Origin of the sequence: Rathayibacter sp. AY1D2 (assembly GCF_002932695.1) — a bacterium.
Lineage (GTDB): Bacteria > Actinomycetota > Actinomycetes > Actinomycetales > Microbacteriaceae > Rathayibacter.
On sequence record NZ_PSVX01000020.1, the window covers coordinates 1 to 53634 of the forward strand.

A 53634-nucleotide genomic window follows, 5' to 3' on the forward strand; every position below is an offset into this window, starting at 1 on the left:
ATCATGACCGAGCCGGGCGGAGCCGCGTGGCGCCAGACCACGTTCTTCCCGTTCTCGACCACCGCGCGCAGGCCGCCGCTCCGCCCGCCCCATCCACCACCGAGCCGGGCGAGGGCTCTGGAGCCGCGCTCGTCGGCTACGGCACCGCCGGCGGACACGTCCAGACCCGCCGCCGCCGACCGGGCGCCACCGCCTCGGCCGCCGCGCCCGCCGCCCGCCCGACGGCCCCGGCCCGGCCCGCCTCCGTGCCGGCCGCCGCCGCGCTCCCCGTCATCGCGAAGCCGCCGATCCGCAAGCTCGCGAAGGACCTCGACGTCGACCTCCTCGAGGTGCAGGCCACCGGCCTCGCCGGCGAGGTCACCCGCGACGACGTCATCCGCCACGCCTCCCAGGCCAGCGTCTTCCGCAACATCCAGACCCCCGCCTGGGGCGACGACCGCGAGGAGCGGATCCCCGTGCGCGGCGTCCGCAAGGCGATCGCCGCCGCGATGTCGACGAGCGCGTTCACCGCGCCCCACGTCAGCGTCTTCGTCGACGTCGACGCGACCCGCACCATGGAGTTCGTCAAGCGCCTCAAGAACTCGCCCGACTTCGCCGGCGTCAAGGTCTCGCCGCTGCTCATCATGGCCAAGGCCATCATCTGGGCCGTCCGCCGCAACCCCACCGTCAACTCCGCCTGGACCGACACCGAGATCGTCGTCCGCCACTACGTCAACCTCGGCATCGCCGCGGCCACCCCGCGCGGACTGCTCGTCCCCAACGTCAAGGACGCCCAGTCGATGAGCCTCCTCGAACTGGCCCAGGCCCTCGAGAAGCTCACCCTCGACGCCCGCGACGGCAAGACCACCGCCGCCGACATGCAGAACGGCACCATCACCATCACCAACATCGGCGTCTTCGGGATGGACACGGGCACCCCGATCCTGAACCCCGGCGAAGTCGCGATCATCGCCCTCGGCACGATCAAGCAGAAGCCCTGGGTCGTCGACGGCGAGGTCCGCCCCCGCTTCGTCACCACGGTCGGCGGCTCCTTCGACCACCGCGTCGTCGACGGCGACGTCGTCAGCCGCTTCGTCGCCGACGTCGCCAGCGTGCTGGAGGAACCGGCGCTGCTGCTCGACTGAGCGGGCGGTGCTCGATTGAGCGGATTCCTCCTTCGTCGTCATCCGTTCCGCGGTCGGCTGTACGAGGTGGGGGCGTGCCGTGGAGCGGGGAGCGTACCGCTACGGCGAATCGCTGGAACGCGATTCGGCGGTGAGCTCGGCGGTGCTCGATCGGGCGGATTCCTCCTTCGTCGTCATCGGCTCCGCGGTCGGCTGTACGAGGTGGGGCGTGTCGTGGAGCGGGGAGCGTACCGCTACGGCGAATCGCTGGAACGCGATTCGGCGGTGAGCTGGGCGGTGCTCGATCGGGCGGATTCCTCCTTCGTCGTCATCCGCTCCGCGGTCGGCTGTACGAGGTGGGGCGTGTCGTGGAGCGGGGAGAGCGGGGGAACGGCAGCGGTCAGCGGGGGGCGACCGCGAAGGAGTGCAGGGCGAGGGCGTCGCTCAGGCGGGCGGCGACGCGGGCGCCGCGGACGCTGGTGCCCTGGGGGTCCAGCGGCGGGCTGACGACGGCGGCGCCGAGGCGGCCGGGAGCGGAGAGGACGAGGGCGCCCGAGACGCTCGACTTGGCGGGGACGCCGACCGCGCGCATCCAGCGGCCCGAGCCGTCGTAGACGCCGCACGTCGCCATGACCGCGACCACGTCGCGCGCGACCGAGGCCGGCACGACCCGCTCGCCGGTCCCCGGGTGCACGCCGCCGAACGCGAGGGTCGCGCCCATCGCGGCCAGGTCGCGGACGTCGACCAGCACGGCGCACGCCCGGGCGTACGCGGAGACGGCGTCGTCGGCGCTGCGATGCAGGGTGCCCTCCGCGCGCATCAGGTGCGCGAGGGCGTGATTCCGGTCGCCGAGGAGGTGCTCGTCGGCGGCGACGCTCTCGTCGACGGAGAGCGGGCGGCCGGCGAAGGCGGAGAGGCCGCGGAGGATCCGCTCGCTCCGGCCGTCGGCGTCGCCCCCGTCGACCAGGGCGGCGGTCAGCAACGCTCCCGCGTTGACCATCGGGTTCGGCGGACGCCCGGTGCCGCTCTCGAGCTTGAGGGCGTCGAAGGCCTCGCCGGTGGGCTCGATGCCGACGCGGTCGAGCGCGTCGCCGCCGGTGTCGAGGAGCGCGAGCGCGAACAGGAACGGCTTCACGGCCGACTGGATGCTGAACCGCGACTCCGCGTCGGCGCTCGCGCGGACGGACCCGTCGGGCAGGACGAGCGCGATCGCGCACAGACCCGGGTCGGCGTCCGCGAGCGCGGGGATGCTGTCGTCGACCTCGCCCCCGTCGTCCGGCAGCACCTCCCGGCGCAGCGCCTCGAGGTCGAAGGCCAGGGGATCGGGGAGGGGGCTCATCCGTCCACTCTGTCAGGGCGGGGAGCCCGTCGCGTCCCGGGCCTCAGACGAGCCCGAACTCCGCGTCCAGCGCGTCCAGCTCCGCGGCGAACGACGCGCGCAGCCTCTCCTTCTCGGCGGCGGGCAGCCAGGAGGCCTCCGCTCCGGTGAGCGCCATCTCGCGCAGCTGACCGGCGGTCGCGCCGATCGGGCCGGCGGCGAGGCGGTACTCGTCGGCGAGCGTGGTCGGGAACATCCCGGGATCGTCGGAGCAGGGCACGACCCGCAGTCCCGCGTCCAGCATCGCCCGGATGGACGCGCGCCGCCAGGGCCGCCAGGAGCGGCGCGAGGTCGTCGAGGCGACGGTGAACACCACGCCCTGCTCGCGGACGCGCTCGACGACGGCGGGGTCCTCGAGGACGAAGTAGCCGTGGTCGATCCGGTCGCAGCCCAGCAGATCGAGGCAGGTCGTCGTGTTGGCCGCGGTCGGGGCGTGCTCGGAGGAGTGGGCGGTCCGGCCCAGGCCGGCCTCCCCGGCGAGGCGGTAGGCGTCGGCGAAGCGCTCGGGCGGACCCGCCGTCTCGAGGTTGTCGAGCCCGATCCCCGCCACGTACTCGTGGGGGTGGCGGACGACCTCGCGGACCAGCTCGAGCGCCTCCTCCCCGCTGCGGCCCGCGGCCTGAGCCGGGACGGTTCCCGACGGGACCCGCGGGTCCGCGCGGCTCCGGGAGGCCGGACGCGGTCCCGCGGGTCGGACGCCGCTACGCCGTGAGCGCGACCGCCGTCCACGAGACGGGCGGGAGGGTCAGCGTCAGCACGCCGTCCTCGAGCGTCGCCGGGGCCTCGCGCAGGCGAACGCGGTTCTGGTCGTCACGCGTGTTCTTCGCGTAGGGGTCCTCGTCGAACAGGGCCACCGCCTCCGCGATGCTCGAGACTCCGAGGCCGCTGACGTCGACGGTGACCTCGATCGGCTCCGTCTGCGACCGGTTCACCAGGAAGACGGCCGCGCGGCCCTCGTCGACAGTGGCGACGGAGTCGATGAGCGGAGCGTCGCCGTGGCGGGCGGTCGAGTAGGTCCCCGCGTCGATCCGGGGGCGCAGCACCGAGCCGGAGGCCAGGCGCGCGGTGGTCGAGAACGGGAAGAACGTGGTCTGGCGCCACGCGGCTCCGCCCGGCTCGGTCATGATCGGCGCGATCACGTTGACGAGCTGCGCGAGGGAGGCGGAGGTGACCCGGTCGGAGTTCTTCAGCAGCGTGATCATCAAATTGCCGAGGACGACGGCGTCGGCGACGGAGTAGACGTCCTCGAGCAGGCGCGGGGCGTAGGCCCACTCGCGGGTGCTCTGGTCGCCCTCGGCGTCGGCCTTCTCCTTGGCCTGCCACTCCTCGAGGTACCAGACGTTCCACTCGTCGAAGGAGAGCTTGATGTCCTTCGTCTTCTTGAGCTTGAACTTCACGTGGTCCACCGTCGCTGCGACGGTGGCGATGAAGTACTCCATGTCGAGGGAGGAGGCGAGGAAGGAGCCGAGGTCTCCGTCGTACTCCTGGTAGTAGGCGTGGCACGAGACGTACTCGACGTCGTCGTACGCGTACTCGAGGACCACGCGCTCCCACTCGCCGAAGGTCGGCATCGACGAGCTCGACGAGCCGCAGACGACCAGCTCGAGCGAGGGGTCGGCGATCTTGAGGGCCTTGGCGGTGCGGGAGGCGAGCTTGCCGTAGTCGTCGGCGCTCATGTGGCCGACCTGCCAGGGGCCGTCCATCTCGTTCCCGAGGCACCACATGCGGATGTCGTAGGGCTCGGTCCCGCCGTTGGCGATGCGCTGGTCGGCGAGAGCGGTGCCGGCCGGCCCGTTGGCGTACTCGAGGACGTCGAGCGCCTCGAGGACGCCGCGGGTGCCGAGGTTGACGGCGTACATGATCTCGCTGCCGGTCAGCTCCGCCCACTTCGCGAAGTCGTCCAGCCCGACCTCGTTGGTCTCGAGCGAGTGCCAGGCCAGGTCGCGGCGGCGGGGGCGCTCGGAGCGCGGGCCGACGCCGTCCTCCCAGCGGTAGCCCGAGACGAAGTTGCCGCCGGGGTAGCGGATCGTCGTGGTGCCCAGCTCCTTGACCAGCTCGACCACGTCGAGGCGGAAGCCGTCCTCGTTCGAGGCGGGGTGGCCGGGCTCGTAGATGCCGTCGTACACGCAGCGGCCGAGGTGCTCGACGAACGAGCCGAAGAGGCGCGGAGTGACGGGGGCGACGACCGCGGCGGGGTCGAGGCTGATGCGCGCGGTGGCGGCGGGGGCGTCGGTCATGAGGGCCTTTCGGGCTTCGGGCTCCCGCAGCGGGCTCGGCGGCGAGCGGTCTTTCTAACGTTGTACACGATGGTCCGCCCCGGCTCGGCCGCTGTCAAGAGCGGCACCGGCCCCCTCCTGCCTCGCTGCTCGCCGCTGCCGACGGCGGCAGACCTTTTCGATCGTCGCGTCTCCCCGCCGCCGCTCAGCGCACCTGTGCTCGACTGGGCGGGTGCCCTCCTCCGATGCCGTCACCGACGCCTGCTCCGAGCTCGCCGACCGCGCCGACGCCCTCGCGGCGTCGCATCCCCGCCCGCGCGCGTTCCTCGCGGCCGTCGCGAAGGACGTCGCCGGCATCCGCAGCGCTCCGCTCGGCGCCCTCGACCTGGCGCACGGCGGCCGCAACCGGGTCCGGGGGAAGGGCTTCCGCCGCCCCTACGACGACGGCACCCGCGGCCAGGCCCGCCACTTCGCCGGCGTCGCGGGCGCCACGCTGTACCTCGGCGGCCCGCTCGCGCACCTGTTCCTCCGTACCGTCGGCGGCGACGTCCGCGGCTCGGCCGACGACCGGCTGACGACGCGGGCCGTGGAGTGGAGCCGGCTCCTCCGCCGCGGCGAGCTGGCCGTCGCGGACGCGGGCGCGTGGATCCGCCGCGAGATCTGCGGCAGCGGGACCTGCGCCTAGGCCCCGGCCGACGCCCGGCCGACCGGCGGGTCCTCCGCGATCGGACGGCCCGCGGTCGACTCCCGGGCGACCACGGTGAACGCCGCCTCGTGGAGCGTCCCCGGGCCGGTGCGGGTGCCCTCGATCCGGGCCTGCAGCACCTCGACCGCGGTCCGCGCGATCTCGTCGCGCCCCGAGTCCACGCTGGAGAGGCTGGGGGAGGAGTAGCCCGCCTCGTCGATGTCGTCGAAGCCGATCACCGCCACCTCCTCGGGGACGCGGACCCCCGCCTCCTGGAGCGCGCGGACCGCGCCGAGCGCGAGGGTGTCGTTGAGCGCGAACACGGCGTCGAAGTCGAGCCCGGAGGCGAGCACGCGGCGCATCGCCTCGGCGCCGCCGGAGCGCCGCCACGGGCCCGAGACGCCGATCATCCGCTCGTCGTAGGCGATACCGGCCTCGGCGAGCGCGGCGCGGTAGCCCTCGAGGCGGAGCGACGCCGAGCTGACAGCGGCGTCGGGGTGCGTCCCGAGCGCCACGATCCGGCGCCTTCCGGAGGCGAGCAGGTGCGCGGTGGCCGCGTGCGCCGCCGCAGTGTTCTGCATGGTGACGTGGTCGACCAGCCCGGTGAAGATCCGCTCGCCGAGCAGCACCAGGGGGAAGCCGACCGCGAGTGCGTCCTCGTCGGCGAGGCCCAGCGGGCTGAAGAGCAGGCCGTCGGTGAGCTGCCGGCGCTCGCTCGCCAGGACGCTCCGCTCGCGCTCGGGGTCGCCGCCGGTCTGCTCGATCAGCACCGTCAGGCCGCGCTCGTCGGCGGCGCGCATCACGCTGTCGGCGAGCTCGGCGAAGTAGGGGAGGCTCAGCTCCGGCAGGGCGAGGCCGATCACGCCGGTGCGGCCGCGGCGCAGGCTCCGCGCGGAGAGGTTGGGGCGGTAGCCCAGCTGCGCGATGGCCGCCTGCACCCGGGAGCGGGTGGCCGGGCGCACGTGCGGATAATCGTTGATCACGTTCGAGACGGTCTTGATCGAGACGTCGGCGGCGCGGGCGACGTCGTGCAGCGTGACGGCCACGGTCCTCCCTCCGCTCGGCCCTCACGCTACCCCGGGGCTCCGCTCCGGCCTGTCGCGGATCGACGCCGGGGCGGCGTGCGGGCGGAGCGCGCCGCCGGAGCAGGACGCGCCCCGCGGCCGATCAGGTGTACCAGCTGGGCTCGGGGACGGTGTCGAGCAGGGCGAAGACGCCGACCTCGCGGCGCTTGTAGGGCAGCGGATCGTGCAGGGAGTGGGTGCGGAGGTTCCGCCAGTAGAGGTCGAGTCCGACCGAGCTGGCGGAGGCGCGGGCGCCGGTCAGCTCGAAGACGCGGGTCGCCGTCGCGAGGCCGTCCTCCACGATCCGCGCCTTGGCCGCGGCGATCCGCACGGCGATCTCGCCGCGGCGCCGAGGCGTCAGCTCCTCGCGCGGAGCGTGCAGCGCGGCCGAGAGCGCGGCCCCCGTCGCGTCGATCAGCGCCTCGTCGGCCCAGAGCCGGGACTGCAGGTCGCCGTATCCCTCGAGCACGTACCACTCGTCGCCGGCGCGCTCCTTGTCGTCGCCGCCGTACGGCCAGGCCCGGGTGCGCTCGCGGGTGTACTGCGCCGCGCGCTCGAGCGCTCCCTGCGCGATGCCGAGGTAGAACTCGGCGAAGACCTGCTGGATGACGGGCACGTTGAGGGTGTTGTAGACGAGCGGACGGTAGACCTTGTCGACGAAGCCGGCCGCCGCCGCCCACGGCACGCGGACGCCGCGGATCTCGACGGAGCCGGACTCGGTGAGCCGCTGGCCGAGGCTGTCCCAGTCGCGGCCGAAGACGATCCCCTCCTGATCGGTGGGGACGATCGCGAAGAGGTGGGTGTCCGTCCCCTCGAGCACCCCCTCGAGCACGGTCAGGTCGCTGACCACACCGCCGGTCGAGAACGACTTGCGGCCGGTGAAGACCAGCTCGTCGCCCTCCTCCCGCACGGTGAGGTCGGAGTCGCGCGGGTTCACCGCGCCTCCGTAGAGGAGGTCCCCCTCGGTCGCGAGCTGCTCCACCGCGATGATCTGCTCAGGGGTCCCCACGAGGCGGGCCGCCCAGGCCCAGAGGTAGTGGTAGCCGAGCAGCTGGCCGATCGAGCCGTCGCCGCGCGCGACGGTGCGGACGACGCGGAGGGCGGTGGTCCACTCCTGGGCGCCGCCGCCGTGCTCGGCGGGCCCGAGCAGCGTGACGAGGCCGGCCGCCTTGAGCAGGGCGACCTCGGCGAAGGGGGCGGCGCCGGCGCGGTCGCGCTCGAGGGCGTCGGTCGCGAGCACGACGGCGACCTCCTCGGCGCGGACGAGCCAGGCGTCAGGGGAGTCGGGCCGGGGTGCGGCCGACCAGTGCTCGGCGGCGGCGCCGATCGTCGTCGCGGCGTCGGCGCCGGCGGTCGTGGGTGCGGTGGTGGTCACGGTGTCCTCGTCTCGTCGGGGGGCGGTGTGCAGCGACTGTGCCAGGGGCGAGGTGTCCGGAGCGAGGCGCGTGTCGCCCCGTGTCCGCGTGTGTCCGCGGATGACCGGCGGGCGCCTCTGCACGATTTTGACAATCGTTATCAATAGCCGTTAGCGTGGGGGCACCCGCCCGGCCCCTGACCCAGATCGGCTCACCGTGAAGACCCGCCTCCTCGCCCTCACCGCCCTCCTCGGCGGCACCGCGCTCGCCCTGAGCGGCTGCTCCGGAGCGGGCAGCGCCTCCGACAGCTCCGCCGCCGCCGCCGCGGGCGGGCCCGTGAAGGTCGTCGCGTCGACGAACGTCTACGGCGACCTCGTCTCGAGCATCGGCGGCGACCTGGTCGAGGTGACCAGCATCATCGACAGCCCGGACAAGGACCCGCACGAGTACGAGGCCACCGCCCGCGACCAGCTCGCCGTGTCCGGCGCGACCCTCGTGATCGAGAACGGCGGCGGCTACGACCACTTCCTCGACACCATGATCAGCGCGGCCGGCACCGAGGCCCCCGTCATCACGGCGACCGTGATCGCCGGCCTGGAGGACGTCCACGACCACGCGGAGGAGGAGGAGTCGGAGGGCGGGCACGAGCACGCGGAGTTCAACGAGCACGTCTGGTACGACCTCTCGGTGATGAAGGAGGTCGCGGGGCGGATCGGCGACGAGCTCGCCGCGCTCGACCCCGACAACGCCTCCGCCTACTCCGCCAATCTCGCCACCCTCGACGAGGGGCTCGACGCCCTGATCGCCCGCGAGGGCGAGCTGAAGGGCACGCTCTCCGGCCGCTCCATCGCGATCACCGAGCCCGTCCCGCTGTACATGACCGATGCGCTCGGCCTGACCGACGCGACTCCCGAGGCCTTCAGCGAGGCGGTCGAGGAGGGCACCGACGTCCCCGCGACCACGCTCCAGGAGACGCTGGCGCTGTTCTCCGGCAAGGCCGTCGACGCGCTGATCTACAACGAGCAGACCGAGGGCGCGCAGACGGACGCGGTGCTCGACGCCGCGAAGGCCGCCGGGATCCCGGCCGTCCCCGTCACCGAGACGCTGCCCGAGGGCGACGACTACACCGGCTGGATGACCGCCAACCTCGACGCGATCGAGGGAGCCCTCTCCCAGTGAGCCACGACTCCCCGACCAGGCCCGTCTCCCCGGAGGCGGGCCCTTCGGCGTCCGTGCTGCGGCTGCGCGGCGCCGGCCTCCGCTTCGGCGACCGCGAGCTGTGGAGCGGCGTCGACCTCGACGTGCGCGCCGGCGAGTTCGTCGCGGTGCTCGGCGCGAACGGCTCCGGCAAGACGAGCCTCCTGCGCGCGGTGCTCGGCCAGCAGCAGCTGAGCGCGGGGGAGCTGCAGGTGCTCGGCGAGCCCGTGCACCGCGGCAACCGGCGCATCGGCTACATCCCGCAGCAGAAGCTCGCCGACGAGGGCACGCCGCTGCGCGCGCGCGATCTGCTCGGGCTCGGGATCGACGGCCACCGGTTCGGCCTGCCCCTGCCCTCCCGCTCCCGGCGCGCGGCCGTCGACGCGCTGCTCGAGGCCGTCGGCGCCACCGCCTTCGCCGACGCCCCCATCGGCAGCCTGTCCGGCGGCGAGCAGCAGCGCGTCCGCGTCGGCCAGGCGCTCGCGGGCGACCCGGCGCTCCTGCTCTGCGACGAGCCGCTGATCGCGCTCGACCTCGCCCACCAGCGGGCGGTCAGCGAGCTGATCGACCGGCACCGCCGCGAGCGGAACCTCGGCGTCCTCTTCGTCACGCACGACGTGAATCCGGTGCTCGGCATGGTGGACCGCGTGCTCTACCTCGCCGGCGGCCGGTTCCGGATCGGCACCCCCGACGAGGTCCTGCGCTCGGAGGTGCTCAGCGAGCTCTACGACGCACCCGTCGACGTGATCCGCGCCCGGGGCCGGGTCATCGTGGTCGGCGCCCCCGACCACTCGCACGTGCACGAGCACGAGGAGGGGCAGTCGTGACGGACGTCTGGTCGCAGATCTTCGACTTCTCGGACTACAGAGCGCTGCTGTCGCTGCTGATGAACTCGGTGATCGCCGGCGCGGTCCTCGGAGTGGTCGGCGGGCTCATCGGCGTCTTCGTGATGTCGCGCGACATGGCCTTCGCGGTCCACGGCATCAGCGAGCTCTCGTTCGCGGGGGCGTCCGCGGGGCTGCTGCTGGGCGTCGGCGTCGTCGAGGGATCGATCGTCGGCTCGCTGATCGCGGCCGTCCTGATCGGCGTGCTCGGCTCGCGCGCCCGCGACCGCAACTCGATCATCGCGGTGCTGATGCCCTTCGGACTCGGCATCGGCATCCTCTGCCTGGCCCTCTACCCGGGCCGCAGCGCGAACAAGTTCGGCCTGCTCACCGGGCAGATCGTCGCGGTCGACGACCCGCAGCTCGGGTGGCTGATCGGCATCTCGGTGGTCGTCCTCGTCGGTCTCGCGCTGATCTGGCGCCCCCTCACCTTCGCGAGCGTCGACGCCGACGTGGCGGCCGCGCGCGGCATCCCCACCCGGGCGCTCTCGATCGCGTTCATGCTCCTGCTCGGCCTCGCGGTCGCCGTCTCGGTGCAGATCGTCGGCTCGCTGCTCGTGCTCGCGATCCTGGTGACGCCGGCGGCCGCGGCGCTGCGACTGTCCGCCTCGCCGGTGGTCGTGCCGCTGCTGAGCGTGCTCTTCGCCGTCGGCGCGCTGGTGGGCGGCATCCTGCTCGCGCTGGGCGGATCGATCCCGATCAGCCCCTACGTGACGACGATCTCGTTCGCGATCTACGCGGTCTGCCGGATCATCGGCCGCAAGGGCGTCCGGCGCTCCCGGCTCGCCGTCGGCGGGGGGCGGTAGCGTGGCCCGGGTCGTGCGGAGTGGAGGTGGTCCAGTGGTCAAGCGCAACACGTGGCAGCGCGAGGCGGTGCGCGAGGCCCTCGGGCGTCGCGAGGACTTCGTCAGCGCCCAGGGCCTGCACAGTGCGCTGCACGCCTCCGGCTCGCCGATCGGGCTCGCGACGGTCTACCGCGCGCTCTCGGACCTGGCCGTGGAGGGCGAGGCCGACTCGCTGCAGTCGCCCGAGGGCGAGAGCCTCTACCGCGCCTGCACGCCGGGGACGCACCACCACCACCTGATCTGCCGCCGCTGCGGGCTGACGGTCGAGATCGCGGCCGACGAGGTCGAGGAGTGGGCGCGCTCGGTCGCGTCGCAGAACGGCTTCACGGACGCGCACCACGTCGTGGACGTCTTCGGGCTCTGCGCCGCCTGCACCGCGGAGCTCGCCGAGGCCTGAGGGTGGTCCGGCCGGAAGCCCGTCCGCGGGCGACCCTGGCCCGGCGTTCGGCTCAGGCCGGGAGGAACACGCCGATCGACCGGTCCTTCACCACGGAGCCGGCGGGCAGCACCCGCCCGCTCATCGCGAGGTAGACGCCCGGCGGCAGCAGCTGCACGGCGGCCACCGCGGTGCCGAGGTTGAACGCGGCGTCGCTGTCGAGCATCCGTGCGGGCTGCATCGCGCCGGTGAGGACGACCACCCGATCGCGGACGACGCCGAGGGCCTCGGCCGTCGCGGTCATCGTGTCGGTGCCGTGGGTGAGGACGATCCGGTCCTCCTCGGCGGCGAGCACCCGCTCGCGGATGAGGGCCCGATCGGCGTCGTCGAGCTCGAGGCTGTCCTTGGCGAGGACCTCCTCGACGCGGAACTCGAGCGTGGTGAGCACCGGGGCGAGCAGGCGCGGCACCATCGGGGCGCCGATCTCGAGCTCGCCCGCGAGCGAGTACTCCTTGTCGACGGTGCCACCGGTGGTGAGGACGAGGATGCGGTCAGTCACGCGATCAGACTAGGCGCCGCCTCCGACACCGGCACGTTCGTGCGCACTGGCCGCGCCACGGCGGCGGCGGCGGCCCGCATCGGGAACGATGGAGCGCATGACATCCTCCTCCCCGTCCCTCCTCCGCACCGGCGCCAAGGTGCTCCTCGGCTCCGCCCTCCTCTTCGCGGGGGTGAGCCACCTCACCCGCAAGCGGGAGGAGTTCCAGGCGCAGGTGCCCGAGTGGGTGCCGCTGGACAAGGACGCGGTCGTGCTCGCCTCGGGCGTGGTCGAGATCGGCCTGGGCGCCTCGCTGGTGCTCGCGCGCCGACGGGCGCCGCTGGTCGGAGCCGCGGCCGCCGCCTTCTTCACCGCGATCTTCCCGGGCAACGTCTCGCAGTGGGTGACGCGGACGAGCGCCTTCGGCCTCGACACCGACCGCAAGCGCGCCGTGCGCCTCGCGTTCCAGCCGCTGCTGGTGGCGTGGGCGCTCTGGTCGACCCGTCGTCCGCGGGGCTGATCCCACTCGGCTGATCCCGCTCGCCGGGCGGCACGACGCCGGCCGTGAGCGCGTGCCGCCCGCCTCGGAGGATCCTCCTTAGCCGCCGCCCTGCTGCGCCTCGGCCAGCAGCGGCGCGAGCAGCTCCTCGATCCGGCGCCGCGCCCCCTCGGCGTCGCCCGCGGCGATCGCCTCGACCAGCTCGGCGTGCTGGCGGGCGTGCACGTCCTCCTCGCCGACGACGTCCTCCTCCAGCACCGACTCGAACATGCCGGTGAGGCCGTCGTAGAGCTCGACGAACAGGTCGTTGTGGGTCGCGACGACGACGGCCCGGTGCAGCGCGGTGTCCGCGGCGATCCGCTCGGCGAGCTCCGGCGCCTCCCACGAGCGGGCCCGGCGGGCCAGCAGGGCACGGAGGGCGGCGACGTCCTCCCCGGTGCGGCGCTCGGCCGCCAGCGCGGCCGTCGCCCCGTCGATCGCGAACCGCAGCTCGAGGCCCTCCCGGCGGGCGGCGCTCGGGATGCGGCGGCGCAGCGACTCGGCGAGCTGCGAGCGCGCGGTGACGAACGTGCCGCGCCCCTGCTCCCGCCGCACGAGGCCCGCCTGCACGAGGGCCTGGACGGCCTCGCGGACGGAGTTGCGTCCGGCGCCGGTCCAGCGGGCGAGCTCGGCCTCCACCGGGATCCGCTCGCCGACGGCCCAGCGGCCGGAGCGGATCTCCTCGTGGAACAGCGCCGTGACGTGGTCGATCACGCTCTCGCGCTGGAACGGCGCCGCGGGGCTAGACTCGCCAGGATTCATCCCATCATCCTATCTCTCGGGGACTCCATGACCGCAGCACCGACGCTCCGCGCCACCGCCCTCCTGGCCCTCGCCGCCATCGCGATCACCGCGCTGAACCTCCGCACCGCCGTCACCGGCTTCAGCCCGCTGCTCGACACGATCGGCGCCGATCTCGGCTTCGGGCCCTCGCTCTACGGGGCGCTGGGGACGATCGTCACCGCCTCCTTCGCCGTCTTCGGCTTCGTCGCCGCGGCCGTCTCGCGCCGGATCGGCCTGGAGCGCACGCTCGCGATCGCGACGCTGGTGACCACACTGGGCATCGCCCTCCGCGCGCTCAGCCCGAGCCCGGTCGCTCTGGTGCTCTCGACCGTCGTCGCCTTCGCGGGCGTGGGCACCACGAACGTGCTCATCGTGCCGATCGTGAAGCGGTACTTCGCCGAGCGGATCAAGACGGTCAGCTCGCTCTACCTGGCGCTGCTGCAGGTGGGCCAGTTCGTCGCTCCGCTGGTCGCGGTGCCGCTGGCCTCGACGGCGGGGTGGCGCTGGGCGATCGGGATCTGGGCCGTGATGACGGCCGCGGCGTGCCTGCTCTGGGCGGCGCTCGCGGCCCGCGGAGGAGGCGGGGCGGCTCCGGCCGCCGCCGGCGGCCGCGTGGACGGGGCCTGGCGCACGCCGCTGCTCTGGGCGATGGTGCTGATGCTCGGGATGACCGGTCTGCACACCTACGGGATCATCACCTGGCTGCCGACGATCCTCGTCGACGCGGGCGCGGATCCGGCGCAGGGCGGGGCGCTGCTGGCGCTGTTCTCGATGTTCGGCCTCGCCGCCGCCTTCGTGGTGCCGCCGCTGACGCTGGGGATGCGCAACCCGGTCGTGGTCGTGCTGGTGTGCTGCGCGCTGCTCGCGGTCGGCTACGCCGGCCTCATCGTCGCTCCGCTGGAGGGAGCCGTGGCGTGGGTGGTCTGCCTCGGGCTCGGCGTCAGCACGTTCCCGATGACGCTGACGCTCGTGAACGCGCGGACGCGGACGACCACCGGCTCCTCGACCCTCTCCGGCGCCACGCAGGGGCTCGGCTACGGGCTCGCCTGCCTCGGTCCGCTGCTGATCGGCGTGCTCTACGAGGCGCAGGGGGACTGGGGCGGCGCGTACGCGCTGCTGTTCGCCGGAGTGGCGGTGCTGCTGGTCAGCGGGATCGTCGCGTGCCGTCCGCGGTTCCTCGAGGACGAGGCGGCGCTCCGCCGGGCCTGAGCGGCGGCGCTCAGCGCGACGCGGCCGGAGCGAGCGCGGAGACGATCCGCCCCAGCCCGAAGCGCCAGGCGCTCTCCACATCGCCGCCGAGGGTGAAGGCGCCGGTGATCTCCATCCCGATGAACCCCGTCGCCCAGGCGGTCAGCGTGCGCGCCGCCTCGAGGGCGTCCTCCTCGCCCGCCAACTGCGCGGTGAGGTCCAGCAGGCGGGCGCTCGCCGCGTCGCGGTACTCCTGGGCGGCGACGGGCGTGCCGGGAGCGGGGGCCATCACGAGGAGGAACGCGGCCGGCCGCTCGTGGCCGAAGGCGCGGAGGCGGTCGGCGAGCGCGGCGGCGTCCGGGGCGTCGGCGAGGCGGTCGGCGAGCACGGTCAGGGCGTCCGCGGCGACGAGGCGGATCAGCGTCTCGCGTCCCTCGACGCGCTTGTAGAGGGAGGGGGCGCGGACTCCGACGCTCTGCGCGACGGCCTGCATCGTGACCCCGGCGAGCCCGTCGCGCTCGAGGAGCTCGCCGGCGGCGCGCACGATCGCCTCGAGGGAGGTGCGGTCGGGAGTGGGCATGGACCGAGTATAGCTATTGACAGTAGCCATGATGGCTAACTAGCGTAGCCATCATGGAACTCGGACCCCACCTGCGCCGCATCGGCACCGACATCGTCGCCGTCCACCTCGTCCACACCGACGAGGGCGTCACGCTCATCGACGCCGGCCTGCCCGGTCTCTGGCCGGAGCTCCTGGCCGAGCTGCGCGCGATGGGCCGCACCCTCGACGACGTGCGCGGCGTCGTGCTGACCCACGGCGACTCCGACCACGTGGGCTTCGCCGAGCGCCTGCGCCGCGACCACGGCGTGCCGGTCCACGTGCACGCCGCCGACGCCGAGCGGGCGAAGGGCGGGGCGAAGCCGAGGACCGCGACACCGCGGCTGCGCGTCCTGCCGCTCCTCGGCTTCGCGGCCTACGCGCTGCGGAAGGGCATCGCGACGGTCCCGCCGCTCACCGAGGTCGTCGAGGTGCACGACGGGCAGACGCTCGACCTGCCGGGCGCTCCCCGCGTGATCGCGCTCCCGGGTCACTCCCCGGGGAGCATCGCCGTGCACGTGCCGCTGGCCGACGCGGTCTTCGTCGGCGACGGGCTGACCACCCGCCACGTGCTCACCGGCCGCACGGGTCCGCAGCCCGCGCCCTTCACCGACGAGCCGGAGCAGGCGCTCGCGTCGCTCCGGGCGCTCCTGCCCACCGGGGCGCGCTGGGTGGTCCCGGGCCACGGAGCGCCGTGGAGCGGCGGGATCGAGGCGGCGGTCCGGCTGGTCGAGAGCGCCTGAGGCCCTTAGCCGCTCAGGAGGCGGGGACGAGCTTCCAGCGGTCGGCGAGGATCTCGAGGCCCTTGTCGAAGGTCGCCGACCACGCCGTGACGTCGTGGGCGCTGTCCGGCACCTCGAGGTAGGTGGCGCTCATGCCGGCGGCGACGGCCGCGGCGTAGACGGTCTTCGCTCCGGGGAGGAACGAGGTGTCCTCGGCGCCGACTCCGAAGATCGCGACGGTGCCGGTGTAGGGGGCGTTCTCCGCGAGGACGTTCACCGGCTTCGCGGCCTCGTAGGCGGCCTCGTCTCCGCCGAACCCCTGCGCGACCGTCGCCGCCTCGCTGCCGAGGGTCGGCGCGAGCTCGCCCGAGGCGTCGACGATGTTGCCGAAGAGCGACGGGTGGCCGGCGCCGAGCTGGATCGAGCAGGTCCCGCCCTGCGAGAGGCCGCCGATCGCCCAGTGCTGCGCGTCGCCGAGCACCGGGAGGTTCGCGCGGATCCAGTTCGGGACGTCGACGGTGAGGTAGGTGGCGGACTTCCCGAGCGGCGAGTCGACGCACATCGGGTTCCTGTCCGGATCGCCCAGCTGGTCGGGCGACACGACGATCGGCGCGAGGCCGGCGTGCGCGGCGGCGTAGGCGTCGAGGGTCTGCTGGAACTTCTCGGTCGAGAGCGGATCGGAGGGCGACCCCGGCTGCCCCGAGAGCATGATCATCACCGGCAGCAGCGGCGGGGTCGCGGTGAGGGCCGCGGGCGGGAGGTAGACCACGGCGTCGCGGGCCGGGAAGCCCGACGCGGTGGCGGGGATGGCGACCGTCGAGACCGAGCCGACGGCGGGCATCCCGGCCGGGGCCGTCCAGGTCGCGAGGTCCGAGTGCGGTCCGTCCGCGGCGGCGACCGGCACGGAGGAGTCGGAGTACGCGCTGATCCCGAGCGCGCTGCGCACCGTGGGGTACTGGCCGAAGTCGATGTTGACGGTCATCGCGGCCGCCGCGACGACGAGCACTCCGGCCGCGAGCGATGCGAGAACCCCCCGCGCGCGGCGGCGGGCGATCGCGTGCCCGAGGACGACCAGGGCGACGCCCAATCCGCCGATCCCGAGGCCGATCGCGACCCGGGTGACCGGCGTGAAGTCGACGCCGAACGGGCCGTCGGGCCCGTCGACGAGGGCGGCCAGGGCGGCGCCGCCGATCAGGCCCAGGAGGAGGACCGCGACGGCGATCCCGCCGCGTCGGGAGCGCCCGCGGCGGGGAGCGCGGACGTGGGCGGCGAGCAGGAGGAGGAGCGCTCCGATCGCGAGCACGTAGACGGCGACGACGAGGGGGCCGGAGACGAGGCTCAGGTCGAGGAGAGAGGTCATGCGTCGATCCGGTCGGAGGGTGCTCGGGCGGGCGTCAGTCTGGCGGCGGTCTCTGGAGGAGAGCCGGGAGCTGTCGGGAGCGATTCTCCTCCCCGGGCGCGGATCCACCGAGCTCTCCACCGATCAGGCGCAACCCCGCGCGCCGCGCCGCCGCTCCCGCCTAGCGTGGGACTCCCGACGCACACCGCGCCCTCACGAAGGAGCCCGCACCATGACGCAGCACCCCCGCCTCGAGACCTCCTCCCGCGAGGCCCGCGCATGAGCCGCGGAGTCGCCGTCGTCACGGGCGGCACGGCCGGGCTCGGACGCGCCACGGTCCGCGAGCTCGCCTCCCGCGGCTGGGACGTCGCCGTGCTGGCGCGCGGCGAGGACGGACTGGCGGCCACGGTCGCCGAGATCGAGCAGAAGGGCCGGCGCGGGCTGGGCATCCCGACCGACGTGGCCGACCGCGAGGCCGTCGAGTCGGCGGCCGACCGGGTCGAGGCCGAGCTCGGCCCGATCGAGCTGTGGGTCAACGACGCGATGGTCGGCGTCTTCGGCGAGTTCCTCTCGACCGAGCCCGCCGACTTCGAGCGCGCCGTGGGCGTCAACTTCTTCGGCTTCGTCAACGGCACCCGCGCAGCCCTCTCCCGGATGACCCCGCGCGACCGCGGGCACGTCATCCAGGTCGGCTCCGCCCTCGCGCACCGGGGCATCCCGCTGCAGGCCGCGTACTGCGCCTCCAAGTTCGGCGCCCGAGGCTTCACCGAGGCCGTCACCGCGGAGCTGCTGCACGCGAAGAGCCGCGTGCGCCTGTCCGAGGTCGACATGCCGGCGCTCAACACCATCCAGTTCAACTGGGTGAAGTCGCAGCTGCCGCACCACCCGCAGCCCGTGCCGCCGATCTACGAGCCCGAGGTGGGTGCGATCGCGATCGCCGACGTAGCCGACAAGCCGCGCCGCCGCACCTGGGTCGGCGAGCCGACCGCGGGCACCATCCTCGGCGACCGCTTCGCCGGGCGCTTCATGGACTGGTACCTCGCCCGCAGCGCCTTCGACGGTCAGCAGGCCCCCGACAAGACGGAGCCGATGCTGCCGAACAACGTCTACGAGCCGGTCCCCGGCGATCACGGCGCCCGCGGCCTCTTCAGCGACCGCGCGCACACCATGACGCCCCAGATCTGGATGATCCGCCACCGCGCCCTGAGCTACGCGGGGGCCGCCGCGGCCCTCGCCGCCGGCGCCGCGGGCGTCGTCTCGGCCCTGCGGAGGAAGTGACCGTGGTCGACGCCGTCGTCATCGGGGCGGGGCCCAACGGCCTCGCCGCCGCGGTCACGCTCGCGCGGGCCGGGCTCTCGGTCACCGTGCTCGAGCGCAACGAGACGATCGGCGGCGGCGCGCGCACGGCGGAGCTGACGCTGCCCGGGTTCCACCACGACGTCTGCTCGGCGGTGCACCCGATGGCGCTCGCGTCCGGCTTCTTCCGCGCCTTCGGGCTCGACCGGCGCATCGAGCTGGTCGTCCCCGAGATCTCGTACGCGCATCCTCTCGACGGCGGCCGCGCGGGCATCGCCTACCGCGACCTCGACCGCACGGCCGAGGCGCTGGGGCGCGACGGAGCGGCGTGGCGCGCCCTGATGGGACCTCTCTCCGAGCGGGCCGACCGCGTCGCGGGCTTCACCAACGACGCGCTGCTGCGGATCCCGACGGACCCGAGCGTGCTGATCCGCTTTGGACTGCGGGTGCTCGAGCAGGGCACCCCGGTGTGGAACCTGCGCTTCCGCGAGGACGTCGCCCCGGCGATGTTCTCCGGGGTCGCCGCGCACTCGATCCGCCCGATGCCGAGCCCGTCGACGGCCGCGGCCGCCCTAGCGCTCGGCGCCTACGCCCACGCGCGCGGCTGGCCGGTGCCGATCGGAGGCAGCCAGTCGATCGTCGACGCGCTCGCCGACGACCTCCGGGCGCACGGCGGCACCATCGAGACCGGCGTCGAGGTGACCTCGCTCTCCGAGCTGCCCCCGGCCCGCGCCGTGCTCGTCGACGGCACGCCGACGGCGCTGCTCGCGATGGCGGGGGACCGGCTGCCCCCGGCGTACGCCGCGGCCCTCCAGCGCTTCCGCTACGGCAACGGCGTGGCCAAGGTCGACTTCGCCCTCGACGGGCCGGTGCCGTGGACGAACCCGGAGCTCGCCGGCGCAGGCACGTTGCACGTGGGCGGCAGCCGCGCCGAGATCGCGGCCGCCGAGCGCGACGTGAAGCGCGGCCGGCACAGCCGCAGCCCCTACGTGCTGGTGGCGCAGCCCTCGATCGTCGATCCGACCCGGGCGCCCGAGGGCAAGCACGTCCTCTGGGCGTACACGCACGTCCCCCGGTACTCGCCCGCCGACCAGCAGGAGGCGATCACCGCCCAGATCGAGCGCTTCGCCCCCGGGTTCCGCGACCGCGTGATCGGCGCCTCCTCGATGACCGCCCGCGACATGCAGGCCTACAACCCGAACTACCTGGGCGGGGACATCGCCGCCGGAGCCGCGAGCGTCGCGCAGCTGCTCTCGCGCCCGGTCCCCACGACCGACCCGTGGCGGACGCCCGCGAAGGGGCTCTACCTCTGCTCCTCGTCCACCCCGCCCGGGCCGGGCGTGCACGGCATGGCCGGCTGGCACGCCGCCCGCAGCGCGCTGCGGCACGAGTTCGGGGTGCGCGAGTCGCCCGACCTGTCGCCGGAGGCGCACCCGGCCTGAGCCGCCGCCGATGCGCTGCGCCCGTCGCCGCCCCCGGCCTGCCAGGCTGAGGGACGGCGCCGCCACGCGCCCCACCACCACTCGAAGGAGCCCGCGATGTCCCGCACCACCCGCGTCGTCCACTGCCCGCCCGAGTCAGTCTTCGCGGTGCTCGCCTCCGGCTGGCTGTTCCCGAGCTGGGTCGTCGGCGCGTCGCGGATGCGGAAGGTCGACGCCGACTTCCCGCACGTGGGCTCGCAGCTGCACCACTCCTTCGGCCTCTGGCCGCTCGTGATCGACGACCGCACCACGGTCCTCGAGTGGGACCCGCCGCGCCGGATGGTCATCCAGGCCGCCGGCTGGCCGCTCGGCGAGGCCCGGGTGCGCGTCGAGGTCGAGCCGCACGCGCGCGGCGCGAAGGTGCGGATGCACGAGGCGCCCGTGAAGGGCCCGGGCACGCTCGTCCCGAAGCCGCTGATGCACTCGTTCCTCTGGATCCGCAACCGCGAGGCCGTGCGCCGGCTCGCCCACATGGCCGAGGCGGGAGCCGCGGGCCGCACGCTCGCGCCCGCCTCGCTCCCCTCGCCCGCCGACCGCGCCGGGATCGACCGGCCGAAGCACGTCTGGGCGCGCCTGACCGGAGCGATCGGGTCGATCGCGGTCGGGACGCTCGTGGTCCGCGGCGTCCTCGCGGCCGTGCGGCGCGCCCGGAGCTGACGGGTCCGGACCCGACGGCGCCCGGACCCGACGGCGCCCGGACCCGACGGCGCTCGGACCCGACGGCGCCCGGAGTCGGCGGCGCCCCGGCAGGACGCCGCCCGGGTCAGACGATCCGCTCGACCAGCCGCACGTGCTGCACCGCGACGCGCTTCGGCTCGCCCGCGAAGGCGGCGTCGCGCTCGGGCGAGGCCAGGTACGCCCGCTCGACCTCGGCGAACGCGTCGGCGTCGCCGGCCGTGCTGACCGCCCAGACGAACTCGTTCACCTCGCGGTCGGCGTAGGCGAACTCGATCCGGAAGCCGTGGGCCTCGCGCGCCGGCACGATCCGCTCGGGGAACCAGGCGAGGAAGTCGTCCATCACCCCGTCCATCAGCTCGTAGCGTCGGAGTTGGATCGTCCTGGTCTCGGCTGCAGCGCTCATGCTGCGACGGTACCCGCCCGGCGGCCGCGCCGTCGCCGCGCTACGCTCGCCGCCGACAGCCCCACGCCGAGGAGGACAGCACGGACCCCCGCCACCGCTCCCTCGCGCTGCTCGTCGCCGGCTGCTTCTTCATGGAGAACCTCGACGCCACGATCGTGACGACCGCCGCGCCCGCGATCGCCGCCGACCTGGGCGTCGACTCCGCCGCGGTCTCGATCACCGTCACCGCGTTCCTCCTCACCGTCGCCGTCCTCATCCCGGCCTCGGGCTGGCTCAGCGAGCGCTTCGGCGTGCGCCGCGTCTTCACCACCGCGATCGCCGTCTTCACCCTCGCCTCCCTGCTCTGCGCGCTCAGCCCCACGCTGCCGCTGCTGGTCGGCGCCCGGGTCCTGCAGGGCGTCGGCGGCGCGCTGATGGTGCCGGTCGGCCGGCTCGCGGTGCTGCGGGCGACCCCGCGGGAGGGGATCATCCACGCCATCGCGATCCTGGTCTGGCCGGGACTGGTCGCCCCCGTGATCGCGCCGTTCCTCGGCGGGCTGCTCACCACCGTCGCCTCCTGGCACTGGATCTTCCTGATCAACCTGCCCCTCGGGGTCGTCGCGTTCGCGATCGCGCGCCGGATCGTCCCCGCCACCGCCGAGAGCGCGCCGCCCCCGCTCGACGTCACCGGGCTGGTGCTCGTCGCGGTCGGGCTGGGCGCGCTGGTCGGAGCGGCGGGGCTCCTCACCGGCTCCGAGCTCGACGGGCGGGCGGTGGCGCCGATGCTCGTCGGCGCGGTCGTGACGGCGCTCGCCGTGCGGCACCTGCGCCGCGCCGAGCATCCGCTCGTGCGGCTCGACGCCTTCCGCTTCCGCACCTTCCGGGTCGCCAACGCGAGCGGATCGCTCTACCGGGCGACCGTGAACGCGGTGCCGTTCCTGCTCCCGCTGCTGTTCCAGGACGCGTTCGGCTGGAGCCCGGTGCAGGCCGGCTCCGTGGTGCTGGCGCTCTTCGCCGGCAACCTGGCGATCAAGCCGGCCACGACTCCGCTGCTGCGGCGCCTCGGCTTCCGCGGGGTGCTGGTCGCGGCGAGCGCGGTCGGGGCGGCGTGCATGGCGGCGATGGCGTTCCTCGAGCCGGCGACTCCGGTGGCGCTGCTGGTGCTGAGCGGAGTGGCCCGCTCGGCGGGCTTCACGGCCTACAACACCGTCACGTTCGCCTAGGTCCCGCAGGAGTGGATGTCGGGCGCGAACACCCTCAACGCCACCACGCAGCAGATCGCGGCCGGACTCGGAGTCGCGGTGGGCGCGGTGGCGCTCGCCGTCGGCACCGCGATCGGGCCCGGCCTCGTCCCGTACCGCGTCGCCTTCCTCGCCCTCGCGGTGCTGACCCTCGTGCCGCTCGCCGCCGCCGCCCGGCTCCCGCGCGACTCCGGGAGCGCCCTCACCGCCTGACCCGCGCGGGCGTCAGGCGAGGCCGAGCGCGATGCCGTCGAGGATGTCGTGCGCGGTCGAGTGGACCCGGTCGACGCCCGGCGACGCCTCGTGGACCGCGCGGAGGACCTCGCCCCAGACCAGCGCGCCGGCCGCCAGCACGTCCTCGCGCCCCGGGCGGACCCAGGGGAGGGCCGCCGTCCCCTCCGGAGACAGCGCGGCGAGCTCGTCGCAGGCGGCGAGGACGTCGGAGAGGGGGAGGGACGTCTCGAGCGCGGCGCGGTCGGTGGTGCGGAGGACGTGCGCGGTGATCGTGAGCACGGTCGCGGCGACGCCGACGACGCTCCGGGCCTGCGAGAGGTCGACGGAGGAGGCGGCCAGCGCGGCGCCCACGTCCGCCCGCATCGCCGCGCGCTCGCCCTCCGTCGGTTCGGCGGCCCGGCGGTGGCGCTCGGTCAGGCGGACGCTGCCGACGTCCATCGAGTGCGCCTGCTCCGGCTCCGCTCCGCCGAGCACGAGCTCGGTCGAGCCGCCGCCGAGGTCGACGACCAGCACGGGCCGGGCGGAGTCGACGGCCGAGACCGCGCCGCGGAAGGAGAGCCGCGCCTCCTCCTCGCCGGAGATCGTCTCCGGGGTGACGCCGAGGATCCGCTCGACGGCGGCGAGGAAGTCCTCGCGGTCGGCCGCGTCGCGGGTGGCCGAGGTGGCGACGAAGCGGAGGTGCTCGGCGCCGGCCTCCTGCGCGGCGGCCGCGTACTCGCGGGCGACGGCGAGGGTCCGCTCGAGCGCGGCCGGGTCGAAGCGGCCGGTGCGGTCGACCCCGCGGCCCAGCCGCACGAGCTCGGTGCGGCGCTGGACGTCCCGGAGGCGGCCGCCCTCCACGTCGGCGATCAGCAGGCGGAGGGAGTTGGTGCCGCAGTCGAGCGCCGCGACGCGCGTGGGGGAGGACATCCGCCCATTCTGCCCGCGCGGCCCGGGCCGGAGGCGGGCGATAGCCTGGGGGAGAGACGAAGGAGCCGCCCGTGCACGAACACCACGTCCGCGTCCACCGCAGCGACGAGGAGCTCCCGCGACACGGGCAGCTCGCCCACGCGCTCGCCGAGGTCGCCGCCGATCCGGTCGAGATCGACGACGAGGTCGCCGAGATGGTGGTCAACCGGGTCATCGACAACGCCGCCGTCGCCACCGCGTCGCTCCTGCGCCGCCCGGTCGTCGCCGCCCGCGCGCAGGCTCTCGCGCACCCCGCCTCCATCGGCGGCCAGGGCTCGGTCGTCCTCGGCGTCGACCCGGCCCGCCGGGTCTCGCCCGAGTGGGCGGCCTGGGCCAACGGAGTCGCCGTGCGCGAGCTCGACTACCACGACACGTTCCTGGCGGCCGAGTACTCGCACCCGGGCGACAACATCCCTCCGCTGATCGCCGTCGCCCAGCACGCGGGCATCGGCGGGGCGCAGCTCGTCCGCGGCATCGTCACCGGCTACGAGGTCCAGGTCGACCTGGTGCGCGCGATCAGCCTGCACCGGCACAAGATCGACCACGTCGCGCATCTCGGCCCCTCGGCCGCGGCCGGGATCGGCACGCTGCTCGGCCTCGACGTCGCGACGATCGAGCAGGCCGTCGCGCAGGCCCTGCACACGACGACCGCCACGCGGCAGTCGCGCAAGGGCGAGATCTCGAGCTGGAAGGCGTACGCGCCGGCCTTCGCGGGGAAGATGGCGATCGAGGCGGTCGACCGGGCTATGCGCGGCGAGACCAGCCCGTCGCCGATCTACGAGGGCGAGGACGGCGTCATCGCCTGGATGCTCGACGGCGCCGACGCGAGCTACGACGTCCCGCTGCCCGACCGCGGCGAGGCCAAGCGCGCGATCCTCGACACGTACACGAAGGAGCACTCGGCCGAGTACCAGGCGCAGGCGCTGATCGACCTCGCCCGCCGCCTGCACCGGACGCACCCCGAGGCCGCCGACCCCGAGCGCGTCGAGCGGATCGTCCTGCACACCTCGCACCACACGCACGTCGTGATCGGCTCGGGCGCGAACGACCCGCAGAAGTACGACCCGGCCGCGTCCCGCGAGACGCTGGACCACTCAGTGCCGTACATCTTCACGGTGGCGCTGCAGGACGGCGCCTGGCACCACGTGCACAGCTACGCCCCCGAGCGGGCCGCCCGCGCCGACACCATCGCGCTCTGGCACCGGGTCACGACGCAGGAGGACGCGGAGTGGACGCGCCGCTACCACTCCACCGATCCGGGCGAGAAGGCGTTCGGCGCCCGCGTCGAGATCCTGATGACGGACGGCACGACGATCGTCGACGAAATCGCGGTGGCGGACGCGCACCCGCTGGGCGCGCACCCGTTCAGCCGAGAGCAGTACGTGTCGAAGTTCTGCACGCTCGCCGCCGACGTGCTCGAGGAGTCCGAGATCGAGCGCTTCCTCGACCTCGCGCAGCGCCTGCCCGAGCTGACCCCGGAGGAGGTCGGCCGCCTCAGCGTGATCGCCGCCCCCGGCGTCCTCGCCTCGATCGAGCCCCCGCGCGGCCTGTTCTGATCCCTCCGCGGGAGCGTCGTCCGCACGCACGGTGACGCGCGCACGAACGGCCTCCCGCGGCGGGGAGCGCCGTCGTCAGGCGGTCTGCTCGGCGACCCAGTCCTGGATCTCGGCGATGAAGCGCCGGCGCGAGAAGACCCGGGTGCGAGCCCGGAAGGCGTCGACGTCGAGCGCGAGCGCACGGCGCAGCAGGTCGCTCCAGTCCGGATCGCCCTCGAGGTCGGCGATGACGCCCCCGCCGGCGAGGGACACGCTCTCGCGCACTCCGCCGATGTCGGTCCCGATGACCGGCGTCCCGCAGGCCATCGCCTCGACGGGCATGATCCCGAAGTCCTCGACCGCGGGGAAGACGTACACGAGCGCCTGCGCGTAGAGCGCGCGGATCAGCTGGTCGGAGGGCGAGATGACGAAGGTCACGTCGGCCCGGATCTCCTCGGCGTAGGCGCGGAGCCGCGCCTCCCAGGGGCCGTGCCCGGCGATGACGACCGGCAGCCCGGTGCGGGCTCCGGCGTCCATGACCTTCTCGAGGCGCTTGTAGGGGACGAACCGCGAGGCGCCCAGGATGAACGGCCGGGCGAGCGAGTCGAGGAGGCGCAGCTCGTCGTCGTCGAGCGGGGAGCGCCAGTCGGTGATCGTCGAGAGCAGCTCGGTGTTCACCGGCGGGTAGATGACCCGCGACGGCTGGTGCCACGCGTCGCGCACCCGCTGCCCGGTGAAGAGGCTGTTCACGGCGATGGAGGAGGCCTCGGCGGCGCGGAGGCGGTCGATCGGCTTGAGGAGCAGGCTCGCGGTGCGGGCGGCGAGGCTGCTGCCGCGGCCGTCGCGGTCGGGCTCCCAGATGTAGCGGGCCGGGGTGTGCGCGTAGACGAGCTTGCGGGTCGGTCCGCTGGTGCGGACGTGGTGGGCGAAGAGGTGCGAGCTGACCAGCACCCACTCGCGGGAGGCGCCGACCGGGAGCCGCCACGTGGGCAGCATCGCCGGCAGGGCGAGGACCTTGTGGCGGCGCAGCGGCGTGCGCGCCAGCCAGGACTCCGAGACGGGCCTGCCGACGACCTCGGCGCAGTCGCTCCAGAGGACGCGGACGTCGGCGTCGGCGAAGGCCTCGGTCATCGCCTCGAGCACGCGCTCGGCGCCTCCGCGACGCTCGACCCACTCGTGCACGATCAGGCCGGAACCGACCGGCGGGACGGATCGGGAACGGGTGGTCGCGTCGATGACGGCAGTGATGATGGGCCCCTTCCCCCGGGCGTGCGGTGAGGATCGGGCGGCCATCCGGAGACGGGAGCGGCTCCGAATGCTTATCCGTCGTCGGTGACCGATCAGCAGTGCAGTAGAAGCTAACCGGCTCGTGGAGAAGGAATCGAAAGGCGAGTACGAGTCGTCGCAGAACGACGGGGAAAGGAGAGTCCGATAATCCGGATAAGCCGCGAGAGGAATGGCGAGGATCGTCTGGAATGCGTCGCGGAGGCGCTATTCCCTCGGAGATCACAACGATGGAGGAGAGTCGCGGAGAAGAAGAAGTCACTCTTTCAGTGACTCCGTGCCGGAAGGATCAGGAGACGCCGATGCGCTGCAGGGTCTGCCACCGCCACTGGTCGCGGACGCCCTCGCGGACGGTGCGCACCGCCCGCCAGCCCAGCTCCCGCTCGGCGCGCGCCGGGTCGGCCCAGCTCGCGGCGAGGTCGCCCGGCCGGCGCCCCACGGCCCGCCACCGGACCGTCTCCCCGCTCGCCCGCTCGACCTCGTCGATCAGCTCGAGGACGCTCGTCGGCGAGCCCGTGCCGAGGTTGTAGACCCGGTGCCCGGGCCGCGCGCGCTCGAGCGCCGCGACGTGCCCGGCCGCGAGATCGCAGACGTGGATGTAGTCGCGCAGCCCCGTGCCGTCGGGGGTCGGGTAGTCGTCGCCGAGGACGTCGACGCACCGGGAGGGGTCGCCCGCGGCCCGCGTCAGCACGGGCAGGAGGCTCCCCGGCGCCGTGGCCGGATCCTCGCCGATCCGCCCCGACGGGTGCGCGCCGATGGGGTTGAAGTAGCGGAGGCTGACCGCGCGCAGGAGGGGATCGGCGCGCGCGGCGTCGCCGAGGATCTCCTCGATCACGCGCTTGGTCGCGCCGTAGGGGCTCGCCGCGCTGAGCCCGGCGGGGGAGTCCTCCCCGACCGGCATCGCGCCGCCCGGGCTGTAGACGGCCGCCGAGCTCGAGAACACGACGGTGCGGATCCCCGATTCCGCCGCGACCGAGAACGCCGCGGTGGCGAGCCCGACGTTGACCGTCCAGTACTCGAGGGGCCGCCGCACCGAGTCGCCGACCGACTTGAGCCCGGCGAGCAGGACCAGGGCGTCGACCGGGCCGTGGGCGGCGAGGAAGCGGGTCAGCGCGGCCGTGTCGCGCGCGTCGGCGATCAGGCGGGGGACCACCGAGCCGGTCAGCTCCTCCACCGCGTCGAGGGTCCGCTCGCTCGCGTGCGAGAGGTCGTCCACGACCAGCACCTCGTGGCCGCTCTCGAGGAGCGCGACGGCGGTGTGGCTCCCGATGTAGCCCGCTCCGCCCACCAGAAGGACTCGCATGCGGGGGAGCCTAGATCGGCTCCCGCACGGCGTCGGCGCCGCTGCCGGGCCCGCGGATCCGTCGATCCGCGCCGCCGTCACCCGTGCGCGGGACGCCCTCTGCCGCGGTCGTAGCCCGCGATCGCCGCGGACTCGACGGCGAGCGCGACCAGCTTCTCGCCGACCGGGCGGGGCACCACTCCGAGCGCGGCGTCCGCGACTCCCGCGACCAGTGCCGTCCGCCGCTCGCTCCCGCCGCGGGCCAGGAGGCGCACGGCCGCGTCCCACGCGCCGGCCGCGGGCACCGCCTCCCGCACCTGCTCGGGGTGCAGCCGCTCGAACGTGCGGCGGGCCGCCCCCGAGAGGAACGCGCGCCGGCTGCGGACCGCCGCCGAGACGGAAGCGCCGTGGTGCAGGGCCTCGGCGCCGGGCTCGATCCGCACCGGCACTCCCAGGCGGTGCAGCCGGTAGCCCCAGTCGACGTCCTCCCAGCCGTACTCGCGGTAGTCGGTGCTGTAGCCGCCGACCCGGTCGTACGTCGCCCGCGTCACCGAGACGTTGCCGCCCCAGTAGCGCCAGGAGGCGTCGGAACCCGCCGCGTAGGCGCCGCGGCGGAAGCGCTCGCCGGCGGGCCGGCCGTAGGCGCGGGAGTAGGCGGTGCCCGGGTCGACGTCGGGGCAGAGGCCGACGACGCCGACGACCGCGTCCCGGTGGGCCCCGACGTGCGCGGCGGCCCAGCCCGGGCCGGGCTCGAGGTCGTCGTCGCAGCGGATCAGCACGTCGCCCCGCGCGGCGTCGAAGCCGGCGGTGAGCGCGGCGGAGCGCCCCCGGTTCTCGGGGAGCACGACGCGGCGCACGGGCACGGGGGAGGCGTCGAGGGCGCGCTCGCTGGCATCGACGACGCCGTCGAGGACCACGACCACGTCGAGGTCGCGGTGGGTCTGAGCCGCGAGGGCGGCGAGGAGGCGGGGCAGGCGGGCCGCCCCCGCGTAGCTGGGCACGACGACGCTCGCGACGCTCATCGGGACTCCTCGCCGCGCGGGCGGCTCTCGACCAGGAGCAGCTCCTCCAGCCCGCTCAGCACGCGCGCCAGGTCGTCGGCGATCGCGCCGGGATCGGTGGCGTGGAGGCGGGCGAGCCGGTCGGCCAGGCCGGAGAAGTCCTGCGGCTCGTCGTCGAGCGCCCGCCAGGTCGCGGCCACGCTCTCGCGCAGCGCGTAGGGGCTGCCCATCGGGGAGACGTCCAGCGGGAGCACCAGGACGCGCCCGTTCAGATCGACGGAGGCCGTGTCCGGGCGGCGCCGCCAGAGAAGGAGCCGGGGGTCCTCTGCCATCTTCTCCGCGTCCTCTCCGCTGATCACCGCCAGTGCGAGTAGAAATCCGCCAGCGCCTCTTATGGCGACGCCTCTCTCGCTATGTTTGCCGCCGACGCGCCAAGGGGTGTACGTCGAGCGACAGCACCGGAGGGCCGCCAATGTCGGAGTCTAATCCGCTCGCATCCAGCGATATCAGCGATAAGAGCGAGAAGAAGAGCGCGAATTCCGCGGGCGTCTTCGCACGGCGGACGGTCGTGGCCGGAGCGGTCTGGTCGGTGCCCGCGGTGATGCTGGCGCAGTCCGCCTCCGCCGTCTCGATCAGCTGCTTCCCGGTGGGGACGGTCTTCCAGGCGGTCGCCCGCGGACGCCTCCTCAGCGGCTTCCTCGGCGGCGTGGACCTCGACAATGTCGCCGGTGTCTCGGGCGTGACGGCGATCGCTCCCGACCAGGGCAATCCGGCCGTCGTGACCGGCGGCGTCGACGCCACGGTGCTGAACACGATCGCCGTGAACGCGACCGGGCTGACCGGCACGCTCTCCTCCCTCCTCACGCTGGCGGCTCCGGCCGACGTCGGCACCCTCAACCAGTACGCATCGGCGAACACGAACGGCACCGTCCGCGGCGCCTCCGGCGCGATCACGGACGCGGGCCAGCTGGCGCTCGACTCGACGGCGGGGAGCTTCCCCGACTTCGGGACGGTGAACCTCCGGGCGATCCTCGCGGCGTCCGGCGCGGGAGTGGCCGCTCTGCTCACCAACGTGACGGACCTGACCCTGCGGATCGGCGCCCTGACCGGTCGCGCGTCCCTCCAGTCGGCCTGCGTGCCCGGGTCGGACAACCTGCAGCGCGACTACCAGGTCGGCCGCCTGGACCTGGTGCTGACCTCGCCGACGCTGACCGCGATCACGAGCGCGATCAACACCTTGCTGAGCGACGTGCTCGATCTCTCGGTCTTCGGGCTCACCGTGACGGTTGACGGAGCCGCGGTCCTAGCGGGAAGCCTGCCGGGTGGAACGCAGCCGATCCAGGCTCAGCTGTCGGCGAGCCCGGCGACGATCACGATCGACCTCTTCTCCCTGCTCGGTGGAGCACCGGGTCAGGGGACGACCTCGCCCTACGTCAACGGCCTTCCGCCGAACTCGACCCTCTTCGTCGACAACAGCCTCCGGGTTCCAGGGACGGCGGCGTCGTCCTTCACGAGTGCTCTTCTCGCTTCGCTGAGGACGCGTCTCGGGAATCTCATCCTCATCAACGGTACGCCGCTGGTCTCGAGTGCTCTCGGGGGGGCTGTTCAAACCGTGGTGAACCTCGCTCTCACGGCCCTGACGCCGCTGCTCACGACCCTGCAGAACGCGGTCCTCACCCCGGTCTTCACCGCCCTGCGGGACGTCATCCAGATCGACATCAACGCGCAGAACCGCTCGACCAACCCGACCGGGCCCGCCGCCCTCGAGGCGCTCCCCGTCGGCCGCTACGACGTCGCGGCGCTCTACATCCGCGCGGTGGGGCTCGTGAACCTGCTCGACCTGTTCATCGCCCGCGGCTCCGTCGGGCCGAACGTCCGCACGGGCTAGCCGCGCGCTCGGCGCCGTCAGGCGCCGTGGACCACGAGGCCGTGCTCGACCATCGCGTCGAGCACGGCCTCGACGTGCGCCCGGGGGTCGCCCGCGGGCGGGGCGCCGTGCTCGGCGACGACGGCCCCGATCAGCGCGTCGACCGTCGCGGGCGTCCCGAGAACGCGCCACAGCACCGGGCCGATCCCGGTCAGCGTCTCGACCCGCTCGTCGAGGAGGCAGCTGACCACTCCGTCGCGCTCGACCCACTCGACGCCGGCGGCGCGCGCGAGCAGGCCCGGGCCGGGCGCCGCCGGATCGGCCTCGGGTGCATCGGCGACGACCGGCGACGGCTCCCCGATCCGCTCGAGGAGGGGCAGCACCGTCTCCGCCTCGCGGTAGCGGAGCACCCGCGCCCCGCCGACGGAGTCGAGCAGCCCGGCGAGGTGGTGCAGCGCCGCGGGCAGCCGTGCGAAGTGGCTCAGCTCCGGCAGCAGCACCGAGAGCGCCTCGTCGAAGGCGATCGGCTCGAGCCGGGGCTCCGCCGGGCCGGACGGGTCGCGGGCGATCAGGAGCAGGGCGGCCAGGCGCAGCGGAGCGTCCGGCAGCGGCTGCAGGCCCATCGCGGCGGGGGAGCGGTGCCGCTTCCAGTCGCCGCCGTCGAGGAGGGCGACGGGCTTCCGGAACGGCAGCACCCGCCCGTCGCGGCGGACGGCGAGCGTCTCGTCGGTCACGTACCCGTACCGGCGCGCGGCGAGGCTCACGAGCGTCGACTTCCCGGCACCGGGCCGGCCGACGAACGCGACGACGCGGCCGTCGGTCAGGGCGACCGCGGAGGCGTGCACGCTGAGCAGCCGGCCCTCGCAGGCGTCGGCCGCCGCGAGGGTGAGCGCGGCGCCGATGTGCTCGGCGAGGGCGTCCTCGGTCGGCTGCGCGATCACTCCCGGCTCCCCGACCGGCTCGGTCAGCGACACCCGGTACTCGGAGCCCGGGCGATCGGCGTCGTCGTCCACGTCGTTCCACGACTCCTCCACCTCCGCCACGAAGCGGTCGGGGACGGTGTCGTCGAAGGTGAAGCGCACGCCGAGCCCGAAGGGGGCGCGGATCAGCCGGCGGGTCATGTCAGGTCCTGTCCGTCCGTCGGAGGTGGTCCCACGCGAGCGGAGCCGTGCGGGCGCCGCGGCGCAGCCGCCGCCACCAGCCGGCCGCCACGTCGATCCGGCGCGGGCCGATGGCGGGGTCGGCGGCACGCAGGGCGTGGGGAGCGGGGAAGACGGCGCGGGCGAGGAGCAGCGGCCGCTGCCGCCAGCCGGCCGCGCGCACGGCCTGCACCCACCCCGCGGAGGCGTGGGGCGAGCTCGCGTTGATCCGCCACGCCCGCAGCTCGGCCGCGGGCACCTCCCCGGCGCGCGCGCGGATGCCGAGCGCATCGAGGAAGGGCTGCGCGGTCTGGACGGCGCCGAGCTCCTCCGCCGCCGCCCGGAGCGGAGCGTGCAGCTCCGCGCGGGCGCCCACCGCCTCGACGAGCAGGTCGTAGTCGGAGGGCCGCGTGAGGCGCGGGTCCGTGATCTGCCAGGCGTCGCGGAGCGCGTGCAGCGCCAGCACGAGTGCCGAGTCGGCGACGCTCGCGGTCGCGACCGGACGGCCGGCCAGCTCCACGATCCGGTGCCGGCTCCACAGCGCCTCGAAGGCGTCGCGCGGCGGCACGAGGAAGCCCGGCCAGCGCCAGTGCACGTCGATGTCGACCGGCCAGGCGGCGTGCCGGTAGGAGCGCGAGTGCTTGGCCGCGAGCGTCGGGCCGTCCGGCCAGGGCCGCTCGGTCCAGCCGTCGGCGGCCAGGAGGGCCAGGATCCGGGGCAGGTCGTCGGGGGCGACCAGGAGGTCGACGTCGCCGGAGGTGCGGGGCGGCCGGAGCCGGTCGGCGGCGGCGGTCGGGCCCTTGAGCACGAGTGCGCGCAGGCCCGCCGCGTCGGCCCGCCGGTGGACGAACGCCGACACGAGTGGCACGGCCTCGTCGGCCCAGAGAACGCCCACGAGCTCCATCCGGTCAGTATTCCAGCGCTCCCGCGGCCCGCGGAGCCCGGCCGGGCCCGGTGGAGCCGGGCGCTCGTCTCGGTGAGGATGGGCGCGCGGGCCGCGGGGGCGCCGCGCGGAGGCGGGCGGGGCGGCGGATGATCCACGGGGGAGCGGGCGGCGCCGGGCGGCCTCCGGTGGCGCTCGCGACCAACAACGGCGACATCGGCGGCGGCGAGGTGATGCTGCTGAGCATCGCGGAGGCGCTCGAGGCGCTCGAGGTCCCTGTCGTGGTCGTCGGCCCCTCGGAGCCGCGTGCGCTCGTCGCCGCCGCCCTCGCCGCCGGCCACCGGGTCGTCGAGCTCGAGGCCGCGGGCAGACCCGCCTGGATGCGCGCGCTGCGGCGCTGGGACGCCTCCTCCCGCGAGGGCGTGCTGTGGTGCAACGGTCTGGTGCCGGCCGTCGCGACGGCAGGGCGTCCGCGGAGGATCGTGCACCTGCACCAGCGCCCGTCCGGCCTGCAGCGGCTGCTCGCGCCCGTCGCCCGCCGCGGCGCCCTGGCGACCCTCGTCCCCTCGCGCTACCTGGCGGGGATCGTCCCCGGGTCGACCGTGCTGCCGAACTGGAGCCGCCGCGTCGACCTGCCGGAGGCGCGGCCGCGGGAGGACGGGACGACCGTCCTCGGCTTCCTCGGGCGTCCCTCGCTCGCGAAGGGGGTGCGGGTCCTCACCGAGGCGCTGGCGCTGCTGGAGGCCGGGGAACCGGGCGCGTATCGCCTGGTGCTGGCGGGCGAGCCCCGGTTCGTGGCGGAGCGGGAGCGTCGCGAGGTGGAGGCGGCCCTCGCCCCGGTCGCCGCTCTGGTGGACCGGCCGGGGTGGATCGAGCCCGGCGACCTCTTCGCGCGGATCGACCTCCTGGTGGTGCCGTCGGTGCAGCCGGAGTCGTTCGGCCTGGTCGTGACGGAGGCGATGTCGGCCGGCGTCCCCGTGGTCGTGAGCGACGCCGGTGCGCTCCCCGAGGTCGTCGGCCCGTCGATCGGCGCCACGTTCCGAGCCGGCGATCCGCGGGCTCTGGCCGAGCTGATCAGAGCCCGGAAGAAGAGAGGACTATCGGAGTCGCGGGAGAGTGATCGTGCCCGCTGGAACGATTCCTACTCGCCGTCCTCCGGGAAGTCGGCTATCGACGGACTTCTGGCGCGAATGGTCCTCTCCGGTGATTCCTGATCCTCCCGCCACGGGACCGATCCGCTTTCCGGAGAATGCCGCGGCGAGCCTCTCCTCCTCCCTCCGGAAAGGACGACGATGACCCCCGAACCGGAAGTCCTCAGAGTGCTCGGACTGTTCCTCAAGCACCCGACACTGCGCCTGGCTCCGGGCGAGCCCTTCGCCCGCGGGAGGCTGCCGTACCGGGCCGACCTCCTCCGGGACGACTCGACGCGGCTCCTCGTCCCCGGTCACGCGTCTCGGCCCGCGCACGTGAAGCTGCGCGACGTCGTGGAGCACCGCACGGGGCTGAACGTGGACACGCAGCTGCGCGCGCTCCGGGCGGTCCGCTCGGCCGACGCGGTGCTCTGCGTGCTCGAGCCGGAGGCGGGCCTCCCCGCGCTGCTCCGGCGCGCGCGGCTCGGGCCGTACGGCCGCACGCCGCTCGTGGTCCTCTCCTGCTGGTGGGCGGAGGAGCTGCTCACCGGCTCGCCGGAGCGGCGCCGACAGGTGGTCCGGCTGCTTCAGGGGGTCGACCGGCTCGTCGTGCTCAGCGAGAACCAGCGCGAGGTCTTCGCCCGTCACGGCGTCGACGAGCGGCGGATCGCACCGGTGCTCTTCGGGGTCGACTCCGACTACTACCGGCCCGTTCCGCCGCGTCCGAAGCGGTTCGAGGTGCTCGCCGTCGGGGTCGACCGCGGGCGCGACTTCGACTCGCTGGTCGCCGCCGCCGAGCGCCTGCCGCACCGGCGGTTCGACATCGTGACCACTCCTGCACGGCGGCCGTCCCGGGCGCTGCCGGCCAACGTCGTCCTGCACGATCCCGTCCCGGTCGGTCGGCACCGCGACAACCTGCGCGACGCCGAGCTCGTCGTCGTCACCAGCCACGACCTCGCCTACCCGACGGGCCAGAGCGTCCTCCTGGAGGCCTCCGGCTGCGGGACCTGCACGGCGGTCACCGCGAGCGCCGCGATGACCGGCTACGTCCGCGACGGCGAGACGTCCTTCTCGCTGCCCCTGCACGATCCAGCGGGGATCGCGGCGGTGCTGGAGGCGGTGCTGAGCGACGACGGGAAGCGGGCCGAGGTCGCCCGCGCGGGCCGGGAGCGGGTGCTGGCCGAGCTGAACGCGCGGCACATGTGGGCGGGCGTCCGCGCGGTCCTCCGCGACGCGGTCCGCGAGCGCGGCCGCGTCTGAGCGGCGGTCGGCCGGGGCCCCACCAGGCGACCTCCGTCGCGCCGGGAAGGGCCCGCCGACCGGGACCTCTGCGCCCCGGACCCGTGGATCCGCGCCGGATCGGGTGGACGCGGGAGGCGCTACTCCGGCGGCAGAGCGCGGACGCGGGCGGACCGCTCCGCGAGCAGAGCGAGACCCGCGCCGATCACGACGAACGAGATCGGGGCGAAGAACACCTCGCCCAGCTGCGTCGCACACAGCAGCACCAGGATGCTCGCCGCGCCGACCGCGTGCCCCGGGCGGCTCCCGGCCCCGGCGGCCGTCGTCGCGAAGCCGGCCACGAGCACGGTGCCGACGACGCCGACGAGCAGCACGACGCCGCCCTCGGCCATCAGCGCCAGGTAGGAGTTGTGGAAGAACCAGTCGATCCCGTCGACCCGCGCGGTCGCCTCGCCGAGCCCGGAGCCGGTCCACGGCGAGAGCGCCACCTTGTCGACCGAGGCGTCGAGGATGCGGGCGCGCAGGGCGTCGGAGCCGGCCCGCTCCACCCCGTAGTCGCCCGCCGTCGCCAGGTTCCGCTCGGCCCAGAGGAACAGCAGGACGAGGCCGCCGCCGAGGAGCGCGCGGAAGAGCAGGCGCAGGTACGGCGCCGCGACGAGCCACACCAGCGCGCAGGCGTAGGCCGCCATCGACGTGCGGGAGTCGGTGGCGACGACCGCAGCGGCTCCGAGCGCGAGCACGCCGATCCGCAGCCACAGCCGCGAGCCGAGCGCCGAGACCAGCAGCGCCGCCGCCCCGTAGACGAGACCGGCCACGTTCTTGTCCTGGAGGAAGCCGGTCAGGGCGCCCTGGTAGCTGTCCGGGGCGAGTCCCGCGACGAACAGCACGGCGTTCAGCGACAGGGCCGCGGCGAGTCCTTTGAGCCCCGAGACCACGTCGATCCGCCCGCTCGCGAGGAAGCCCGCGGCGAGCATGACGAGCGCGATGTTCGCCGCCCGGCGCAGGGCGTCGAGGCCGTCGAAGGACGAGCCGGCGAGGACGAAGGCGAGCAGGGCGAGGCACAGCCACGGGTACCAGGCGGCCCGTCCGAGACGGCGGGTGGGCCGCCGGAAGAGGCTGACGAGGACCAGGGCGGCCAGGGCCGTCTGCGCCAGCGGGACGCTCCCCGGGAGGAAGGGGGTGGGGAGCCGGTAGACCAGGAGGCCCATCAGGGCGGCATCGAGTATCCGAGCGGAATGTGCTATCGGAAAGGCCGCGTGAACGAGCGGGGAACGCCTCTCGACGACGATCTCTCCCCCTGGTGCGGACATGTCGTCATCCTCGCAGAAAGGGCCTCCCGAGGGGTCGGGGACCGCCTAGGGAAAGGCGCTCCGCATTGCTAGCGTGACCGACACCTCAGCATCGTCGTGCGGCGCATGCGCGGCACGCAGAAAGGTGCGCAGTGACTGTCGTCGATCTCATCGCATTCATCCGGCGGAACTGGCGGACCCTCGTGGTCGCCGTGCTCGTCGGAGCTCTGGCGATGGCCGCCTTCTCGTTCCTCACTCCGAAGGTCTACGAGTCGAGCTCGGCCGGATTCGTGATCGCCGCGAGCGACGGCAGCTCGGCCGATGCGATCAGCGGGTCGCAGACCGCGGTGACCCGGGCGAACGCCTACCTGCCGCTGATCTCGAGCAGCGCCGTCTCCGAGCGGATCGAGGCCGACCCGGAGGCGAACCCCGGCGGGGAGGCCCTGAGCGGCCGCCTCACCGCGAGGGTCGCTCCGGGCAGCACCCTGATCGAGGTCACCGCCGCGGCCGGGACCGCGCAGAACGCCGCAGCACTGGCCAACGGGGCGCTCGCGGCGCTGGCGGCCGTCATCACCGACATCGAGACGCAGTCCACCGCGGACCGCACACCGCAGATCACCGTCGTCCCGCTCGAGAACGCGGAGCCGCCCGCCGCTCCGACGAGCCCCGACTGGGTGCGGAACATCCTGCTCGGCGCCCTGGGCGGCCTGGTGCTCGGCTTCGGTCTCGCCTTCCTCCGCCGGGCCCTCGACATCCGCGTGCGGACCGTCGACGACCTCACCGAGCTCTTCGGCGTCGGCGTCCTCGGGCGCATCCCCAAGGCCGGACGCCCGGGCCGGACCGGCGGCCGCCGCGGCACCGACGCGCTCACCGCGGAGGCGTTCCGCTCGCTCCGGACGGGCCTGCGCTTCTCCAGCGTCGACGAGGAGACGCGCAGCGTCGTGATCACCAGCGCCAACCAGGCCGAGGGCAAGTCCACGATCGCCGCCGGACTGGCCCGCGTCACCGCGGAGTCCGGGCAGCGCACCCTCCTGGTCGACGCGGACCTCCGCCGGCCCTCCGTGGCGCGGATGCTGGACATCGACGGCGCCATCGGCCTCAGCGAGGTCCTCAGCCACCAGATCCCCGTGGACGACGCGATCCGCCCCACCGGCACCGCGGGCCTCTACGCCCTCCCGGCCGGGCACATCCCGCCGAACCCGTCCGAGATGCTCGGCTCCGAGGCGATGCGCGCCCTGGTCGCGCGCCTGTCGAAGGACTACTTCGTCATCATCGACGCGCCGCCCGTGCTGCCCGTCACCGACGCCTCCATCGTCGCGACCGTCGTCGACGGCGTCGTCTTCGTCGTCGCCTCGAACCAGACGCGCCGGCCCGAGGTGGTCGCCGCCCGGCGGATCGTCCAGCAGGTCCGCGCCCGCGTGCTCGGCACCGTGCTCAACATGGTCACCGCCCGCGACGGCGACACCGGGTACTACTACTACGACCGCAAGAACGCGTACTACGCCGAGCCGCAGCCGGGGACGGGGCGCAAGCGCGCGGCGGCGGCACCGCGCCGGTCCGAGCTCGCCCCGGTGGAGTCGCGGGCCCTGCCTCCGCAGACGTCCCGCCGGGCGGCTCGATGAGCGGGCGCCTGCTCCTGCTCTGCCATGCGAACGTGGCCCGGTCGCCCTCGGCCGAGCTGATCACGGCGCGCCTGCTCGGCGCCGGCTCCGACTGGCGGGTCGAGAGCGCGGGAACGCACGCGGAGGCCGGCCGCGGGCTCGACCCCGAGCTCAGCGATGCGCTGCGGGCCCGCGGGCTCTCCACGGCCGGGCACCGCGCGCGCCAGGCCGACGGCCGGATGCTCGCCGGCACCGACCCCGTGCTCGTGTTCGAGGCGGGCCAGCGGGAGTGGGTCACCCGCCACTTCCCGGCCGCCGCGCGCCGCACCACCACGGTCCGCCGGGCGGCGCGGCTGGCGGGAGCCGCCCCCGGCGTCCCGCTCCTGCGGCTGCTCGCCGACGACACCGCCCCCTACGGAGCCGAGGACGACTTCGCCGACCCGTTCGGGCGCGGACCGGACGTCGCCGCGGCGGCCGTCGAGGACATCGACGCCCTGCTCCGGGTGATCCTCCCCGCTCTCGGCGCTCTGCCCGTCGGCGCGGAGCCCCCTGCCGCCACCGTCCGGAGCACCCGCCGCTCGCTCCGCCGGGACCGCGCCGCCGAGACGGTCGCGAGGTGACCGCCGAGGGGGTGAGCGTCGTGATCCCGCACTACGGCGACCCCGCGCCCGCGCTCGCCCTCGTCGAGCGGCTCCGCAGCCAGGAGTCGCCCCCCGCACTCGAGATCGTCGTCGTCGACGACGCCTCCCCGGTCCCGTTCCCGGCCGGGATCGACGGAGTGGAGGTCGTGCGGCGCGAGCGGAACGGCGGCTTCGGCGCCGCGGTGAACACGGGCGCCGCCCGGGCGCGCCACCCGCTGCTCCTGGTGCTCAACAGCGACCTCGTCGTCGGACCCTCCTTCCTCCGCGACCTGCTCGAGGCGGGACGGCCGTGGCTGCCCGCGGTCGTCGCTCCGGACCTCGTCGACGCGGGCGGGGAGCGGCAGTGGGTCGGCCGGCGCTTCCCGCGGCTGCGCCACTACGTCGTGGAGTGGCTCACTCCGCTCGCGCGCTGGCGCCCGCGGCTGCACGCCGCCGTCGGCCACGACACCCGGTGCGCCCCGGGCGCGACGGTGCCGGTGGACTGGGTGGTGGGCGCCGTGATGCTGCTGCCGGTGGCCGAGTTCCGCGCGGTCGGCGGGTTCGACGAGGCCTTCCACATGAACTGCGAGGAGGTCGACCTCCAGCGCCGGCTGCGCGAGCGCGGCGTGCCCTCGGTCTTCGCCGGCTCCGTCGTCGCCGAGCACACGGGAGGCGGCTCCTCCGACCCCGCGCGCCGACTGGTCTGGCTGGTCGCCTCGCGCCTGCGCTACGCCCGCAAGTGGGGCGGGCGCCCCGCCGCCCTCGCCGCGGCCCTGCGCGCCGCCTCCGCCGTGAACCTCGCCGCCAACGCGGTGCGCGCCGCCGCCGGCAGCGACGTGCGCCCGCTGGCCGTCCTCCGGCGCGAGCTCCGGCTCGTCGCCGCCGCCGAGGCGGCATCCCGATGAGCGGGCCCGTGCTCGTGGTGAGCCCGGTCTTCCACGGCTACTGGGAGGCGCTCGAGTCGGCGCTGGCCCACCTGGGCGACGACGTGGTCGTCCACCGCTACGACGCCGCGACCGGGCTGGCCCATGTGCGCGACGCCCTCGGCCACCGGCTCCCCGGGGGCCGGCTCCGGCGCTCGTCGATGCGCGCCGAGACCGACCGCGCGATCGCGGCGCTGCGCGCCGTCCGGCCCCGGGCCGTCCTCGTGGTGAAGGGCGACTCCCTCGGCGACGCCTGGTGGGAGGAGGTCGGCCGCGCCGGCGTCCCCGTGGTGCTCTGGCTCTACGACGAGCTCCGCAACATGGGACACCCCGTGGACCGCCTGCGCTCCCTCGCCGGGGAGGCGGTGTCGATCGTCAGCTACTCCGCCGCCGACGTCGCCGAGCTCGCCCGCGCGGGGGTTCCGGCCGGGCACCTGCCCGACGCCTTCGACTCCCTCCTCTCCTTCCGCCCCCGCCCCTCCGCCGCGGTGACCTTCGTCGGCGCCCGCTACCCCGAGCGCGAGCGCGTGCTGCGGGAGCTCGCGGCCGGCGGGGTCGCGGTCGAGGCGTACGGGCGGCAGTGGTCGCGGCACCCCTGGGACGTGGCGCGCACCGGCCGCTGGCGCTCGGCCGGCGTCCCCGCCCGCCGCGACGTCCCGCGGGCGGGCTACTACGGAGTGATGGCCGGCTCGACCGCGACCCTGGCTCTGCACGGCGCGGGCCACGGCGGACTCTCGATGCGCGCCTTCGAGGCGCCGGGCGTCGGGGCGCTGACCCTGATCGACCGGCCCGAGGTGGCGGAGTTCTACGAGGTGGGCAGCGAGGTGCTCGTCTTCGAGGAGCGCGACCAGCTCGTCGAGCACGTGCGGCGGGCGGGCGCGGACCCCTCGTGGGCGCGGCGCATCCGCGAGGCGGGCGCGCGCCGCACGGGCGCCGAGCACACCTTCGTGCACCGGATGCGGGAGGTGAGGGCCCTGTGGCGCTGACGCACCCGACCGACCTGGAGGCCTGGCGCCGCTGGCAGCGCGGCCGCGACCCGCTGCGCACCGCCCGGGCGGCGCTGCGGCGCTCCGAGCCGACCCGCCTGGTGCTGCACGTGCGCGGCGACCGGCCTGCGGTCCTGCTCGCGGTGGAGGCGTCGACGGCGAGCGCCCTCGCCTCGACCGCGGCCTCGCTCGCTCCTCTCGGCGGGGCTCCCGCGGCGGTCCTCGCTCCCTCCGGAGCCGGCGACGCGCTGTCCGGGCTGCTGCCGGGCCGCTGGAGGGCGCACCCGGTCGACCCGGAGGCGGACCCGCCCGCCGAGCTGCGGAGCCTCCGCGCCGTGATCGCCACCGGCCACTTCCTCGCGGCGGGAGCGGCCGCCCACCGCTGGTCCGCGATCCTCGGCGCCCGCTTCCTGGTCGTGCAACACGGCCTGCTCACCCCCTCCGCCCCGCCGCTCCCGCCCGGAGCGACGCTGCTGGCGTTCTCGGAGGAGGACGCGGCCTTCTGGACCTCCGGCCGCAGCGACGTGGAGACCGAGGTCGTCGGCAGCCAGCTGCTCTGGACCGCGTCGCGCCGCCCGCGCCCCGAGCGGCTCGAGGAGCGGCCCCTGTTCCTCGGCCAGCTGCACGGCGCGGAGCTGCCCCGGCGGACGGCCGCGGCCACCGCCTCCCGCTTCTGCCGCGAGGCGGGCGCCGACTACCGCCCCCACCCCGCCGAGGTCGACCGCCGCTCGCGCTGGCAGCACGCGCGGTGGGAGCGCCGCGGCATCCGGGTGCTCCGCGGCGGCGACCTCGCCGCGCAGGCCCGGCCGGTCGCCTCGATCTTCTCGACCGGGGTCCTGGAGGCCGCGGCCGCCGGGGTCCCCGCGTGGGTCGTCTGCGAGGACCCGCCCGCCTGGGTGCTCGAGTTCTGGAGCCGGTACCGGCTCGCGCGCTGGGGCGGGCAGACGCCGACCGCGGCTCCGCCCGTCCCGGCCGTCGAGCCGGCCGTCGCCGTCGCCCGCCGGGCACTCGCCATCGCCGAAGGAGGCACCCCGTGACCGTTCTCTGCGTCATCCCCGTGCGCGGGGGCTCGAAGGGCGTCCCGCGCAAGAACGCCCGCCCCGTCGCGGGCCGCCCGCTGGTGGTCTGGAGCATCGAGCAGGCGCTCGCCGCCGGACTCGACGTGCTCGTGTCGACCGACGACCCCGAGCTGGCCGCGATCGCGGAGGGGGCGGGAGCGGACGTGCCGTTCCTCCGGCCCGCCGAGCTGGCGCGCGACGAGACGGCGACCGAGCCCGTCGTGCTCCACGCGATCGAGCACCGGGCCGCACTGGGCCGCCGCCCGGACGCGGTGATGCTCCTCCAGGCGACCTCGCCGATCCGGCTCCCGGGCACCCTCGCCCGCGCGCTCGAGCAGTTCGCCTCGACGGGGGTCGACTCGCTGGTGGGCGTCGTCCCGCAGACGCCGTTCCTCTGGCGCCTGCAGGAGGGCGCCTCCGTGCCGCAGTACGACGTCACGGCCCGGCCGCGGCGCCAGGACCTCGCCGAGGCCGACTTCTTCTACCGGGAGACCGGGTCCCTCTACCTCACCCGCACCGAGGTCTACGAGCGCGAGCGCAACCGGATCGGCGGCCGGGTCGGCCTGTTCGTCATGGACGAGGTGGAGGGCGGGGACATCGACACCGAGGCGGACCTCGCGGTGGTCGAGCAGACCCTCCTCGGCCTCGCGGCGGGAGGCGGCGCATGATCATCGACCGGCACCTCGCCCCGTTCATCGTCTTCGCCGAGGACCCGGTGCTCACCGCGCTGGCCAAGATCAACGCGAACAAGCAGCGGATCGTCTTCTGCGTCGACGGGCACGGGATCCTCCGCGGGTCGGTGTCCGACGGCGACTTCCGCCGCTGGATCATCGCGAACCCGACGGCCTCCCTCGACGTCCCGGCCCTCGCCGTCGCGAACACCGCCGTCCGCACGGCGGGAGCGGACGAGCCGGCCACCGCGATCGCCGCCCGGCTCGGCCGCGACGGGATCAGCCACCTCCCGCTCGTCGACGACCGCGGGCACCTCGTCGCGATCGCGGTCGAGGGCGATCGGGCGCTGCGGATCGGCCGCCACGAGGTGGGCGACGGCCACCCGGCCTTCCTGATCGCGGAGATCGGCAACAACCACAACGGCTCGGTCGATCTGGCGCGGCGGCTGGTCGACCTCGCGGTCGAGGCGGGAGCCGACGCGGTGAAGTTCCAGCTGCGCGACCTCGACTCCCTCTACCGGCGCGCCGGCGGGGCCACCGCGGGGGAGGACCTCGGCGCCCAGTACACGATCGACCTCCTGCGCCGCTTCTCGCTGCCCGCCGAGCCGCTCCTCCGGGTCTTCGACCACGCGGCCGAGGCCGGGATCGACGTCCTCTGCACCCCGTGGGACGCCCCGAGCGTGCAGGCGCTCGTCGACTACGGGATCCCGGGTCTCAAGATCGCCTCGGCGGACCTCACCAACCACGGCCTGATCGAGGACGCCGGCACCCGGGGGCTGCCCCTGCTGCTCAGCACCGGGATGTCCCGCGAGTCCGAGATCCTCGAGTCGGTCGCGCTGCTGCGCTCGCTCGGCACCTCCTTCGCCCTGCTGCACACCCAGTCGACGTACCCGGCGCCCTACCGCGACCTCAACCTCGCCTACCTCGACCGGCTCGCCGAGATCGGCGGCGGCGTCGTCGGCTACTCCGGCCACGAGCGGGGCTGGCACGTCCCCGTCGCCGCCGTCGCCCGCGGGGCCCGCATCGTCGAGAAGCACTTCACGGTCGACCGGGGGATGGAGGGCAACGACCACACGGTGTCCCTGCTCCCGGACGAGTTCCGCCGCATGGTCGGCGAGATCCGCGACATCGAGGACTCGCTCGGCACGCGCGACGCCCGATCGGTCTCGACGGGGGAGTCGATGAACCGCGTCTCGCTCGCGAAGTCGCTGGTCGCCTCCCGCGACCTCTCGATCGGGGACGTGGTGCGCGCCGCCGACGTCGTCGTCCGCAGCCCCGGCCGGGGCCTCCAGCCCAACGAGCTGCCGCAGCTGCTCGGCCGCGCGCTCCACCGCGACGTCGAGGAGGGCGGGTTCTTCTTCGCCGGCGACCTGCGCGAGAGCACGCCGTCCGGCCGGCCGTTCCGGTTCCGCCGCCCCTGGGGCCTGCCGGTGCGGTACCACGACCACGCGGCGCTCGCCGCGGAGTCGAACGCCGACTTCCTCGAGTTCCACTTCTCGTACCGCGACCTGGAGATCGAGCCGGACGACGTGTTCACCCGCCGCCTCGACTCCGGCTTCACCACCCACCTGCCGGACCTGTTCGCGGGCGACTTCCTCGTCGACCTCGCCTCCTTCGACGACGACGTGTGGGAGCGCTCGATCGCGGAGGTGCAGCGCACCGTCGAGACCACCCGGAGCCTCGCGCGCTGGTTCCGCCAGGAGGAGGACCCGATGATGGTCGTCACGATGGGCGGCTTCACCCGCCACGCGCACGTGGCTCCGGATCAGCGCGCTCCCCTCTACGAGCGCGTCGCCGACGCCCTCGAGCGCATCGACACGAGCGGCGTCCGCGTGCTGGCGCAGACCCTCCCGCCCTACCCGTGGCTCATGGGCGGGCAGCAGTTCCACAACCTCTTCGTGGACCCGCGCGACACCGCGGAGTTCGCGGCCGCGACCGGCACGCCGCTCTGCCTCGACGCCTCGCACACCAAGCTCGCGGCGAACCACCTCGGGCTCGCCTTCTCGGAGGCGGTGGCGCTGCTCGCTCCGCTCAGCGCGCACCTGCACCTCGTCGACGCGACGGGTGTCGACGGCGAGGGGGTGCAGATCGGCGAGGGCGAGATCGACTGGCCGGACTTCGCGGCGTCGCTCGACGAGCTGGCGCCCGGGGTGCCGTTCATCCCCGAGATCTGGCAGGGGCACGTCAACAGCGGCGAGGGCTTCTGGACCGCGCTCGAGCGGCTGGAGAAGTGGCTGTGACCCCGCTCGCGCTCTGGGCGGTGCCGGTCGGCGAGTTCGGCGGGGTGGCCCGCCACGTCCTCGACGCCGCCCGGCACGGGATCCCCGGCCACCGGCTCGTCGTGCTCTGCCCGGAGGGAGCGCTCGCCGAGCGGCTGCGGGAGCAGGGCTCGGCCGTGACGACCGGGCGCTTCGGAGTGTCCGCCGGTGCCGCCGCCTCCGTGGCGACCCTGCGCGCGACCGCGGCGGCTCTCCGCCCGGCGGTCGTCCACTCCCACCTCGCCCACGCCGACCTCGTGACCGCGGCGACCCCGCTGCCCCGCGGGGTCCGCCGCGTCACGACGGAGCACGGCATCGCCGGGCCCGACGTCTACCACCGCACCGCACTGCGGGCGCGGACGACCGCGGTGGCGCACCACGCGCGGCTGCGGTCCTTCGACGGCGCGATCGCCGTCTCGGAGGCCACCCGCCGCACCATGATCGAGAAGTGGCGGCCGAGCCTGCCGGTGCAGGTCGTGCTCAACGGAGTCGACGCCGCGCCCCGCGACCGCGAGCCGGGGGAGCCGGGCTCCCTCCGGGTCCTCTCGCTCGCGCGCCTGGCGCCGGAGAAGCGCCTCGACGCGCTGCTCGAGGCCTTCGCGGTGCTGCACCGGCGCGTCCCCGGCGCCACGCTGACCGTCGCCGGCGAGGGTCCGCTCGACGGCGCCCTGCGCGCCCGGGCCGAGCGGCTCGGCCTCGGCGACGCCGTGTCGTTCCCCGGCTTCGCCGATCCGGAGGCGGCGCTCGCCGCGGCGGACGTCGTCGCCCAGCTCTCGGTCTGGGAGAACTGCTCCTACACGCTGCTCGACGCGGCCGCCCGCGGGATCGGCGTGGTCGCCTCCGCGGTGGGCGGGAACCCCGAGATCGTCGAGCGGGACTCGCTGGTCGACGCCGACGACCCGGAGGCGGTGGCCGCGGCGCTGGAGCGGCAGGCGTCGAGAGCCGCGGCTCCTCGCGCCGTGCGGGACGTCGCCGCCATGTGCGGCGGGATCGCCGCCGTGTACGAGGGGGTGGCGGCGTGAGCGGCGGGTCCCTGCGACCGGGACTGCGCACCCTCCTCTCGCTGGCCGGTGCCGCCTCTCCGGGCTGGATCACCGCCGCCGTCGCGGGCTCCCTCGCGCTCGCGGTCCTCGACACCCTGGGCGTCGCCGCGATGGTGCCGCTCATGGCGCTGCTCACCGGGACCGACACCACCACGGGCGCGCTCGGCGTCCTCTCCGGCGTCCTCGGCTCGACGGACGTCCAGACCCTCCTCCCGATCATCGCCGGCTTCGTCGCGGTCGTCTTCGTGCTCAAGAGCGCCGGGACGATCGTCTTCCGGTGGTGGCTGCTCGGCCGCACCACGCGGATATCGGCCGACGCTGCGACGGAGCTGCTCCGGCGGTACGTCCTCGCGCCCTACGCCGTCCACCGCTCCCGGCGCCTCGCCGAGGTGTACCGGACCATCAACGACGCCAGCGCGCAGGCGGCCGGCGTGCTCCTCGGCGTGATCGGCATCGCCTCCGACCTGCTGGTGCTCGTCGCGATCGTGGCGATCCTGCTGGTCGCCTCGCCGGTCGCGACCCTGTTCGCGGCCGTCTTCTTCGCGGTGCTGCTCGGCGGCGTCCAGGCGCTCCTGCGGCGGCGGCAGGGCCGGATCGGCGAGGAGATGGCGGAGGCCGCGCTGGAGTCGTGGCAGTTCCTGCTCCCCTCGCTCGACGGGTTCCGCGAGGCGCGCCTGACCTCGAGCGCGGCGAGCCTGGTCGCCGGCTTCAGCGGGGCCAAGCGCCGCAGCGCCCAGGCTCTGCGCTCCCTCTCGCTCGTCTCGGAGCTGCCGAAGTACCTGCTCGAGATCGGCTTCGTCGTCGCCGTCGTGGGCGTCTCGGGGATCCTCGTCGCCACCGGCTCCGGCGCCGAGGCGCTCTCCGTCCTGGGCGTCTTCGCGGCCGCCTCCCTCCGCGCCCTGCCGACGCTCAACCGCGTCTCGGCCACGTTCGCGATCGTGCGCAGCGGGCAGGCGGGGCTGCGGATCGTCTCCGAGGCGGCCGAGGAGCTCGCCTCCGAGGGGGCGCACGACGAGACGCCCGGGCCGGGCGGCCGCTACTCCGGCGACATCGCGCTCGAGCACGTCACGTACCGCTACGCCGACTCCGACGTGGACGTGGTGCGGGACGTCTCGCTGGTGATCCAGCGGAACGCCACGACCGCCTTCGTCGGATCCAGCGGCGCCGGCAAGAGCACCCTCCTCGACCTGGTCCTCGGCCTGCTCCCGCCCACGAGCGGCCGGATCCTCTGCGGCGGGCGGCCGATCGACGAGGACCCCGCGGCCTGGTACGCGGGGCTCGGCGTGGTGCCGCAGGACGTGTTCCTCCTGGACGCGACCGTCGCCGCGAACGTCGCCTTCGGGGTCCCGGCGGCCGAGGTCGATCACGAGCGCGTGCGCGAGGTGCTGCGGACGGCGCAGCTCGAGGAGTTCGTCGGCGGGCTGCCGCAGGGTCTGGACACCCGCGTGGGCGAGCGCGGCGTCCGCCTCTCCGGCGGCCAGCGCCAGCGGCTCGGCCTCGCCCGGGCGCTGTACCGGCGCCCCTCCGTCCTCGTCCTCGACGAGGCGACCTCGGCGCTCGACAACCGCACGGAGCACGAGATCTCGCGTGCCGTCGCCGAGCTGCACGGCAGCATGACCGTCCTCGTGGTCGCCCACCGGCTCTCGACCGTGCGCGGCGCCGACCGGCTGCTCTTCCTCGACGGCGGCCGGATCGAGGGGGCCGGCACCTTCGAGGAGGTGCGGGCCGCGCACCCCGGCTTCGCCCAGCTCGTAGCGCTCGGAGAGCTCTCGTGAGCGGGGGAGGCCCGCGGTGGTGACGCTCGGCGACGTCCGCTCGGCGCTGCTGGCGCCCCTCCGCCGACGGGGCACGACGGTGCTGCTGCCCGGCGAGTCGTTCGGGGTCGGGAACCTCGCCTACTTCTGGCTGCAGGCCCACGCCCGCCGGGGCCGCGGGGTGCCGACCGCGGTGCGCGCGACGCGGAGGACCGCGGAGTGGGCGGAGGTCTTCCCGCGGGTCCTCGAGGAGCTCGTGGTGCCCCCGGCGGAGATGTCGTTCTTCAGCCCCCGCGAGCTCGGGAGCGTCCACCAGGAGCTCGGCGTGGAGTTCACGACGGATGAGCTGGCGGACTTCGTCGCGACGATGCTGCTCCCGCCCGGCGGCCCGTTCACCGCTCTCGCGGCGGCGGCGCGATCGGAGGCGGACCTCACCGTGAACATCCGGCGCGGCGACTACTACAGCGTCCCGGCCTTCCGCGGCCGCTACTCCTTCGACGTGGTCGAGTACGTCGACGCGGCGCTCGCCCTGGCCCGCGAGCGGGAGCCCGTGCGCAGCGTCCTGATCGTGTCGGACGACCTCGACTGGTGCCGGGTGAAGCTGGCCCGCGTCCTCGAGGGCGTCGAGGTGCGCTTCCCGGGGGCGGGGACGCCGGTGCCGCAGCAGCTCGCCCTGCTGGCCGCGTCCCGCCGCCTGGTGCTGACGAACTCGACCTTCTCGTACTGGGGCGCGCATCTCGGCGACCACGTGCACGGCGGCGCCGACGTGATCGCGCCGTGGTTCCACAGCCGCGCGTGGAACGGAGGGGCGGCGACGCAGCTCGACCCGCGCTGGCGGGTGGTCCGCGACCTCCCCGGCGGCTGGGACGGCTGACGCGGCGAGTCGGAGTCCGGCGGCTGCGCGGGGCTCGCGGGTACCGGCGGGGGCTGCGGGCGGGCGGCTCCGGGGGCGCGACCGGGCGTGGACGGCCGCGGGCGGGCGCGTTGTGCGAGGACGGCTGCAGGGTCGCGGCTCCGGGCTCTCGGCTCGGCGCCTCAGCGCAGGACGTGGCCCTCGACGTCGACGGGAGCCCGGGCGGTGAGGCGCTTCAGCCGCATCGCGGGGCGCTCGACCAGCAGCCAGCTCGCCCACGCGAGGGGGACCGTCGCTGCGACCGAGAGCGCGATGTACGCCCAGAGCGGCACGTCGGCTCCGGCTCCGACGATCGCCAGCGAGAGCAGCTGCTGCACGGGGAACGCGTAGATGTACATCCCGTAGGAGACGTCGTGGGTCGCGCCCACTCGACGCAGGGGGAGCCGGGCGCCGAGCGCGACCATCAGATAGGCGAGGGGGAGGCCGGCGAGCACGCGGTAGAGGCCGGCCGCGATCACGAGGACGAGCAGCACGGCCGCGGCAGCGGTGAGCGCGCCCGTCAGGGGGAGGCGGTCGCGGTACAGGTGCACGAGCGCGCCGGCGAGGAAGTACCCGACGAGCGTCACCGTCTGGTTGAGGGGCGCCGGGAACGGGACGAGGTCCGTCGCGAGCACCGCCGCGACGAGGGTGAGGCCCGCGAATCCCGCGACCACGAGGGGGCGCACCCAGCGCGCGGGCGCCAGGGAGACGAGCAGGCCGATCACGACGTAGCTGACGAACTCGTAGAACAGGCTCCAGAGCGAGCCGTTCCACGCGCCCGGGTAGGGCACGGAGCCGAGCATCCCCGCGATGCCGTACTCCCGGATGTAGAGGGCCGCATTGGCGACCACGAAGCGCACCGCCCCGGCCGCGCTGTACTCGCCGGCTCCGAGGAGGAGCGACGCGAGCGGTGCGGCGACGAAGGCCACGACCAGGAGCGAGACGAGGAAGGCGGGATAGATGCGGAGGAAGCGCCGCCAGAGGAAGTCGACCAGCGATCGCGAGCGCAGCCGGCTCGCGGTGATCAGGAAGCCGGAGGTGGCGAAGAACCCGCCGACCGCCCAGGCGCCGAGGGTCGAGCCTCCGAACCCGGGGTCGTCGCCGTAGCCGCCGAGGGGGAAGGAGTGCGACACGATGACGAGGACCGCCAGCCCGAGCCGCAGGGCGTTGATGCTGTTCGACCGCGGGTCGAAGGCGGAGCCGACGGTCGGGCGCGTGCGTGGCGCGCGGGCGGGCGCGGCGGTGCGCCGGCCGTTCTCCTGGCGGGTCATGCGCACATCCTGCTGACCCCGGCCGCCGCCGTCGATCGGGCGTGGGACGCGCCGCGCTCCTCCCGGAGGGCCCGCGCGCCAGCAACGACGCGCGCTCCACCCCTGCGGACCCGCCGCGGAGCTGACGCGGACTGACGTGCGGCCTGCGGCTGATCCCTCTCCGCCCGGTCGTCCCTCCGTCGCCCTCTCCGCGAGACGCCGCTCCGGTAGCGACACGCCGGAGCGGGCGTACCGGAGCGGCACCTCGTGGCAGGCGGTCGGATCACGCCGGTCGGACCGCGCCGGTCGGATCACGCCGGTCGGATCACGCCGGTCAGAGCAGCCCGTCCGTGAGGTGGTCCGGCGTGCCGAAGCGGTGGGCCGTGATCGACACGGCCTGCTCGCGGAGGAACGGCAGCAGCTCCAGCCGGCCCGCCTCGGTCGCCGGGCCGGCGTAGACCGCGAGGTCGGGGCGCCCGCCCGTCACGGCCGTCACCGTCGCGGCGGAGGCGCCCAGCAGGCGCACCCGTCCGGCGCCGTGGGCGCGCACCCGCGCCTCCCACGCCGCGTCGTCCTCGACCACGACGGCGCCGGCCGCCTCGTCGAGACCGGCGGCGAGCTGCGGAGGCAGCGCCACGGCGCTCGAGACGACCACCCGTGCCTGCGCGGTCGCCGCCGCGACGGCCACCCGCACGAGCGAGCCCAGCGGCTCCCCGGCGGCCAAACGCACCAGCACGGCGGAGTCGTAGGGCAGGCGGCGGAAGACGTTGCGCTCCGCCTCCAGCCCCGTCACGTCGCGAGGAGCGCTCGCGGCCCGCGCCGCCGCGCAGCTGCGCGCCGTCCGCTCCACCGCGGCGTGCTCCTCCGCCGGGAGCTCCGCGCGCGACGCGGCGAGCAGGCGGGCGGCCGGTCCGACGACCGGAGCGGTAGCCTCCGACGGCGCCGCGGTCCAGGAGCCCAGGCCGAGCAGGTAGTCCGGCCCGCCCGCCTTGGTGCCCGGGCCGACCGCCGACTTCTTCCAGCCGCCGAACGGCTGGCGCTGCACGATCGCCCCGGTGATCCCGCGGTTCACGTAGAGGTTGCCCGCCTCGATCCCGTCGAGCCAGGTGCCGATCTCCTCCGGGTCGAGCGCGTGCAGGCCCGAGGTGAGCCCGTAGTCGACCTCGTTGACGATCGCGATCGCCTCGTCGAGGGTCGCCGCCGTCATGATCCCGAGGATCGGCCCGAAGTACTCGGTGCGGTGGAACTCGGACCCGCGGCGCACGCCGTCGCGGACGCCGGGGCTCCACAGGCGTCCGGAGTCGTCGAGGCTCCGCGGCTGCAGCAGCCAGGTCTCACCGGCGCCGAGCACGGTCAGGCCGCGCAGCAGCTTGCCCTCGGCGGGTTCGATCACCGGCCCCATCCGCGTCGCGGGGTCGGTCGGGTAGCCGACCGTGAGGGAGGAGACCGCGTCGAGCAGCTGCGCGCGGAACCGCTTCGAGCGCGCGACGGAGCCCACCAGCACGACGAGCGAGGCGGCGGAGCACTTCTGGCCCGCGTGCCCGAAGGCGCTCGCCACCACGTCCTTCACCGCCAGGTCGAGGTCGGCCGAGGGGGTGACCACGATCGCGTTCTTGCCGCTCGTCTCGGCGAGCAGCGGGAGGTCGTTCCGGAAGGAGCGGAACAGCTCTGCCGTCTCGTAGGCGCCGGTGAGGATCACCCGGTCGACCTGCGGGGAGGCGATCAGGTCGCGCCCCAGCTCCTCCTCCGGCAGGCGGAGCAGGCGCAGGGCCTCGCTGGGCACGCCCGCCGCCCACAGCGCCTCGGCCACCACGGCGCCGCAGCGCGCGGTCGGTCCGGCGGGCTTGAGCACCACGGCGGAGCCGGCCGCGAGCGCCGCGAGGACGCCGCCCGCCGGGATCGCGACCGGGAAGTTCCACGGCGGAGCGACCAGGGTCAGCGCGGCCGGGTGGAAGCGGGCGCCGTCGACCGCGTCGAGCTCGAGGGCGCGCTCGGCGTAGTAGTGGGCGAAGTCCACGGCCTCCGAGACCTCGGGGTCGCCCTGGTCGAGGGTCTTGCCGCCCTCGGCCGCCATGACCTCGAGCAGCTCGGCGCGGCGCGCCTCCAGCTCGTCGCCCGCGCGGTGCAGGATGCGGGCGCGCTCCTCGGCCGGGACGTCGCTCCAGCCGCTGCCGCGGGCGCCGGAGAGCACCGACTCCAGCTCGTCGAGGGTGCCGATCGTGGCGGCCTCGATCGCGTCGGCGCCGGCCCGGGAGGAGGGGACGCGCGCGAGGATCGCCTGCGCCCACTCGCGGTTCGCGGCGACGGACGGGTCGGTGTCGGGGGTGCTGCGGAAGTCGCCCGGTCCCGGACGGCCGCTCGCGGCGAACCGGTCGGGCACGCGGTGCGCCGGGGGGACGGCCCCGTCGAGGGCGGCGACGGAGGCGCGGAACCGCTCCTCCTCCCGCGCGAAGAGCGCCGGGTCGGCCTCGAGCTCGAAGACGGCCGACATGAAGTTCTGGCTCGACGCGCCCTCCTCCAGCCGGCGGATCAGGTAGGCGATCGCCACGTCGAACTCGGCCGGCGCGACGACCGGCGTGTAGAGCAGGAGCGAGCCGACCGTGCGGCGCACCGCCTCCGCTTGGCCCTGGGCCATGCCGAGGAGCATCTCGTACTCGATCCCCTCGCGGACGCCGCGGGTGCCGGCGAGCAGCCACGAGTACGCGACGTCGAAGAGGTTGTGCCCGGCGACGCCGACCCGCACGTTGCGGATCCGCTCCGGGTGCAGCGCGTAGTCGACGACGCGCTTGTAGTTCGTGTCGGAGTCCTGCTTGCTGCTCCAGGTCGCCAGCGGCCAGCCGTGGACCGAGGCCTCGACCTGCTCCATCGGCAGGTTCGCGCCCTTCACCAGGCGCACCTTGATGCCGGCGCCGCCGCGGGCCCGGCGGGCGGCGCTCCACTCCTGCAGGCGGATCATCGCCGAGAGCGCGTCCGGCAGGTAGGCCTGCAGCACGATGCCGGCCTCGAGGCCGAGGAACTCCGGCCGGTCGAGGATGCGGGTGAAGACCGCGATGGTGAGGTCGAGGTCCTTGTACTCCTCCATGTCGAGGTTGATGAACTTCTGCGGCGAGGAGGCGGCGGCCCGGGCGAACAGCGGCGCCAGCTCCTCGACGATGTCGTCGACCGCGGCGTCGAAGGCCCACGGGTTGTGCGGGGCAGTGCTCGAGGAGACCTTGATCGAGACGTAGTCGACGTCGTCGCGGGCGAGGAGCCGGTGCGTCCCCTCCAGGCGGCGGTGGGCCTCCTCGCGGCCGAGGACGGCCTCGCCGAGCAGGTTCATGTTGAGCCGGACGCCGTCGCGGCGGATCGCGGCGATGGCCGGGCCCAGGCGCGAGTCGGTCGCGTCGATGATCAGGTGGCCGACCATCCGTCGCAGCACCCGGCGCGCGATCGGCACCACGACGTCCGGGAGGTGCGGCGCCATGACGCCGCCGAGGGCGACCGCGCCGCGCATCGGAGCCGGGAGGAAGGACGGCACGTTGCCCGCGATCGCCTTCAGCGCCGCCGCCGCGACGCGGGTGTCCTCGGGGCGGACGACGCCGTCGACGAAGCCGACCGTGAAGTCCAGGCCGGCCGGGTCCTTCAGCACGCCCGCCAGCTGCGCCCCGGAGGCGTCGATCGGGATCGCGGACGCCTCGCGCAGCCAGCGCCGCACCAGGGCGACGCTCTCGTCGACCAGGCGGGGATCGATCGAATCGGCGGACGGACCGTCGGCCGCGGGGCCGGTGGCGAGAGCGGGGCTGGCGAGATCCGTCATGGTGCGGTCCTTCTGCTCTGAGGTGGGTGCCTTCAGTATTCGACCGACTACCGTTGAGCAGAAGCGACCGTTCCTTACCGGTACCGGTCAGCTCAGCTGAACGATCGGAGAGACGCCGTGCTCGATGTCCGCCGCCTGGTCCTGCTCCGCGAGGTGGCCATCCGCGGCACTCTCGCCGCCGCGGCCGAGGCCCTCGCCTACAGTCCCTCCGCCGTCTCGCAGCAGCTCGCCGTGCTCGAGCGCGAGGCCGGCGTCGAGCTGCTGCGGAAGGCGGGCCGGCGCGTGCAGCTCACACCCCAGGCCGAGATCCTGGTCGAGGCGGCCGGAGAGGTGATGGCCCTGCTCGAGCGGGCGGAGGCGGCGCTCGCGGCCTCGGGGGAGTCGGTGACCGGGCGGGTGCGGGTCGCGGTGTTCCAGTCGGCCGCGCTCGCGCTCATGCCGGGTGCGCTCCGGGCCGTCGCCGACCGCTTCCCCGAGGTGCGCGTCGAGATGGTGCAGCGCGAGCCCGAGGGTGCGCTGCACGAGACGTCGTGGGCGCGGGAGTTCGACCTCGTCGTCGCCGAGCAGTACCCCAGCCACTCGACCTCCTGGCTGCCCGGACTGGTGCGCAGCGACCTGACGACCGACGCGATCCGCCTCGCCGTGAGCCGCGACTCCGCCGTCGTCGACCTCGCCTCGGCCCGCGACTCCGCCTGGGTGATGGAGCCGCGCGGCACCGCGAGCCGCCACTTCGCCGAGCAGACCTGCCGGGTCGCGGGCTTCGAGCCGGACGTCCGCTTCGAGACCGCCGACCTGCAGGCGCAGATCCGACTCGCCGCCTCCGGCCACGCCGTCGCCCTGATGCCCGACCTGGTCTGGGCGGGCGAGGCCCCGGACTGCCGCCTCCTCGAGCTGCCCGGCACGCCCCGCCGCACGATCTTCACCGCCCAGCGCGAGGCGCAGCTGGCGTCGCCGGCCGTGCGGGTGTTTCGGGAGTGCCTGGCGGAGGTGGCGGGGCGTGCCGGGCAGCTCGAGGAGGCGGCAGTCCGGGGCCTCGCCCGCCCAGACCAGGTCGGGCATCAGGG

General features: G+C 74.8%; 49 protein-coding genes. 29 read left to right on the forward strand and 20 right to left on the reverse strand.

Translation table 11 applies throughout. The features are described from left to right. The coding region (locus tag C5D04_RS06990) for a dihydrolipoamide acetyltransferase family protein (protein ID WP_104347478.1) at positions 1-1124 on the forward strand (1124 nt) is incomplete at its 5' end. Between the two features lie 379 nt (positions 1125-1503). Here the strand turns inward: C5D04_RS06990 and glsA are convergent. The 3 genes from glsA to C5D04_RS07005 all read right to left on the reverse strand — a co-directional run bounded on the left by glsA (position 1504) and on the right by C5D04_RS07005 (position 4718). After that, entirely contained in the window at positions 1504-2442 is a 939-nt protein-coding gene (glsA, locus tag C5D04_RS06995) for a glutaminase A (protein WP_104347459.1), read from the reverse strand. Between the two features lie 43 nt (positions 2443-2485). Continuing rightward, positions 2486-3067, reverse strand: a complete 582-nt coding sequence (locus C5D04_RS07000) for a hypothetical protein (protein WP_104347460.1) — start codon at positions 3065-3067, stop codon at positions 2486-2488. A 115-nt stretch (positions 3068-3182) separates the two neighbouring features. After that, positions 3183-4718, reverse strand: a complete 1536-nt coding sequence (locus tag C5D04_RS07005) for an alpha-N-arabinofuranosidase (protein WP_104326181.1) — start codon at positions 4716-4718, stop codon at positions 3183-3185. 211 nt (positions 4719-4929) lie between these two features. Here C5D04_RS07005 and C5D04_RS07010 point away from each other — a divergent pair, with 211 nt between their 5' ends. Then, positions 4930-5382, forward strand: coding sequence for a hypothetical protein (locus C5D04_RS07010; protein ID WP_104224546.1), 453 nt, complete (start codon positions 4930-4932; stop codon positions 5380-5382). On the opposite strand, the gene C5D04_RS07015 is transcribed toward C5D04_RS07010, so the two are convergent. Then, positions 5379-6428: a LacI family DNA-binding transcriptional regulator gene (locus C5D04_RS07015; RefSeq protein WP_104224545.1), complete on the reverse strand. Its 1050-nt coding sequence runs from the start codon at positions 6426-6428 to the stop codon at positions 5379-5381. The two genes, C5D04_RS07010 and C5D04_RS07015, sit on opposite strands and share 4 nt — an antisense overlap. A 121-nt stretch (positions 6429-6549) precedes the next feature. Beyond that, positions 6550-7821 carry an acyl-CoA dehydrogenase family protein gene (locus C5D04_RS07020; RefSeq protein ID WP_258065460.1) on the reverse strand — a complete coding sequence of 424 codons (1272 nt, stop codon included), beginning with the start codon at positions 7819-7821 and terminating at the stop codon, positions 6550-6552. A 196-nt stretch (positions 7822-8017) separates the two neighbouring features. Here C5D04_RS07020 and C5D04_RS07025 point away from each other — a divergent pair, with 196 nt between their 5' ends. Genes C5D04_RS07025 through C5D04_RS07040 form a run of 4 tightly spaced genes read left to right on the forward strand, consistent with a single transcriptional unit; the run spans position 8018 to position 11124 of the window. After that, the gene (locus tag C5D04_RS07025; RefSeq protein ID WP_104317335.1) at positions 8018-8980 is read left to right on the forward strand and encodes a metal ABC transporter solute-binding protein, Zn/Mn family; all 963 of its coding nucleotides are present in this window, start codon (positions 8018-8020) and stop codon (positions 8978-8980) included. Next, entirely contained in the window at positions 8977-9825 is an 849-nt protein-coding gene (locus tag C5D04_RS07030) for a metal ABC transporter ATP-binding protein (protein WP_104227225.1), read from the forward strand. Before C5D04_RS07025 ends, C5D04_RS07030 begins: the two co-directional genes overlap by 4 nt. A 59-nt stretch (positions 9826-9884) precedes the next feature. Continuing rightward, complete coding sequence (locus tag C5D04_RS07035) at positions 9885-10688, forward strand: metal ABC transporter permease (RefSeq protein ID WP_104224551.1); 804 nt, start codon at positions 9885-9887, stop codon at positions 10686-10688. 34 nt (positions 10689-10722) lie between these two features. Next, positions 10723-11124 (forward strand): Fur family transcriptional regulator, encoded by a 402-nt coding sequence (locus C5D04_RS07040; protein ID WP_104238381.1) that lies wholly within the window; start codon positions 10723-10725, stop codon positions 11122-11124. A gap of 52 nt (positions 11125-11176) precedes the next feature. Here the strand turns inward: C5D04_RS07040 and C5D04_RS07045 are convergent, their stop codons facing one another. Beyond that, positions 11177-11662 (reverse strand): asparaginase domain-containing protein, encoded by a 486-nt coding sequence (locus C5D04_RS07045; RefSeq protein ID WP_104224541.1) that lies wholly within the window; start codon positions 11660-11662, stop codon positions 11177-11179. An 88-nt stretch (positions 11663-11750) separates the two neighbouring features. On the opposite strand from C5D04_RS07045, the gene C5D04_RS07050 reads away from it, so the two are divergent. Next, positions 11751-12161 carry a hypothetical protein gene (locus C5D04_RS07050; protein ID WP_181027249.1) on the forward strand — a complete coding sequence of 137 codons (411 nt, stop codon included), beginning with the start codon at positions 11751-11753 and terminating at the stop codon, positions 12159-12161. Positions 12162-12239: 78 nt separating this feature from the next. Here the strand turns inward: C5D04_RS07050 and C5D04_RS07055 are convergent, their stop codons facing one another. Further along, entirely contained in the window at positions 12240-12941 is a 702-nt protein-coding gene (locus C5D04_RS07055) for a FadR/GntR family transcriptional regulator (RefSeq protein WP_104292768.1), read from the reverse strand. A gap of 27 nt (positions 12942-12968) precedes the next feature. Between C5D04_RS07055 and C5D04_RS07060 the strand changes: the two genes are divergently transcribed. Beyond that, the gene (locus tag C5D04_RS07060; RefSeq protein ID WP_104347461.1) at positions 12969-14171 is read left to right on the forward strand and encodes an MFS transporter; all 1203 of its coding nucleotides are present in this window, start codon (positions 12969-12971) and stop codon (positions 14169-14171) included. A 10-nt stretch (positions 14172-14181) separates the two neighbouring features. Here C5D04_RS07060 and C5D04_RS07065 read toward each other — a convergent pair whose 3' ends face one another. Then, the gene (locus tag C5D04_RS07065; protein ID WP_104329417.1) at positions 14182-14730 is read right to left on the reverse strand and encodes a TetR/AcrR family transcriptional regulator; all 549 of its coding nucleotides are present in this window, start codon (positions 14728-14730) and stop codon (positions 14182-14184) included. A 53-nt stretch (positions 14731-14783) separates the two neighbouring features. On the opposite strand from C5D04_RS07065, the gene C5D04_RS07070 reads away from it, so the two are divergent. Beyond that, positions 14784-15491, forward strand: a complete 708-nt coding sequence (locus tag C5D04_RS07070; RefSeq protein ID WP_104251043.1) for an MBL fold metallo-hydrolase — start codon at positions 14784-14786, stop codon at positions 15489-15491. A gap of 13 nt (positions 15492-15504) precedes the next feature. On the opposite strand, the gene C5D04_RS07075 is transcribed toward C5D04_RS07070, so the two are convergent. Beyond that, a complete protein-coding gene (locus C5D04_RS07075) occupies positions 15505-16830 on the reverse strand; it encodes an esterase family protein (RefSeq protein WP_104347462.1) in 1326 nt (441 codons plus the stop codon). 258 nt (positions 16831-17088) lie between these two features. On the opposite strand from C5D04_RS07075, the gene C5D04_RS07080 reads away from it, so the two are divergent. The 3 genes from C5D04_RS07080 (at position 17089) to C5D04_RS07090 (ending at position 20243) form a co-directional block, all read left to right on the forward strand. Continuing rightward, on the forward strand, positions 17089-18087 hold the full coding sequence (locus C5D04_RS07080) for an SDR family oxidoreductase (protein ID WP_104233564.1): 999 nt from the start codon (positions 17089-17091) through the stop codon (positions 18085-18087). Positions 18088-18089: 2 nt separating this feature from the next. Beyond that, the gene (locus C5D04_RS07085; protein WP_374954374.1) at positions 18090-19547 is read left to right on the forward strand and encodes a phytoene desaturase family protein; all 1458 of its coding nucleotides are present in this window, start codon (positions 18090-18092) and stop codon (positions 19545-19547) included. Positions 19548-19643: 96 nt separating this feature from the next. Beyond that, positions 19644-20243, forward strand: a complete 600-nt coding sequence (locus C5D04_RS07090) for an SRPBCC domain-containing protein (RefSeq protein ID WP_104233566.1) — start codon at positions 19644-19646, stop codon at positions 20241-20243. A gap of 106 nt (positions 20244-20349) precedes the next feature. Here C5D04_RS07090 and C5D04_RS07095 read toward each other — a convergent pair whose 3' ends face one another. Continuing rightward, positions 20350-20667, reverse strand: coding sequence for an NIPSNAP family protein (locus tag C5D04_RS07095; protein ID WP_104224531.1), 318 nt, complete (start codon positions 20665-20667; stop codon positions 20350-20352). Between the two features lie 131 nt (positions 20668-20798). Here C5D04_RS07095 and C5D04_RS07100 point away from each other — a divergent pair, with 131 nt between their 5' ends. Both C5D04_RS07100 and C5D04_RS18635 read left to right on the forward strand, forming a co-directional pair. Then, positions 20799-21869 carry an MFS transporter gene (locus C5D04_RS07100; RefSeq protein ID WP_374954375.1) on the forward strand — a complete coding sequence of 357 codons (1071 nt, stop codon included), beginning with the start codon at positions 20799-20801 and terminating at the stop codon, positions 21867-21869. 15 nt (positions 21870-21884) lie between these two features. After that, complete coding sequence (locus tag C5D04_RS18635) at positions 21885-22100, forward strand: hypothetical protein (protein ID WP_258068855.1); 216 nt, start codon at positions 21885-21887, stop codon at positions 22098-22100. 12 nt (positions 22101-22112) lie between these two features. Here the strand turns inward: C5D04_RS18635 and C5D04_RS07105 are convergent, their stop codons facing one another. Beyond that, positions 22113-23030, reverse strand: a complete 918-nt coding sequence (locus C5D04_RS07105) for an exopolyphosphatase (protein ID WP_104347464.1) — start codon at positions 23028-23030, stop codon at positions 22113-22115. A 71-nt stretch (positions 23031-23101) separates the two neighbouring features. Between C5D04_RS07105 and C5D04_RS07110 the strand changes: the two genes are divergently transcribed. Next, the gene (locus C5D04_RS07110) at positions 23102-24625 is read left to right on the forward strand and encodes an MmgE/PrpD family protein (protein WP_104347465.1); all 1524 of its coding nucleotides are present in this window, start codon (positions 23102-23104) and stop codon (positions 24623-24625) included. Between the two features lie 75 nt (positions 24626-24700). Here C5D04_RS07110 and C5D04_RS07115 read toward each other — a convergent pair whose 3' ends face one another. The 4 genes from C5D04_RS07115 to C5D04_RS07130 all read right to left on the reverse strand — a co-directional run bounded on the left by C5D04_RS07115 (position 24701) and on the right by C5D04_RS07130 (position 28503). After that, positions 24701-25897 carry a glycosyltransferase gene (locus C5D04_RS07115; protein ID WP_104251036.1) on the reverse strand — a complete coding sequence of 399 codons (1197 nt, stop codon included), beginning with the start codon at positions 25895-25897 and terminating at the stop codon, positions 24701-24703. A 280-nt stretch (positions 25898-26177) separates the two neighbouring features. Then, on the reverse strand, positions 26178-27191 hold the full coding sequence (galE, locus tag C5D04_RS07120) for a UDP-glucose 4-epimerase GalE (protein WP_104324644.1): 1014 nt from the start codon (positions 27189-27191) through the stop codon (positions 26178-26180). 77 nt (positions 27192-27268) lie between these two features. Then, the gene (locus C5D04_RS07125; RefSeq protein WP_104261308.1) at positions 27269-28192 is read right to left on the reverse strand and encodes a glycosyltransferase family 2 protein; all 924 of its coding nucleotides are present in this window, start codon (positions 28190-28192) and stop codon (positions 27269-27271) included. Beyond that, on the reverse strand, positions 28189-28503 hold the full coding sequence (locus C5D04_RS07130) for a hypothetical protein (protein WP_146086893.1): 315 nt from the start codon (positions 28501-28503) through the stop codon (positions 28189-28191). The genes C5D04_RS07125 and C5D04_RS07130 overlap by 4 nt, the downstream gene beginning before the upstream one ends. A gap of 140 nt (positions 28504-28643) precedes the next feature. Between C5D04_RS07130 and C5D04_RS07135 the strand changes: the two genes are divergently transcribed. Then, positions 28644-30059, forward strand: coding sequence for a choice-of-anchor G family protein (locus tag C5D04_RS07135; RefSeq protein WP_146087845.1), 1416 nt, complete (start codon positions 28644-28646; stop codon positions 30057-30059). Between the two features lie 17 nt (positions 30060-30076). On the opposite strand, the gene C5D04_RS07140 is transcribed toward C5D04_RS07135, so the two are convergent. Both C5D04_RS07140 and C5D04_RS07145 read right to left on the reverse strand, forming a co-directional pair. Beyond that, positions 30077-31159 carry a PqqD family protein gene (locus C5D04_RS07140; protein ID WP_104347468.1) on the reverse strand — a complete coding sequence of 361 codons (1083 nt, stop codon included), beginning with the start codon at positions 31157-31159 and terminating at the stop codon, positions 30077-30079. Between the two features lies 1 nt (position 31160). Beyond that, on the reverse strand, positions 31161-32081 hold the full coding sequence (locus C5D04_RS07145; protein ID WP_104347469.1) for a nucleotidyltransferase family protein: 921 nt from the start codon (positions 32079-32081) through the stop codon (positions 31161-31163). 128 nt (positions 32082-32209) lie between these two features. Here C5D04_RS07145 and C5D04_RS07150 point away from each other — a divergent pair, with 128 nt between their 5' ends. Then, on the forward strand, positions 32210-33274 hold the full coding sequence (locus tag C5D04_RS07150; protein WP_104347470.1) for a glycosyltransferase family 4 protein: 1065 nt from the start codon (positions 32210-32212) through the stop codon (positions 33272-33274). A 78-nt stretch (positions 33275-33352) separates the two neighbouring features. Then, positions 33353-34450 (forward strand): glycosyltransferase family 4 protein, encoded by a 1098-nt coding sequence (locus C5D04_RS07155; protein WP_146087846.1) that lies wholly within the window; start codon positions 33353-33355, stop codon positions 34448-34450. Between the two features lie 119 nt (positions 34451-34569). Here the strand turns inward: C5D04_RS07155 and C5D04_RS07160 are convergent, their stop codons facing one another. Then, positions 34570-35637 carry an O-antigen ligase family protein gene (locus C5D04_RS07160; RefSeq protein WP_104347472.1) on the reverse strand — a complete coding sequence of 356 codons (1068 nt, stop codon included), beginning with the start codon at positions 35635-35637 and terminating at the stop codon, positions 34570-34572. 233 nt (positions 35638-35870) lie between these two features. Between C5D04_RS07160 and C5D04_RS07165 the strand changes: the two genes are divergently transcribed. The 10 genes from C5D04_RS07165 to C5D04_RS07210 are packed head-to-tail and all read left to right on the forward strand — an operon-like array spanning position 35871 to position 47506. Next, positions 35871-37340, forward strand: a complete 1470-nt coding sequence (locus C5D04_RS07165; protein WP_104326191.1) for a polysaccharide biosynthesis tyrosine autokinase — start codon at positions 35871-35873, stop codon at positions 37338-37340. After that, positions 37337-37939: a low molecular weight phosphatase family protein gene (locus C5D04_RS07170; protein ID WP_104347473.1), complete on the forward strand. Its 603-nt coding sequence runs from the start codon at positions 37337-37339 to the stop codon at positions 37937-37939. Before C5D04_RS07165 ends, C5D04_RS07170 begins: the two co-directional genes overlap by 4 nt. Continuing rightward, the gene (locus tag C5D04_RS07175; RefSeq protein WP_104347474.1) at positions 37936-38844 is read left to right on the forward strand and encodes a glycosyltransferase family 2 protein; all 909 of its coding nucleotides are present in this window, start codon (positions 37936-37938) and stop codon (positions 38842-38844) included. Before C5D04_RS07170 ends, C5D04_RS07175 begins: the two co-directional genes overlap by 4 nt. Beyond that, positions 38841-39848, forward strand: a complete 1008-nt coding sequence (locus C5D04_RS07180; RefSeq protein WP_104258156.1) for a glycosyltransferase — start codon at positions 38841-38843, stop codon at positions 39846-39848. Before C5D04_RS07175 ends, C5D04_RS07180 begins: the two co-directional genes overlap by 4 nt. Further along, positions 39839-40885: a hypothetical protein gene (locus C5D04_RS07185; RefSeq protein WP_104326193.1), complete on the forward strand. Its 1047-nt coding sequence runs from the start codon at positions 39839-39841 to the stop codon at positions 40883-40885. Before C5D04_RS07180 ends, C5D04_RS07185 begins: the two co-directional genes overlap by 10 nt. Next, positions 40882-41574 (forward strand): cytidylyltransferase domain-containing protein, encoded by a 693-nt coding sequence (locus C5D04_RS07190; protein WP_104347475.1) that lies wholly within the window; start codon positions 40882-40884, stop codon positions 41572-41574. Before C5D04_RS07185 ends, C5D04_RS07190 begins: the two co-directional genes overlap by 4 nt. Then, positions 41571-43817, forward strand: a complete 2247-nt coding sequence (locus C5D04_RS07195; protein WP_104251022.1) for an N-acetylneuraminate synthase family protein — start codon at positions 41571-41573, stop codon at positions 43815-43817. Before C5D04_RS07190 ends, C5D04_RS07195 begins: the two co-directional genes overlap by 4 nt. Further along, positions 43814-44857 (forward strand): glycosyltransferase family 4 protein, encoded by a 1044-nt coding sequence (locus C5D04_RS07200; protein ID WP_104251021.1) that lies wholly within the window; start codon positions 43814-43816, stop codon positions 44855-44857. Before C5D04_RS07195 ends, C5D04_RS07200 begins: the two co-directional genes overlap by 4 nt. Continuing rightward, entirely contained in the window at positions 44854-46653 is a 1800-nt protein-coding gene (locus C5D04_RS07205) for an ABC transporter ATP-binding protein (RefSeq protein WP_104224510.1), read from the forward strand. Before C5D04_RS07200 ends, C5D04_RS07205 begins: the two co-directional genes overlap by 4 nt. A gap of 19 nt (positions 46654-46672) precedes the next feature. Further along, complete coding sequence (locus tag C5D04_RS07210; protein ID WP_146079484.1) at positions 46673-47506, forward strand: alpha-1,2-fucosyltransferase; 834 nt, start codon at positions 46673-46675, stop codon at positions 47504-47506. A gap of 161 nt (positions 47507-47667) precedes the next feature. Here the strand turns inward: C5D04_RS07210 and C5D04_RS07215 are convergent, their stop codons facing one another. Further along, positions 47668-48795: an acyltransferase gene (locus C5D04_RS07215; protein WP_104251019.1), complete on the reverse strand. Its 1128-nt coding sequence runs from the start codon at positions 48793-48795 to the stop codon at positions 47668-47670. A gap of 313 nt (positions 48796-49108) precedes the next feature. After that, the gene (locus tag C5D04_RS07220) at positions 49109-52570 is read right to left on the reverse strand and encodes a bifunctional proline dehydrogenase/L-glutamate gamma-semialdehyde dehydrogenase (protein ID WP_104347476.1); all 3462 of its coding nucleotides are present in this window, start codon (positions 52568-52570) and stop codon (positions 49109-49111) included. Between the two features lie 117 nt (positions 52571-52687). Here C5D04_RS07220 and C5D04_RS07225 point away from each other — a divergent pair. Beyond that, positions 52688-53634, forward strand: a 947-nt coding sequence (locus tag C5D04_RS07225; protein WP_104347477.1) for a LysR family transcriptional regulator, incomplete at its 3' end; no start/stop codon positions are given.

Excerpts from the sequence above, each read along its gene's own strand:
- glsA (WP_104347459.1), bottom strand. The coding sequence starts at position 2,442 with ATGAGCCCCCTCCCCGATCCCCTGGCCTTCGACCTCGAGGCGCTGCGC.
- C5D04_RS07005 (WP_104326181.1), bottom strand. The coding sequence starts at position 4,718 with ATGACCGACGCCCCCGCCGCCACCGCGCGCATCAGCCTCGACCCCGCC.
- C5D04_RS07035 (WP_104224551.1), top strand. The coding sequence starts at position 9,885 with ATGAACTCGGTGATCGCCGGCGCGGTCCTCGGAGTGGTCGGCGGGCTC.
- C5D04_RS07050 (WP_181027249.1), top strand. The coding sequence starts at position 11,751 with ATGGAGCGCATGACATCCTCCTCCCCGTCCCTCCTCCGCACCGGCGCC.
- C5D04_RS07055 (WP_104292768.1), bottom strand. The coding sequence starts at position 12,941 with ATGAATCCTGGCGAGTCTAGCCCCGCGGCGCCGTTCCAGCGCGAGAGC.
- C5D04_RS07060 (WP_104347461.1), top strand. The coding sequence starts at position 12,969 with ATGACCGCAGCACCGACGCTCCGCGCCACCGCCCTCCTGGCCCTCGCC.
- C5D04_RS07065 (WP_104329417.1), bottom strand. The coding sequence starts at position 14,730 with ATGCCCACTCCCGACCGCACCTCCCTCGAGGCGATCGTGCGCGCCGCC.
- C5D04_RS07070 (WP_104251043.1), top strand. The coding sequence starts at position 14,784 with ATGGAACTCGGACCCCACCTGCGCCGCATCGGCACCGACATCGTCGCC.
- C5D04_RS07075 (WP_104347462.1), bottom strand. The coding sequence starts at position 16,830 with ATGACCTCTCTCCTCGACCTGAGCCTCGTCTCCGGCCCCCTCGTCGTC.
- C5D04_RS07080 (WP_104233564.1), top strand. The coding sequence starts at position 17,089 with ATGAGCCGCGGAGTCGCCGTCGTCACGGGCGGCACGGCCGGGCTCGGA.
- C5D04_RS07090 (WP_104233566.1), top strand. The coding sequence starts at position 19,644 with ATGTCCCGCACCACCCGCGTCGTCCACTGCCCGCCCGAGTCAGTCTTC.
- C5D04_RS07095 (WP_104224531.1), bottom strand. The coding sequence starts at position 20,667 with ATGAGCGCTGCAGCCGAGACCAGGACGATCCAACTCCGACGCTACGAG.
- C5D04_RS07100 (WP_374954375.1), top strand. The coding sequence starts at position 20,799 with ATGGAGAACCTCGACGCCACGATCGTGACGACCGCCGCGCCCGCGATC.
- C5D04_RS18635 (WP_258068855.1), top strand. The coding sequence starts at position 21,885 with ATGTCGGGCGCGAACACCCTCAACGCCACCACGCAGCAGATCGCGGCC.
- C5D04_RS07105 (WP_104347464.1), bottom strand. The coding sequence starts at position 23,030 with ATGTCCTCCCCCACGCGCGTCGCGGCGCTCGACTGCGGCACCAACTCC.
- C5D04_RS07115 (WP_104251036.1), bottom strand. The coding sequence starts at position 25,897 with ATGGCCGCCCGATCCTCACCGCACGCCCGGGGGAAGGGGCCCATCATC.
- galE (WP_104324644.1), bottom strand. The coding sequence starts at position 27,191 with ATGCGAGTCCTTCTGGTGGGCGGAGCGGGCTACATCGGGAGCCACACC.
- C5D04_RS07125 (WP_104261308.1), bottom strand. The coding sequence starts at position 28,192 with ATGAGCGTCGCGAGCGTCGTCGTGCCCAGCTACGCGGGGGCGGCCCGC.
- C5D04_RS07130 (WP_146086893.1), bottom strand. The coding sequence starts at position 28,503 with ATGGCAGAGGACCCCCGGCTCCTTCTCTGGCGGCGCCGCCCGGACACG.
- C5D04_RS07135 (WP_146087845.1), top strand. The coding sequence starts at position 28,644 with ATGTCGGAGTCTAATCCGCTCGCATCCAGCGATATCAGCGATAAGAGC.
- C5D04_RS07140 (WP_104347468.1), bottom strand. The coding sequence starts at position 31,159 with ATGACCCGCCGGCTGATCCGCGCCCCCTTCGGGCTCGGCGTGCGCTTC.
- C5D04_RS07145 (WP_104347469.1), bottom strand. The coding sequence starts at position 32,081 with ATGGAGCTCGTGGGCGTTCTCTGGGCCGACGAGGCCGTGCCACTCGTG.
- C5D04_RS07150 (WP_104347470.1), top strand. The coding sequence starts at position 32,210 with ATGATCCACGGGGGAGCGGGCGGCGCCGGGCGGCCTCCGGTGGCGCTC.
- C5D04_RS07155 (WP_146087846.1), top strand. The coding sequence starts at position 33,353 with ATGACCCCCGAACCGGAAGTCCTCAGAGTGCTCGGACTGTTCCTCAAG.
- C5D04_RS07160 (WP_104347472.1), bottom strand. The coding sequence starts at position 35,637 with ATGGGCCTCCTGGTCTACCGGCTCCCCACCCCCTTCCTCCCGGGGAGC.
- C5D04_RS07170 (WP_104347473.1), top strand. The coding sequence starts at position 37,337 with ATGAGCGGGCGCCTGCTCCTGCTCTGCCATGCGAACGTGGCCCGGTCG.
- C5D04_RS07180 (WP_104258156.1), top strand. The coding sequence starts at position 38,841 with ATGAGCGGGCCCGTGCTCGTGGTGAGCCCGGTCTTCCACGGCTACTGG.
- C5D04_RS07195 (WP_104251022.1), top strand. The coding sequence starts at position 41,571 with ATGATCATCGACCGGCACCTCGCCCCGTTCATCGTCTTCGCCGAGGAC.
- C5D04_RS07215 (WP_104251019.1), bottom strand. The coding sequence starts at position 48,795 with ATGACCCGCCAGGAGAACGGCCGGCGCACCGCCGCGCCCGCCCGCGCG.
- C5D04_RS07220 (WP_104347476.1), bottom strand. The coding sequence starts at position 52,570 with ATGACGGATCTCGCCAGCCCCGCTCTCGCCACCGGCCCCGCGGCCGAC.